The sequence below is a fragment of the Rhizobium sp. PRIMUS64 genome (assembly GCF_023006465.1).
Classification (GTDB): Bacteria; Pseudomonadota; Alphaproteobacteria; order Rhizobiales; family Rhizobiaceae; genus Rhizobium; species Rhizobium leguminosarum.
This window is the reverse complement of the sequence record NZ_JALBGX010000002.1, coordinates 1-56,937: the sequence shown is the minus strand read 5'-3', so window position 1 is coordinate 56,937 and position 56,937 is coordinate 1. Positions and strand designations below refer to the sequence as shown.

The 56,937-nt window shown below is 60.6% G+C and carries 53 protein-coding genes and 1 pseudogene (1 of these 54 only partly in view); 33 read left to right on the top strand and 21 right to left on the bottom strand.

Going from position 1 to position 56,937, the window contains the following annotated elements:
• The 10 genes from MOV76_RS01775 to MOV76_RS01730 all read left to right on the top strand — a co-directional run.
• Positions 1-240: the 3' portion of an XdhC family protein gene (locus MOV76_RS01775; RefSeq protein ID WP_047620183.1), read on the top strand. Its footprint begins 90 nt before the window's first position; only the last 240 of its 330 coding nucleotides appear in the window; the start codon falls outside the window, past its left edge; it ends in the stop codon at positions 238-240.
• Positions 240-947 carry an XdhC family protein gene (locus MOV76_RS01770; RefSeq protein ID WP_247263656.1) on the top strand — a complete coding sequence of 236 codons (708 nt, stop codon included), beginning with the start codon at positions 240-242 and terminating at the stop codon, positions 945-947. The genes MOV76_RS01775 and MOV76_RS01770 overlap by 1 nt, the downstream gene beginning before the upstream one ends.
• On the top strand, positions 944-1,141 hold the full coding sequence (locus tag MOV76_RS01765; protein WP_247263655.1) for a hypothetical protein: 198 nt from the start codon (positions 944-946) through the stop codon (positions 1,139-1,141). Before MOV76_RS01770 ends, MOV76_RS01765 begins: the two co-directional genes overlap by 4 nt.
• Before the next feature lie 332 nt (positions 1,142-1,473).
• On the top strand, positions 1,474-2,091 hold the full coding sequence (locus MOV76_RS01760) for an NTP transferase domain-containing protein (RefSeq protein WP_247263654.1): 618 nt from the start codon (positions 1,474-1,476) through the stop codon (positions 2,089-2,091).
• Between the two features lie 138 nt (positions 2,092-2,229).
• Positions 2,230-2,439 (top strand): hypothetical protein, encoded by a 210-nt coding sequence (locus tag MOV76_RS01755; protein WP_247263653.1) that lies wholly within the window; start codon positions 2,230-2,232, stop codon positions 2,437-2,439.
• 344 nt (positions 2,440-2,783) lie between these two features.
• On the top strand, positions 2,784-4,424 hold the full coding sequence (locus MOV76_RS01750) for an ABC transporter substrate-binding protein (protein WP_247263652.1): 1,641 nt from the start codon (positions 2,784-2,786) through the stop codon (positions 4,422-4,424).
• A gap of 1 nt (position 4,425) precedes the next feature.
• Complete coding sequence (locus MOV76_RS01745; RefSeq protein WP_245368961.1) at positions 4,426-5,355, top strand: ABC transporter permease; 930 nt, start codon at positions 4,426-4,428, stop codon at positions 5,353-5,355.
• Positions 5,352-6,227, top strand: a complete 876-nt coding sequence (locus tag MOV76_RS01740; protein ID WP_210068764.1) for an ABC transporter permease — start codon at positions 5,352-5,354, stop codon at positions 6,225-6,227. Before MOV76_RS01745 ends, MOV76_RS01740 begins: the two co-directional genes overlap by 4 nt.
• Positions 6,227-7,954: an ABC transporter ATP-binding protein gene (locus tag MOV76_RS01735; RefSeq protein WP_247263651.1), complete on the top strand. Its 1,728-nt coding sequence runs from the start codon at positions 6,227-6,229 to the stop codon at positions 7,952-7,954. Before MOV76_RS01740 ends, MOV76_RS01735 begins: the two co-directional genes overlap by 1 nt.
• A 131-nt stretch (positions 7,955-8,085) precedes the next feature.
• Positions 8,086-8,610, top strand: a complete 525-nt coding sequence (locus tag MOV76_RS01730) for a YdcF family protein (RefSeq protein WP_210068760.1) — start codon at positions 8,086-8,088, stop codon at positions 8,608-8,610.
• A gap of 67 nt (positions 8,611-8,677) precedes the next feature.
• Here the strand turns inward: MOV76_RS01730 and MOV76_RS01725 are convergent, their stop codons facing one another.
• From MOV76_RS01725 to MOV76_RS01710, 5 genes are all read right to left on the bottom strand, one after another.
• Positions 8,678-9,226 carry an OsmC family protein gene (locus MOV76_RS01725; RefSeq protein ID WP_247263650.1) on the bottom strand — a complete coding sequence of 183 codons (549 nt, stop codon included), beginning with the start codon at positions 9,224-9,226 and terminating at the stop codon, positions 8,678-8,680.
• Between the two features lie 6 nt (positions 9,227-9,232).
• On the bottom strand, positions 9,233-9,364 hold the full coding sequence (locus MOV76_RS39795) for a hypothetical protein (protein WP_258719686.1): 132 nt from the start codon (positions 9,362-9,364) through the stop codon (positions 9,233-9,235).
• Positions 9,357-10,073 carry a hypothetical protein gene (locus tag MOV76_RS01720; protein WP_309506040.1) on the bottom strand — a complete coding sequence of 239 codons (717 nt, stop codon included), beginning with the start codon at positions 10,071-10,073 and terminating at the stop codon, positions 9,357-9,359. The genes MOV76_RS39795 and MOV76_RS01720 overlap by 8 nt, the downstream gene beginning before the upstream one ends.
• 272 nt (positions 10,074-10,345) lie before the next feature.
• On the bottom strand, positions 10,346-10,537 hold the full coding sequence (locus MOV76_RS01715) for a hypothetical protein (RefSeq protein WP_027687159.1): 192 nt from the start codon (positions 10,535-10,537) through the stop codon (positions 10,346-10,348).
• Between the two features lie 13 nt (positions 10,538-10,550).
• Complete coding sequence (locus tag MOV76_RS01710) at positions 10,551-10,748, bottom strand: hypothetical protein (protein WP_027687160.1); 198 nt, start codon at positions 10,746-10,748, stop codon at positions 10,551-10,553.
• A 406-nt stretch (positions 10,749-11,154) separates the two neighbouring features.
• Between MOV76_RS01710 and MOV76_RS01705 the strand changes: the two genes are divergently transcribed.
• The 4 genes from MOV76_RS01705 (at position 11,155) to MOV76_RS01690 (ending at position 16,412) form a co-directional block, all read left to right on the top strand.
• Positions 11,155-12,489 (top strand): NtaA/DmoA family FMN-dependent monooxygenase, encoded by a 1,335-nt coding sequence (locus MOV76_RS01705; protein ID WP_247263648.1) that lies wholly within the window; start codon positions 11,155-11,157, stop codon positions 12,487-12,489.
• Positions 12,486-13,421: an amidohydrolase family protein gene (locus MOV76_RS01700; protein WP_247263647.1), complete on the top strand. Its 936-nt coding sequence runs from the start codon at positions 12,486-12,488 to the stop codon at positions 13,419-13,421. The genes MOV76_RS01705 and MOV76_RS01700 overlap by 4 nt, the downstream gene beginning before the upstream one ends.
• Positions 13,422-13,609: 188 nt before the next feature.
• Complete coding sequence (locus MOV76_RS01695; RefSeq protein WP_210068752.1) at positions 13,610-15,214, top strand: ABC transporter substrate-binding protein; 1,605 nt, start codon at positions 13,610-13,612, stop codon at positions 15,212-15,214.
• Positions 15,215-15,320: 106 nt separating this feature from the next.
• Positions 15,321-16,412, top strand: coding sequence for a rhodanese-like domain-containing protein (locus tag MOV76_RS01690; protein ID WP_210068750.1), 1,092 nt, complete (start codon positions 15,321-15,323; stop codon positions 16,410-16,412).
• A 96-nt stretch (positions 16,413-16,508) separates the two neighbouring features.
• Here MOV76_RS01690 and MOV76_RS01685 read toward each other — a convergent pair whose 3' ends face one another.
• The 4 genes from MOV76_RS01685 to MOV76_RS01670 are packed head-to-tail and all read right to left on the bottom strand — an operon-like array spanning position 16,509 to position 21,554.
• Entirely contained in the window at positions 16,509-17,669 is a 1,161-nt protein-coding gene (locus MOV76_RS01685; RefSeq protein ID WP_247263646.1) for an acyl-CoA dehydrogenase family protein, read from the bottom strand.
• 20 nt (positions 17,670-17,689) lie between these two features.
• Complete coding sequence (locus MOV76_RS01680) at positions 17,690-18,727, bottom strand: ABC transporter substrate-binding protein (protein ID WP_247263645.1); 1,038 nt, start codon at positions 18,725-18,727, stop codon at positions 17,690-17,692.
• Between the two features lie 11 nt (positions 18,728-18,738).
• Positions 18,739-19,917, bottom strand: coding sequence for an LLM class flavin-dependent oxidoreductase (locus MOV76_RS01675; protein ID WP_247263644.1), 1,179 nt, complete (start codon positions 19,915-19,917; stop codon positions 18,739-18,741).
• A 32-nt stretch (positions 19,918-19,949) separates the two neighbouring features.
• Positions 19,950-21,554, bottom strand: a complete 1,605-nt coding sequence (locus MOV76_RS01670) for an ABC transporter substrate-binding protein (RefSeq protein WP_210068742.1) — start codon at positions 21,552-21,554, stop codon at positions 19,950-19,952.
• Positions 21,555-21,835: 281 nt separating this feature from the next.
• On the opposite strand from MOV76_RS01670, the gene MOV76_RS01665 reads away from it, so the two are divergent.
• The 8 genes from MOV76_RS01665 to MOV76_RS01630 all read left to right on the top strand — a co-directional run bounded on the left by MOV76_RS01665 (position 21,836) and on the right by MOV76_RS01630 (position 30,746).
• Positions 21,836-22,825: an ABC transporter permease gene (locus tag MOV76_RS01665; protein WP_210068739.1), complete on the top strand. Its 990-nt coding sequence runs from the start codon at positions 21,836-21,838 to the stop codon at positions 22,823-22,825.
• Positions 22,822-23,829, top strand: a complete 1,008-nt coding sequence (locus tag MOV76_RS01660) for an ABC transporter permease (RefSeq protein ID WP_210068737.1) — start codon at positions 22,822-22,824, stop codon at positions 23,827-23,829. The genes MOV76_RS01665 and MOV76_RS01660 overlap by 4 nt, the downstream gene beginning before the upstream one ends.
• Positions 23,829-24,824: an ABC transporter ATP-binding protein gene (locus MOV76_RS01655; RefSeq protein ID WP_247263643.1), complete on the top strand. Its 996-nt coding sequence runs from the start codon at positions 23,829-23,831 to the stop codon at positions 24,822-24,824. The genes MOV76_RS01660 and MOV76_RS01655 overlap by 1 nt, the downstream gene beginning before the upstream one ends.
• Positions 24,802-25,737, top strand: a complete 936-nt coding sequence (locus MOV76_RS01650; RefSeq protein WP_247263642.1) for an ABC transporter ATP-binding protein — start codon at positions 24,802-24,804, stop codon at positions 25,735-25,737. Before MOV76_RS01655 ends, MOV76_RS01650 begins: the two co-directional genes overlap by 23 nt.
• Before the next feature lie 12 nt (positions 25,738-25,749).
• Positions 25,750-26,808: an aldo/keto reductase gene (locus tag MOV76_RS01645; RefSeq protein WP_193443164.1), complete on the top strand. Its 1,059-nt coding sequence runs from the start codon at positions 25,750-25,752 to the stop codon at positions 26,806-26,808.
• Between the two features lie 74 nt (positions 26,809-26,882).
• Entirely contained in the window at positions 26,883-28,130 is a 1,248-nt protein-coding gene (locus MOV76_RS01640) for an acyl-CoA dehydrogenase family protein (protein WP_247263641.1), read from the top strand.
• 29 nt (positions 28,131-28,159) lie between these two features.
• Complete coding sequence (locus MOV76_RS01635) at positions 28,160-29,251, top strand: LLM class flavin-dependent oxidoreductase (protein WP_247263640.1); 1,092 nt, start codon at positions 28,160-28,162, stop codon at positions 29,249-29,251.
• 76 nt (positions 29,252-29,327) lie between these two features.
• Positions 29,328-30,746, top strand: a complete 1,419-nt coding sequence (locus MOV76_RS01630; RefSeq protein ID WP_247263639.1) for an FAD/NAD(P)-binding protein — start codon at positions 29,328-29,330, stop codon at positions 30,744-30,746.
• Positions 30,747-30,837: 91 nt separating this feature from the next.
• Here MOV76_RS01630 and MOV76_RS01625 read toward each other — a convergent pair whose 3' ends face one another.
• The gene (locus MOV76_RS01625; RefSeq protein ID WP_210068726.1) at positions 30,838-32,457 is read right to left on the bottom strand and encodes an ABC transporter substrate-binding protein; all 1,620 of its coding nucleotides are present in this window, start codon (positions 32,455-32,457) and stop codon (positions 30,838-30,840) included.
• Between the two features lie 20 nt (positions 32,458-32,477).
• Positions 32,478-34,085, bottom strand: coding sequence for an ABC transporter substrate-binding protein (locus MOV76_RS01620; protein WP_247263638.1), 1,608 nt, complete (start codon positions 34,083-34,085; stop codon positions 32,478-32,480).
• A 298-nt stretch (positions 34,086-34,383) separates the two neighbouring features.
• Between MOV76_RS01620 and MOV76_RS01615 the strand changes: the two genes are divergently transcribed.
• The gene (locus MOV76_RS01615) at positions 34,384-35,394 is read left to right on the top strand and encodes a LysR substrate-binding domain-containing protein (protein WP_210069563.1); all 1,011 of its coding nucleotides are present in this window, start codon (positions 34,384-34,386) and stop codon (positions 35,392-35,394) included.
• Between the two features lie 31 nt (positions 35,395-35,425).
• On the opposite strand, the gene MOV76_RS01610 is transcribed toward MOV76_RS01615, so the two are convergent.
• The 8 genes and pseudogenes from MOV76_RS01610 to MOV76_RS01575 form a co-directional block, all read right to left on the bottom strand.
• Positions 35,426-36,271 carry an NADPH-dependent oxidoreductase gene (locus MOV76_RS01610; protein WP_247263637.1) on the bottom strand — a complete coding sequence of 282 codons (846 nt, stop codon included), beginning with the start codon at positions 36,269-36,271 and terminating at the stop codon, positions 35,426-35,428.
• 22 nt (positions 36,272-36,293) lie between these two features.
• Positions 36,294-37,619, bottom strand: coding sequence for an LLM class flavin-dependent oxidoreductase (locus MOV76_RS01605; RefSeq protein ID WP_247263636.1), 1,326 nt, complete (start codon positions 37,617-37,619; stop codon positions 36,294-36,296).
• Positions 37,616-38,836 carry an acyl-CoA dehydrogenase family protein gene (locus tag MOV76_RS01600; protein ID WP_247263635.1) on the bottom strand — a complete coding sequence of 407 codons (1,221 nt, stop codon included), beginning with the start codon at positions 38,834-38,836 and terminating at the stop codon, positions 37,616-37,618. The genes MOV76_RS01605 and MOV76_RS01600 overlap by 4 nt, the downstream gene beginning before the upstream one ends.
• 13 nt (positions 38,837-38,849) lie before the next feature.
• Complete coding sequence (locus MOV76_RS01595) at positions 38,850-39,191, bottom strand: DUF3088 domain-containing protein (protein WP_210068717.1); 342 nt, start codon at positions 39,189-39,191, stop codon at positions 38,850-38,852.
• A gap of 10 nt (positions 39,192-39,201) precedes the next feature.
• Positions 39,202-40,557, bottom strand: a complete 1,356-nt coding sequence (locus MOV76_RS01590; protein WP_247263634.1) for an LLM class flavin-dependent oxidoreductase — start codon at positions 40,555-40,557, stop codon at positions 39,202-39,204.
• An 11-nt stretch (positions 40,558-40,568) separates the two neighbouring features.
• Positions 40,569-41,747 (bottom strand): acyl-CoA dehydrogenase family protein, encoded by a 1,179-nt coding sequence (locus tag MOV76_RS01585; protein WP_247263633.1) that lies wholly within the window; start codon positions 41,745-41,747, stop codon positions 40,569-40,571.
• 520 nt (positions 41,748-42,267) lie between these two features.
• Positions 42,268-42,805 (bottom strand): annotated as a pseudogene (locus MOV76_RS01580) (class I tRNA ligase family protein); the annotation flags it as partial.
• A 40-nt stretch (positions 42,806-42,845) separates the two neighbouring features.
• Positions 42,846-43,907, bottom strand: a complete 1,062-nt coding sequence (locus tag MOV76_RS01575; protein WP_247263632.1) for an AraC family transcriptional regulator — start codon at positions 43,905-43,907, stop codon at positions 42,846-42,848.
• On the opposite strand from MOV76_RS01575, the gene MOV76_RS01570 reads away from it, so the two are divergent.
• Entirely contained in the window at positions 43,906-44,646 is a 741-nt protein-coding gene (locus MOV76_RS01570; RefSeq protein ID WP_113544111.1) for an SDR family NAD(P)-dependent oxidoreductase, read from the top strand. The two genes, MOV76_RS01575 and MOV76_RS01570, sit on opposite strands and share 2 nt — an antisense overlap.
• 119 nt (positions 44,647-44,765) lie before the next feature.
• Here MOV76_RS01570 and MOV76_RS01565 read toward each other — a convergent pair whose 3' ends face one another.
• Positions 44,766-45,659, bottom strand: coding sequence for a LysR family transcriptional regulator (locus tag MOV76_RS01565; protein WP_247263631.1), 894 nt, complete (start codon positions 45,657-45,659; stop codon positions 44,766-44,768).
• 152 nt (positions 45,660-45,811) lie between these two features.
• Between MOV76_RS01565 and MOV76_RS01560 the strand changes: the two genes are divergently transcribed.
• From MOV76_RS01560 to MOV76_RS01535, 6 genes are all read left to right on the top strand, one after another.
• Positions 45,812-46,474, top strand: coding sequence for a hydrolase (locus MOV76_RS01560; protein WP_112907568.1), 663 nt, complete (start codon positions 45,812-45,814; stop codon positions 46,472-46,474).
• 202 nt (positions 46,475-46,676) lie between these two features.
• Positions 46,677-47,708, top strand: a complete 1,032-nt coding sequence (locus tag MOV76_RS01555; protein ID WP_210068710.1) for an LLM class flavin-dependent oxidoreductase — start codon at positions 46,677-46,679, stop codon at positions 47,706-47,708.
• 37 nt (positions 47,709-47,745) lie between these two features.
• Positions 47,746-48,675 (top strand): LysR family transcriptional regulator, encoded by a 930-nt coding sequence (locus tag MOV76_RS01550; RefSeq protein ID WP_210068708.1) that lies wholly within the window; start codon positions 47,746-47,748, stop codon positions 48,673-48,675.
• 126 nt (positions 48,676-48,801) lie between these two features.
• On the top strand, positions 48,802-49,737 hold the full coding sequence (locus MOV76_RS01545) for a pirin family protein (protein WP_130716191.1): 936 nt from the start codon (positions 48,802-48,804) through the stop codon (positions 49,735-49,737).
• A gap of 74 nt (positions 49,738-49,811) precedes the next feature.
• Complete coding sequence (locus MOV76_RS01540) at positions 49,812-50,099, top strand: GNAT family N-acetyltransferase (protein ID WP_018444476.1); 288 nt, start codon at positions 49,812-49,814, stop codon at positions 50,097-50,099.
• Between the two features lie 83 nt (positions 50,100-50,182).
• Positions 50,183-50,524 carry a hypothetical protein gene (locus MOV76_RS01535; RefSeq protein ID WP_247263630.1) on the top strand — a complete coding sequence of 114 codons (342 nt, stop codon included), beginning with the start codon at positions 50,183-50,185 and terminating at the stop codon, positions 50,522-50,524.
• 382 nt (positions 50,525-50,906) lie between these two features.
• Here the strand turns inward: MOV76_RS01535 and MOV76_RS01530 are convergent, their stop codons facing one another.
• Entirely contained in the window at positions 50,907-51,833 is a 927-nt protein-coding gene (locus MOV76_RS01530; protein WP_112907563.1) for a LysR family transcriptional regulator, read from the bottom strand.
• A 239-nt stretch (positions 51,834-52,072) separates the two neighbouring features.
• On the opposite strand from MOV76_RS01530, the gene MOV76_RS01525 reads away from it, so the two are divergent.
• The 3 genes from MOV76_RS01525 to MOV76_RS01515 all read left to right on the top strand — a co-directional run bounded on the left by MOV76_RS01525 (position 52,073) and on the right by MOV76_RS01515 (position 56,643).
• On the top strand, positions 52,073-53,878 hold the full coding sequence (locus tag MOV76_RS01525) for an amidohydrolase (protein WP_247263629.1): 1,806 nt from the start codon (positions 52,073-52,075) through the stop codon (positions 53,876-53,878).
• Between the two features lie 489 nt (positions 53,879-54,367).
• Complete coding sequence (locus MOV76_RS01520) at positions 54,368-55,846, top strand: alginate export family protein (protein ID WP_247263702.1); 1,479 nt, start codon at positions 54,368-54,370, stop codon at positions 55,844-55,846.
• A gap of 416 nt (positions 55,847-56,262) precedes the next feature.
• On the top strand, positions 56,263-56,643 hold the full coding sequence (locus MOV76_RS01515; RefSeq protein ID WP_247263701.1) for a VOC family protein: 381 nt from the start codon (positions 56,263-56,265) through the stop codon (positions 56,641-56,643).
• Positions 56,644-56,937: the final 294 nt, after the last annotated feature.

Sequence of the window (56,937 nt, the reverse complement as noted above, 5' to 3'; positions counted from 1 at the left end):
GAAACCTGGGGTTCGGCGCCGTGTTTGGCGGGCAGCCATCTGGTGGTCGACGCTGATGGCAATTTCGAAGGCTCGGTCTCCGGCGGCTGCATCGAAGCTGCGGTGATCACGGCGGCCATCGATGTGATTGCCGACGGCAAGGCGCAGATGCTGGAATTCGGTGTCGCGGACGAAACTGCCTGGCGAGTCGGCCTGTCCTGCGGCGGGCGCATCCGCGTCTATGTCGAAAGGATCGGCTGATGCGCCTCAACAGTCTGCAAAGCCTGAACGCCGCGCGTCGAAAACGTGTTGCCGCAGTGCTTCTGACGGATCATCATGCCGACGAGGAGCGTGTCATCCTGGAAGGTGACCCGATCGAGGAACCGTTTGCCGCACTCGTCGAACGTGCCTTTCGGTCCGGCCGCTCTATAGCCTTCGACAGCGCTTCCGCAAGCGGCTTCGTCAACGTTTACATGCCAGCCCCGCGTATTGCCATCATCGGCGCCGTCCATATCAGCCAATGTCTGACGCAGATGGCAAGGCTCGCCGGATTCGATGTGCGGGTCATAGATCCGCGCACGGCCTTTGCGACGCGGGATCGCTTTCCTGACGTGCCGCTGTCCGCCGATTGGCCTGCCGATGCGCTTACGGCCGATCCGCTCGACCGTTACACCGCCTTGGTCGCGCTCACCCACGATCCGAAGATCGATGATTTTCCCCTGGCCGCGGCATTGCGCACCGGCTGCTTCTACATTGGCGCACTCGGCAGTCAAAAGACCCACGCCGCGCGGACCGAACGCCTTGCCGCAGACGGCTTTGGCGCCGATGCACTTTCAACCATCCACGCTCCGATCGGGCTTGATATAGGTGCGTCCAACCCCGCCGAGATCGCCGTGGCTATATTGGCTCAGGTCATCCAGGCGCTTCACTCGCGCCGCCCTTCGCTCTCCTGGGATGGGCCGCAATGAAACGCCGTCAGTTCTTGCCGACGACGCTGGCTGGTCGCCTCATGCGCTACGACTTGCGGAAGAAGCCTTTTCCAAGCGGCATATACTGTGCCAAGGCGACCTTGTGTAGCTGGAGCGGGCTGGCCTTCGTCAAGGTGACGGCAGCCCGCATCGGCGATACCATTCGGAGAGATGCGGCCGCCCATTGCCGATGAAGCCCGTGACTGATCATCGTCGTCGGTGCATACGCGGCGATCGATCATGGCGATTTCATTCCCGCAGGCAGTCGCGAGGCGGTCAGTCGTATCCTGCGCGTCGACATGCCGATCGATCCGGGAAACCTCATGGTTTCTCGGCGAGATCGGTACCTGTTATGCCGTCGGGGCGGCCGGGTTTACGCCCGCAGTCCCAAAGGGAATGGCTTCGATCGACTGCCGGAGCGGATTCTGGCAGGTGAGCGTACGATATTGGTCGCATGGGCGTGGGTGGCCTGCTAATGGAAATTCAGACAGGGTCAATGCCGCGTGAGACCTTGAAGGAGACGTCATTGCAGCCAAAGGTCGCAATCGTCCTGCTGGCGGCAGGAATGGCAACACGCATGGGCCCGAATGGAGGTCACAAGCTGCTGGCTGCTTTTGACGGCATGCCGCTTGTTCGCCGGTCAGCCCTGATCGCGATGGGCAGCGATGCCGCATCGGTCACGGTCGTCGTCGGCCATCGTCAGGATGACATCCGCAAGGTCCTGGTCGATCTCCCGGTGACGATCATCGCAAATCCGGCCTACCCGTCGGGCATGGCAAGTTCGCTTACGACGGGCTTTGCCGCTGCCGCGGCCGACGACACGGAGGGCGTTCTCGTCATGCTCGCTGACATGCCGGGCGTGACCACAGACGATCTGAACAGAATGATCACCGCCTTTCGCGACGCCAATGGCGCATCTATTGTTCGCGCCGTGTCGCAAGGCAAACGCGGAAATCCGGTCATCCTGCCGCGGTCGCTGAACGATGCCGTTCTCCGCCTGGAGGGAGATGTGGGCGCCCGCCATCTGATCGAAACCTCCTCACTGGCGGTGACAGACGTCGAGATTGGCGATGCGGCGACGATCGACGTCGACACGCCGGAGGCGATCATTGCGGCCGGCGGGACGCCTGCTGGAACAGCCTGAGGGTTTATAATGTTGACTGAGCCAACCTCGGCGAGCTGTGATCTCGTACGGCTGTCACTGGCGGCTATCTGCTCGACCAGCTAGCCAGGGACGGCGCCTAGTACGCCGGACGAGATCGCAACTGAGATCAACCGCTATGTGCAGGCAGACGCTGCCGACGGGTTTGTCTTCGCGCCGCATCTGACGCCCGGCCGCTTCGACGAATTCGTCGAACGTGTCGTGCCGATCCTTCAGGAAAGAGGGGTCTACCGGACCGACTACATGGAGGGCACGCTATGTGTCAACCTTGGGCTGCCGGATCGGGCTGCGCAATATTCGACGCCGCATCTTGCCAGTGCCGCCGTTTAGGGCCCTTGCCCCTGTCTTGCGCTCCCGCAGCGCCGGCGGGCGGGCTAGGACGCATGCGCCGGTATGCCCGTGGCGATTTCGATCCCCGCTCAAACCGACGGCCTTCGTTTCACATTTTGACCGCGATGAAGGGCGGAGCCCCGCCACGTTGGTGAAGAAGCCCGCTTTTCCAGTTGTCGCTGACAAGATTTTTGCGGAACGGATTTTTTCATGTGCGGGCGCAAACGAACCAGAATGCCTTTAGTCTATAAAGTTAATAGACAATTATATTAACGCGCTGGTTGTCGATCGACGCATGAACAGCCGCCGCCAGACCTGAAGCATCACCAACTCCGGGACCAGATATGACCGTAAAGACTTTCAAGACATTCCCTAGACGAAATCCCATTGCCTTTGCGCTGACATTTCCCCTTCTGGCATTTTCCCTTCTGGCATTTGCGGGCCCACAAGCGCATGCGGCCGAGAGCGCAAAGCCGGTGGAAGGCTCTACGCTGACCGTGGGGCTCGCCACGGACACGGCGATCATAGATCCCTCGATTACCGGCAGCTCCATTACCGCCGTCATCACGCGAAACCTCGTCGATTCCCTCGTCGGGCAAGCCGAAGACAATAGTTTCGCGCCGTGGCTGGCCGAACGCTGGGAGATCAACAGCGACAATACTGTCTATACGTTCCATCTGCGGCAGGGCGTGACCTTCAGCGACGGCACGCCTCTCGATGCCGCCGCGGTAAAGTACAATTTCGAGCGGATCCTGGATCCGAAGACGACGTCGAGCTATGCAAAATCGCTGCTCGGTCCGATCGACAAGATCGAGGCGATCGATGCCGGCACGCTCGTCATCCACTATAACAAGCCTTTCGCGCCGCTGCTTCAGGGGCTGAGCCTGCCTTATCTCGGGATCCAGTCGCCGACCTATCTGCAGAAAGCGACGAGCACGACCAATACGGTTGTCAGCTCCGGTCCCTATATTCTCGAAAGCTTCGTCAAGGGCAGCGGCAGCAAGCTCACGCGCCGCGCCGACTACAATTGGGGGCCGGGTTATGCCAAGCACACCGGCCCGGCCCATTTCAACGGGATCGATTTCAAATATCTGCCGGAATCATCGGTTCGCCTCGGTGCCCTGGCAAGCGGCCAGGTTCAGGCGATCGACGAAGTTCCGCCTGCCAATTACCGCTCTGTGCAGGGCGATGAGAAGCTCCAAGTCGTGACCCGGGAGAATCCTGGCGTCAACAGTTCCTATTTCCTCAACACGTCCAAGGAGCCCTTCCAGGACACCAAGGTGCGCCAAGCCTTCCAAAGCGCGGTGAACGGTGCGGCGGCGGTGAAGGCAGCCTATCTCGGCACGCTCAAGCCGGCCGACAACATCCTCGGGCCGTCGACGCTCTATTACGATGGCAGCGTGGCGAGTCAGTGGGGCTTCGATCTCGCCAAGGCGAACAAGCTGCTCGACGAGGCCGGCTGGGCGAAAAAGGATGCCGAGGGATTTCGCACGAAGGATGGCCGACGCCTGACCGTGCATTATGTCTATGACAGCGCGTCCGTCGGCGCATCGAACGTGACCCTTGCGCAGGCGGTGCAATATCAGGTCCGCCAGGCCGGCTTCGACCTCCAGCTCGATCCAGTCGACGCCGGCGGCTACACCGCGCGGGCCAACAGCAATGATTACGATCTGGTTTCCTTCTACTATGTGCGGGCGGAACCGGACATACTGCGCACCGTGTTCCATTCGGCCTATGTGCCGCCGAACGGATCGGATTACGTCCGTGTCAACAGCCTCGATGAAAAACTGAGCAAGGCCATCGGGGAAAGCGATGCGGAACGGAAGCGGCTCTATGGCGAGATCCAGTCGGAAATCGTCGGACACGCCTATGTGGTGCCGCTCTTTGTCGCAGCATACCAGCTCGGGGCGTCGAAGAAGCTTCACGACCTCAGCTGGGCAACAAATGCAAAGCCGCTCTTCTATGATGCCTGGCTCGAGCCGTAATTTGATCCGGGCCGGGCTGAAGCGGCTCGGTGTTGTCTTTGCGGTGCTCTGGGGCGCCGCAACGATTGCCTTTGTCGCCGTAAAGCTCATTCCCGGCGATCCCGTCTCGGTGCTGTCGGGCGGCGAGAACGTGGTCGATGCGGCTGAACGCGCCGTGCTGACACAACAATACGGACTGGATCAGCCGCTCTACGTGCAATATGCGCGCTACGTGCTCAATGCCCTGACCGGCGATTTCGGTGAAAGCTACCAATATCGCCAGCCGGTTGCGGAGCTCATCTACGAGGCGGCGGGGCCGACATTGCAGCTCGCCGGCAGTGCGATTTTTATCGCCTTGATCCTGTCCCTGAGCATTGCCCTGGCGACCGCCGGCCGGCGCAGGGGGATCGCTATTGCCGTCTCCGGGATCGAGCTGGTCCTGCTCAGTACGCCCGTCTACTGGATCGGTATCGTGCTGCTGTCGGTCTTCAGTTTCCGGCTGCAATGGTTTCCGGTGACGGGCAATGCCGGATTTTCCGCGCTGATCCTGCCGGCCATTGCGCTCAGCCTGCCGCTGGCGGCACTGCTGACCCAAGTGCTGCGTGACGGCCTGGAGGAGGCGCTGCTTCAGCCCTTTTCGCTGACGGTTCGCATGCGTGGCGTTGGCGAGACTGCTCTCCGGTTACGGCACGGCCTACGCCATGCGGCCCTTGCCGCTTCGACTTTGACGGGAACGCTGTTTGCAAGCACGCTGGGTGGCTCGATCCTCACCGAGACCGTGTTCGGCCGCTCCGGCATCGGGCAGATCACGCTGCAGGCCATCAAGACCCGCGACATGCCGCTCGTCCTTGGGCTGGTGATGCTGTCTGCCTTCGTCTTCGTCATCATCAACCTTCTGGTCGATGCGCTCTATCTGCTGATCGACCCGCGCCTGCGAAGGAGTGCAGCATGAGCAGTACGGAATTGTTCGATACGGTGCTGCGCGGCCGCGCGGCTGCCGGTTCTCGTCGCAGGCATCCCTGGCTCGCGCCGGGACTGCTGCTGCCGCTTGCCGCGGTCATTGTCCTCGCCTTCGCCGTCTGGATGCCGCAATGGTTTACGGCATTCGATCCGGACGCGATCGACACCAATGCCATCTTGGAAGCGCCAAGCGGCATTCACTGGTTCGGAACCGATGAACTGGGACGTGATCTCTTTTCTCGCATCGTCTACGGAACATCGCAGTCGCTGACGATCGGGATCGGCGCCACGGTGATCGCCTGTTTCGGCGGCGTCATTCTGGGAACGGCTGCAGCCCTGTCGCCGAAGCCGATAAGCCGGCTTCTGCTCCGCGTGATCGACATTCTTCTGGCGTTTCCGGAAATACTGCTGGCGCTGCTGGTGATCGCCGTGCTCGGGCGCGGCCCCCTCAACACCCTGCTGGCCGTCGGCCTGTCCTCCATCGCCGGTTACGCCCGCCTGATCCGCTCGCAAGTCCTGCAGGTCAAGCTTTCCGGCTATGTCGAGCATGCCGTGGCGCTCGGGGAGCATCCCTGGACCATCATTATCGAGCATATCGTACCGAACGCCGCCCGGCCGCTGGTCATCCTCGCCACGATCGGCGTCGGCGCCTCGGTGCTGACCGCCTCGGCCTTGAGTTTTCTCGGCCTCGGTGTCGTACCGCCTGCCGCCGAATGGGGAGCGCTCTTGGCGAACGGCCGCAATTTCATCGATATTGCCCCCTGGACAAGTCTGCTGCCGGCCACCGTGGTCGCGGTCTCGGTGATTTCGATCACCCTTGTCGCCAGGCGATTGCAGACGCTTCTGGCGCGGGGTGATGCCTGATGAACATACGACCCGGTCCGCGCTCGCCCGCCGTCGCCTCGCCGAGCCCACCGCTCCTCGAGATCGACGGGCTGCACGTTAGCTTCGACACGCCACAGGGCGTCGTCGAGGCCGTTTCGGATCTTTCCTTGCGGATAGCGCTCGGCGAAATCCTCGCGCTTGTCGGCGAATCCGGATCGGGGAAATCGGTGACGGCGCGCACGCTGGTCGGCCTTGCTGGTCCACATGCACATGTCCATGCCCGCAGCATGGTGCTGGGGGGAGATGACGGCCGACCGCTCGATCTGCTGCGGCAGTCGCAGAAGGCCTGGCAAGGCGTCCGTGGGCGCGAGATCGGCTTCGTCCTGCAAGACGCTCTGGTTTCCCTCGACCCGCTGCGCATGGTCGGGCGCGAGATCGCCGAGCCGTTGCTCGCGCATCGGCTCGTGGCGCGATCGCAGGTGGCCACGCGCGTGGGTGAATTGCTGACGCGCGTCGGCATTGCCGAGCCGGAGATCCGCGCCGCCCAGTATCCGCATGAGCTTTCCGGAGGACTCCGGCAGCGGGCCCTCATCGCATCGGCGCTTGCGGGCGAGCCGCGTCTGCTGATCGCCGACGAGCCGACCACGGCGCTCGACGCGACCGTCCAACAGCAAGTTCTATCGGTCTTCAAGGGACTCGCGAGCGCCGGTTTCGGCGTTCTTCTGATCACCCATGATCTCGCCATTGCGGCGCAACTGGCTGACCGCGTCGCGGTCATGCAGAATGGCCGTCTCGTTGAATCCGGCCCGGCGCAAGACGTGCTGTCCGCTCCCCGGCACACCTATACCCGCCGCCTGCTGGCTGCGGTACCGACCGGCGCCACGCGTGGCCGGCGCCTAAGCGCGCCGGATGACGCGCCGGTCTACAGCCGCGCGCCGGTGGATGGAGGGCCGCTGCTGCAGGTCCGAAATGTCTCCGTCAGCTTCCTGCGTCCCGACGGCAGCCTCTTGGAAGCGGTCAGGGATGTGTCGTTGCAGATCGGTCGTGGAGAAACGCTGGGCATTGTCGGTGAATCCGGCTCCGGCAAGACGACGCTTGGCAAGATCGCGCTGGCGCTGCGCAGCCCGAATAGCGGCGACGTGCTCTTCGACGGGCGCCCCTGGAGTGCGCTGACCGAAGCCGCGCGCCGGCCGGTGCGAGCCGGCATCCAGACGATCAGTCAGGATCCTTTGAGTTCATTCGATCCGCGCTTTACCGTCGAGCGCATCATAGAGCAGCCGCTACGGCTGCTCGGCAGCCTCGACAAGGCGGCACGCCGGCGGAAGGTGGCGGAGCTGATCGAGATGGTGGGCCTTGCGCCGGAATTGCTTGCCCGCCGCCCGACCGCGCTTTCCGGCGGGCAGCGTCAACGCGTCTCGATTGCGCAGGCCTTGGCGGCAGAACCAAAGCTTTTGATCTGCGACGAGCCGGTTTCTGCGCTGGATGTGACGACGCAGGCGCAGGTATTGGATCTGCTGGCCGATCTTCAGCAGCGGCTGGGGCTTTCGATGATGTTCATCTCGCATGATCTGGGTGTCGTCCAGCATATGAGCCACCGGATCGCCGTCATGAAGGATGGGGTAATCGTCGAAAGCGGATCGGTGGAGCAGGTATTCGACCATCCGCAGCATCCCTACACCCGCTCGCTCATCGCCTCCGTCCCGAATTTGGCGGCGCATCAGACGACTAGCAGTTCAGTAATGACGCACCCTCGTCCTGGTGGATAACCGGTCTTTGGGTCATCGGTATTATATCAATGGCGGCGATAGCATCCACACGTTTTCTTGAACCTGGGATACTCAAATTTTCGAGGGCACGGCTCTCGATGGAGAAACAAAGCAGTCGGAGAGAACTCACGATGAATGACCTCTCGCAACTAGCAGACCGCCTCCCTCGCGGCGAAAAACGCGACACGATCCTCGTACTCGGTTCGCCGCATGGCGGAGACTACATTACCGAGAAGATGGCAGACCTTCATAGTCAGTTCCCACGGCACTTTATAATCTCTGGTTTCAACGGAGAGGCGGAAAGCCTCAGGGACAGTGCCGTCCGAAGAGGGATTTCAAGCGCGATCATCTCCCTCGAGACAAAGGCTTCTAACACCATGGAAAACATCGTATTTTCCAGGGAATTAATTCTTAGTCTCACGACAAACGATTTGGGAATCATTGTCAAGGATTACGCTGCTATACGAGCCTACCTCACAGCAATAAGGCATCTGCCAACGCTGAGCCCCGGTGTAATTCCTTACACTCTGCCGAACAGCAGCGAGGATAAATTCAGGTCTGAATTTGCGAAACTCTACAGATATTACGACCTCGGATACATCGCAGATCCGACCCTGATCGGAATAGCGCGCGGCGATAGCCTTAGCGACATCTAGAGCTTACAACGGTAAATCAATGTCTCAGCAACGTGTGACGTGGTGCTGACGCATGACTATACGGTCATCAGTCGACGCTGGTCTGATGGCCAGGTTGCTGGTGATCCAACTGCCCGCGGACTTCGTTTCCGCGTTTCAGGAGATTGAGGATTGGGCAGAGCTTTTCCACGGTCGCCTGCAGTCTGGCGATGTCCGCGGTACTTGCGGGAGATACCAGCGTGACCAGGTAGTTGATGTTCTGGGGATAGACGGGAATGTCTTCATGTCCTTCTGCACCTGCACGCGGATCGATCGTGGCGGAGACTTCCGCATGCAGCGATTCAAGCGGCACGCCCTGATCGGAAGCGTGGATCAGAAAGGTATGGGTCAGGCAGCTCGAGAGCGCGCCGAGCAGCAGTTCTGGAGACGACGGACCCAGATTGTAGCCTGCGAAATCGGGCGGGCTGTCGGAAATGACCTGAAAATCCCGAATTCGGATACGACGTATGCCACTTCGGCCCTCAGCGCTCGCACTGGCCTTCAATGTGACCACGCCCAGTTCGCCCCTTCTGACGCGCGCCCGTCGATCGAGTAGTGCCTCTCGCTTCTGTCGGAGGTACTCATTCAAAGTTGTCATCGCTTGCTAATATTCCCTGTTGTCGAGATCGATGCCGGGATGGCCGAAGCGAACGGTCGTTTCTTCGCCAGAGACGGAGCCAGACGAGGCAATAAGCGCGGAAAGTGTGCTGGGCGCCTCGCACATGCCCTCATTCATCTCGGTTCCAGCCCTTGCTTTCAGCTGTCTTTGCGACGAGGGATGCATAGTCTTTACTGATCTCGTCGAGCTTTTTCACCAATTCACCGTCCGGTCCGCCGAGCAGACTTTGATAGTCCTCGCCTCTCTTTGACTTCTCCCAATCATTCCCAATAAAGCGTGCGGTTGCCTTGCCGGAAGAAGACACCTCCGGTGCGGGATCACCAAAGGATGCGGCAGCGCGTTTCAGGCCGTCTTGGAAGTTTGCGTCATCAAGGCCGCTATAAGGCCTTCCTTCGGAATTCGTCACATTGAGGAAGATCTGTTCGTCTCCGAACACGGTGTATCCGCCGCCCAAGCCCTTTTCCGTTGCGTCTGCTGCCTCGAAGAATTTCTGCGCGACGGTGGCGTTAAGGCTGTCTTGGTGAAACCGCACGACAACAAAGCCCGTCTTACCTGTTGTGTCGTTGAGGCGAGAGGCAAGGACGCTATATTGGCGGAAGACGTAGCCCAGGGAGCCGGCAAGTCGATCAGCCGTGGTGTCATCAAGATCCCCCTCGGTCTGAAGTGACGCATTGGTTTTCAGGAGATACCCGCCGGGCGTCACCTCTGTCTCCAAGGTCGCAGGGTCGATACCATTGGCTGTTATGATCTTCGGCACGATCTCCTTTAGCACTTCGGCTGAAAATGCCGCTCGATCATCATAGCTGGCCTGGGAAAGCCGCGGCAGATGGAAGCCTGCGGAGGGCGTCGCCTCGTAGGACAGCAGCACGTTTTGGTCTGCAAGCGCCATATTCTGGAACGCAAGCGGGATGATGGCAGCCAGAACAGCTGCTCTCAACGTGGTTCGCAACGCGACGGCTCTTCGGGCGAAAAATCTGCTTTGCATGTCTTGTCGTCCTGGTTGAACGTTGCAACGTTTTGTTGTCGATGATGTTGAAGATCATCTGTTGAGGGCTGACGGCGCTGTTCCTGCCATGGTGTGGGGAGCAGCAAGCTCTTTCAATGGCAGTGCCTATACCGGCGCGAAGAGATTTCGATGGTGAGCTCGGCGCATTTCGATTGGAGTTCCTTGTCCGTGCCGTCTTCGAAATGGTCGTCGAGGAGCAGGGAGCGATACTCTCGAGCAAGCAACCTCGTTTCAAGATCATCGCGCAGTGCGGAAAGCCGGAAGAATTGGCGTAGCCTGCCCATGGTGTCTCTCCGATTAGGCGGCGCGATGAACGCCGGCGTTTGATGCCGACATCAGTTTGTGGATTGCCCGCAGCACGTCCGACGGCGAGGCAAAGTGCTGGCCATCGAGGTCATGAACATGAAACTTCACGGCGATGAACTTCAGCAAGTCCTTGTCTGGAACGACGATACCGACCGGAACCCCGGCATATTCGATCACCTGTTTGGCCATTGCGATCATCCGATAAAATCGGCCCTCTTGCGAAGTGCACTCGACTGAGGCACGTTATAGTCTATTAATTTTATAGACTATATGGGGAGAGGATGCGGGAGACCATTCCCATCGATGCCAAATTCTCCCTGTAATTGGAGAAAATATTTCTAATTTGAGAGCTTTGCGGCTTTCGGGCCTGGGTCAAAGTGGCACCCGGGCCTTGATTTCCGACAGCAGCATCAGCAAACAAATTATTCTTTTCCAACGCAAAAGAAATTCTGCCTTCCGGCGACCCACATCCTGAGGATAACTGAACGGGCTGCGGCGACTGCAAAATTCACAGTGTTACAGCATCCTCTGTGCGTCCGAAAAGACGCGCGCCACCGTCGTCCCGAGCAATGCAGCGCAGGCGGACACGTTATTCATGCCAAAGCGACTTATCCTTACGGCCGGTATCAACAGTACCGGATATCTTGCCGATTCCTGGCGCCATGTCGGCGGTTCGCCACTCGTCTTCGCAGAGTTCGACCATTATCTGCGGACGACCAGGATTGCCCATGCCGGCACCCTTGATGCGGTGTTCTTTTCAGATCATCCGGCGCTCGGCGCCGATCCTGCGCAGCGGCCGCTGCACAGCTTCGAACCGCTGACCCTGTCGACGGCGCTTGCTGTTGCCGTGCCAGATATCGGCTTCGAGATTACGGTTTCCTCCACCTACAGCGCGCCCTATGATCTGGCGCGCCGGCTGGCGACCCTCGATCACATTTCTGGCGGCCGCGTCATCTGCAATATCGTCTCGTCCTTCAACCCCGCCGTTGCGGCGAATTATGGCTCTGCGCCTTTGCCGCCGCGCGAGGCGCGCTACAGGCAGGCACATGAATTCATGTCGGTGGTCGGTGCGTTGCTGGATAGCTGGGAGCTGCGTCGGCCAGCCGACCCACAGGCTGGGCTTTGGGATCCGGATTTTGCCCGTCCGATCGGGCACAGGGGCGAATTCTATAATGTCGCCGGGCCGCTCAACGTGCCTCGCGACCGGCAACGGCGCGCCCTCATCGGCCAGGCGGGAGCCTCCGGGCCGGGGCTCGATTTTGCTGCGACCTATGGCGAGATGATCTACTGCTCGCTGCTGTCGCTATCGGCGGCTCGCACCTTTCGTGACGAACTCCAAAAGCGGGCCATCGCGAAGGGGCGTGACGTCGGCTCTTTGAGGGTCGTTCCCGGTCTGGTTCCGATCATCGGGCGCAGCCGGGAAGAGGCGTTGGAGCGGCACGAGGCGGTGTCGGGGACAGGCAGCGAGGAGGGGCTGTTGCGGCGCTTCGCCAGGGATGCCGGGATCGACTATGGCGCGCTTGATCCCGATGCGCCGGTCCCCGGCGATCTCTTCACGACGACGGCCGATCAACAGCGCCCGGCAGGTTTCTCGCAGGCTCTAGCCGAACTTGCGCACCACGAGCGTATCACGCCGAGGCAATTCGTCCGGCGCGTGGAGGGCGGCCACAGGCTCGTGGCCGGCACGGCTGACGATGTGGCGGCCGACATCATCGCCTGGTGGCGTTCCGGCATCGTCGACGGTTTCAACATCCAGGCTCCGGTCCTGCCCGACGATCTCTCTGACTTCGTCGAACAAGTGGTCCCGCGCCTGCAGGATGCCGGCATATTCCCGCGGCATTATGAGCGTGGAAGCCTGCGGGAGCGCTTCGGGCTGACGCAGCAAGCTTCATCATCAGATCGTTATCTCAAGGAAAGCGGCAGCGCATGAGCGGCAGATTGGACATCGTCGATATTCATACTCACCTCTGGCCGCCGGAATGGGGCCTTGATGGCGCCAGGCGCATATCCTCCGGGCTTCCCGACGATATCCTGAGGAAGATCGTCGATCCGGCCGAGCTGCTCGACGAATTCGAAGCGGCTGGTGTATCGCTTGCGGTGTTGAGTACAACGATTGAAAGCCTGTTCGGCGTGGCAGAACCGGTCGATGCCGAGGTGATCTCCAAGGTCAACGATTGGCTGGCCGGACTGGTCAAGGCCAATCCGGGGCGCCTTGCCGCATTGGCGACCGTCGATCCTTTCTCAGGAGAGATCGCTGCGCGCGAGGCAGCGCGAGCGCTCGGCGAACTCGGCCTGTCAGGCCTTGTCATCGATTCTTCTCGTGCCGGAAAATTCTTGGGCGACGCCAGTGTGCGGCCGACACTTGCGGTCGCAGCCAGGTTCAAACGACCGGTCTTCGTGCATCCGGTCAACGCACCGCAGGCGGATATTCTGATCGCAGGCGCCGGCAAGCTTGGCAACTCCCTTGGCCGTGGGCTGATGAACGGCGTCGCCTTTTTGTCGGTGTTGGAGAGCGGCCTGCTGGACGAATTTCCCGACCTCGACTTCGTTTTCGCGACCCTTGGCCTCGGCGCCATCGTGCAGGCATCACGCGGCGGCCGTTACTCCAGGCAGAACCGCGCCGAGGGCCGAAGGCCGAATATCTATTTCGATACGATGGGCGACGATCCCTCGATCATCGCCATTCTCGCGGAATTCTTCGGTCCCGACAGAGTGCTTGCCGGAACCGACTGGCCGATCCTGCCGTCGCTCTCGCAACAATCCCTGAGCAGGAGTTTCAAGACGGCCGGCCTCGACGCGGCGGCGCAGGCGCTTATTGCCGGCGGCAATGCGCGACGGCTGCTCGGCCGGATTGACCGGTAGATCGACGGCTCCTCAGATGCTCGATCGTTGCGTCGATCCGGGGACAGGCTCGAAACGCTGACAAGCTTTGCTTTCAAAGCGCGATAGAAAATCTGCCTTTGAGTTGGAGGGCTGTGAAGGGATCATCCGGACAGCGGGGCATGGGGCTCCGTCCGCGGCCTGCCGCGTTTGTGCTTTCGGAGCAGCCTATGTCGATCAATCGCCGCCAGTTCAATCAGTTGCTACTTGCAAGCGGGGCGGGCCTCGCAATGGCCGGCCTGCCTCGTTTTGCTGAAGCCGCCGCTGAAACACCGGTCAGGGGCGGTACGCTCAATTGGGCCTATTATCCCGACCCGAGCGCGCTCATCGCCATCAACACGTCCTCAGGCACCGGTCAGGCGATTGGGCCGAAGATCAATGAGGGCCTGTTCGACTTTGACTACGACCTCAAGCCGATCCCGCTGTTGGCGACGGAATGGTCGGTCAGCGACGATCAGCTGCGCTATACGTTTAAGCTGCGCGAGGGTGTGAAATGGCATGACGGCGCAGACTTCACCGCTGCCGACGTGGCCTTCTCGATCCTTCGGCTGAAGGAAGCCCATCCCCGCGGACGCATTACCTATCAGAACGTGACTGCGGTCGAGACGCCAGATCCCCATACGGCGATTGTCGTCCTTTCCAAACCCGCGCCATATCTGATCACAGCACTCAGCAGTTCGGAATCGCCGATCGTGCCGAAGCATGTCTATGAAACCTTCAAGCCGGAGGAACAGCCCAAGCTCGCGCAGACGATCGGAACCGGACCGTTCATCCTCAAGGAGTGGGTGCCGGGCAGTCATCTGATCTTCGACCGCAATCCGAACTATTGGGACGCAGGCAAGCCCTATCTCGACCGGGTCGTCCTTCGCGTCATCCTCGATCCCTCCGCTCGCGCTGCCGCGCTCGAAACCGGTGAAATCGACATTGGCGCCAACCCGGTACCCCTGTCGGACATCGAGCGCCTGAAGGCCAATCCTAACCTGGTCGTGGATACGACGACCTACGCCTATTCCGGCCCGCAGCAGCAGCTGTTCTTCAACTATGAGAACGAGATTCTCACCAAGCGCGAGGTTCGGCTGGCGATCGCGCATGCCATCGATCTGCAGAAATTGCTGGATATTGCGCTGTATGGCTATGGCGCCGTATCGCCGAGCCCGGTCAGCACTGCATTGCCGAAATGGTATGATCCGAGCATCAAGGCCCGGACGCCGGATCCGAAACTCGCGGAAAAACTTCTGGATGAGGCCGGCTATCCCAGAGGCGCAAACGGCAGCCGTTTCAAGCTTCGTCTCGCCTATAACTCTTTCCTCACGCCCTCTTACGCCGACTTCATCAAGCAGTCCCTTGCCGTCGTCGGTATCGAGGCCGAGATCCTCAAGTTCGATCTCGCGACCTACCTCAAGACCGTTTACACGGATCGCGCATGGGACCTTGTCATCGAATCCCTCTCGAACACCTTCGATCCGAGCCTCGGTGTGCAGCGTGCATACTGGTCGAAGAACTTCAAGATCGGTCTCGTCTTCTCCAACGCCAGCCACTACGTCAATCCCGAGGTGGACCGGCTTCTCGAAGCGGCGGCGGTCGAGCCCGACGAGGCAAAGCGACGCGACCTCTGGTATCAGTTCCAGCGCATCATTCACGAGGATGTGGTCTCCGTCGATCTGGTCGCAGCCGGCTCGCAGATCATTGCAAGCAAGAAGGTCAAGAACTTCGCACCCGGCGCGCAGGGCATCAACAACAGCTTCGGCCAGATATGGCTCAGCCCGGAGAGCTGATGCTGCGGTCGCCACGATGAAGCAGGTGGGGAGACGTGGTTCACGCCTCTCCTGGCCGCCCAATATCTTTCAGAGATCAACATCAAAGCCGTTATGGAGGCCCAGCGTGACCCAGAAGACAATCTCCCGAGATACATTCCGCAACTGGCTCGCAGACGGTGAGGAACTGGCGGTATTCGACATCAGAGACCCGGCAGTCGTCGGCTATGCATCACCTCTCTTCGCCACCAATTTGCCGGCCGAGTTTGTGGAAAGCGAGATCGGCCGCTTCGTGCCGCGCAGCGTCGTGCGCACCGTTCTTGCCGATGGAGGTGATGGCGCCGCTGCGCTGCTTGCCGAAAAACTGGAGAAGGCAGGATGGGCGAATGTCTTCGCGCTCGAGGGCGGCATTCCCGCCTGGACGGCGAAAGCAGAGGCTTCCCTTCCGACATTCGATACGCCGGGCGTCGATTTTTCGCTTGCCGTACGCGACGAAAGGAACACGCCGGTCATTTCGGCTGAAGAGCTGAAGCGGCTGCGCGATGCGGGGGAGGATGTCGTCGTCATCGACACGCGCACCGTTGCCGAATTCAGCCGCGATCATGTCCCCGGCGCGGTCAGCGTGCCGGGTGCCGAGCTGCTGTTGCGCTTCAAGGACGTCGTGCCGTCCGAACAAACCAAGGTTGTCGTGTCCTGCGCCGGGCTGCCGCGCGCTATCCTCGGCGCGCAGACGCTGATCGATGCGAAGGTCGCCAATCAGGTCTCCTACCTGCATGAGGGGACCAAGGCCTGGACGGGCGCCGGCCTGGAACTCGAAACCGGCAGGACCCGTGTCTACGGCGAGGCAAGTGCCGCGGCGCTCGATTTCGCGCGCGCGCATCTCCAGACACTAAGCGCCGATGACCGTTTTCCCGAGATCGATGTCGCCACCGCCCGCAAGTGGGCGCACGATCCCGGCCGGACGACCTATCTCCTTGATGTGCGCACGCCCGAGGAGTTCGAAAAGAGCCATCTCGACGGGACGCTTTCGTCGGAGGGCGGCCAGTTGCTCGGCGTCGCCTACCGCACCATCGCCGTTCGCGGTGCGCGCGTCGTCCTCATCGACGACCCGCTTGGGGTGCGGGCGCGCACGGTTGCGCATTGGCTTCAGCGCCGTGGCTTCGAAATCGCAGTATTGCTGGTTGATTTCTCGGCTCAGCAGCTGAGCGCGGTCGCTTGAAGAGAAATATTCAGGGGAGCTTGCAAAAGCGAGGTCCCCGCAGCGCTTCGTTGGAAACATGCGAACGGTTGAAGCCGCCGCAATCTTCAGCCTTCGTCAGACCCCCGTCGCCGCTAAACGTGCAAGGGCATTCTTTGCGGCGATCGTTCGGATCATATGGTTCTGTGGCGCGTGCGAGCGGGCGGTCATCGCATCGCGATGCTGGCGCTCGAGCTGGAAGTCGCGGTTCAGGCCGGGATTGCCTGCCAGGTCGAGGGCCAGGCTCGTTACCGCGACACTATTGTCGATGACGACATGGCGAACGTTCATGCCATCCATGCCGACTGCCTTGCCGGCATCGACATCTTCGCCGAGTGATCGGAGCAGCCTGGCGCTGGTCGCGAGCCGGACTTCGATCTCCCCCAGTCCGTCCTGGATGCGCGGCACCGTCGCAATCGGCGCGCCGAGGCTTGCCGGCGTATGGCGGGCGGCAAACGACAACACGCGGTCGCGCGCGGACAAGGCAACGCCGTGATAGACGGCGCCGATCAGCGAAAAGAAGAAGGCCGTCGCATGCTCTTCACGCTGTATCGGTTCCGATGCGGGCTGCGCCTCGATTACATCTGAAAATGGGATGACGACATCGTCAAGAATGATATCGTCGCTAGCCGTCGCATGCATGCCGGCGGCGTTCCAGGTTTTTTCTATCCGCAAGCCGGGGCTGTCGGTCGGGACGAGGAAGGACGCCAGTCGTGGCTCCGGCTCGTCGGTGAGCGCCAGCAGCGATACCCATCTCAAGATCGGAATACCCGTGACGTAAGTCTTGCGGCCGGTAATCCGCCAGCTGTCGCCGTCGCGCCTGGCGACCGTTTCGGGAAGGGCACCATGGGCAGGCGAGCCGATGCGGGGTTCGGCCTGCGCGGCGTTGATGAGGGCAGGTCCGAGACAGTTTGCCGACAAGACCCGCTGCGCCAGATGGTCCGGCCACTTTCCGAAGCGGCGCAGGCTGTAGTGACTGTTGTAGTGCATGGCGAGCACCAGCGCGGTCGACGGTTCGCCACGGGCGATCTCGCTGATGACGGCCTGTGCTTCGACCAGACCGCCGCCATAGCCACCATGTTCGCTGGCCGTCACGAGGCCGAGCAGGCCGGCCTCGTAGAGATGGGTGAAGTTTTCGAAGGGAAACTCTCCCGTCGCATCGAAATGCGCCGCGCGCTCGGAAAAGTCGATGGCCAGCCGCCGCGCCTTGCCGATGGGATCGATTGCTTCCTGCAACATGGTCTCACATGCCTTTCTTCTCAGGCTACGGCGCGATTGGCGAAGGCTTCGAGATGACGGCGATCGACCCACTCGGCAATATCGAAGTCGGCAGCGAGGAAGCCGAAATCATGCAGGAAATCCTTATAATGGCCGACGGCGTCGATCAGTTCGGGCTGCAGACCGAGCCCGAGGTGGCGGTGCACCTCCGGACCATTGGCGGCAAGCACCTGTTCTTCGGTCGCGCCGGCTTCGCGGGCGACGAAGCGACGTGTCTCTTCCGGATGCGCTTCGGCCCAGGCGCTCGCCTTGAAGATCGATTCCAGCAGCCGGTGAACCAGATCGGGACGTTCTTCGGCAAGCAGTTCGTCCACGGTCAGCACACGGGGTGAGCCGGAATTGATGCGGATCTTCGGATCGGGATGGAAGCCGAATTCGGCGACCTGAACGGCGCCAACCAGATTGGCGACGTTGATGCCCGCCGTTCCCTTGACGTAGATCGCATCCACCTCGCCGCGAATGAGCGACGCGATTTCCTCGCCATAAGCCTGCCGGCGCTTCAACCCGAAGAGAGAAGGGCCTTCCTGGCTCGCAAGGACGGAATCGGCAAGCGCGATGTCGACGACCTCGACATCTGCAAGTTCCAGCCCTTCAAGCGAAAGAGCGGAGACGAGGCCCTTCAGCGCGGTCGCCCGCATGAAGTCGACAATGCCCTCCGGGCGACGGGCGATGCCGAAGCGGCGGCCTTTGAGATCTCTCGTGGTCTTGATGCCGGTCTGCGGCAGCGTGATGATCGCCTGGAATTCATCGGTCCAGGTAATGCCGACCAGCCGGGTCTTGCGGCCCTCCGATCGGGCGCGGATCGGCGGCACATTGCCGCCATGGCGGAATGACCAGTCGAGCGTGTGGTTGAAATGGCTCTGGCGGATGCTGCGATCGGGCGAGTCGATGATCGATTTCAGCGTCACCCCTTCCTGGCGGAAGTTCTCCTCGAGGTAGCCGAGCTGTGCGGCGAGGCCGACCGGCGTCGGCACCGGGCAGCGGGTATACCAGATTTCCGAAATGACATTGCTCATCATGATCGTCCCTTTCAGTGGCGCAGCCCCGCCTGTTTCATCAGCGGCAGCACTTCGCTGCCGAAGAATTCGAGATCGTCGCGGAAATCGAAGAAGCTGAGTTGCAAACCGTCGACGCCGGCTGCCTTCAGCTTGACGAACTGGTCGACGACGCTCTCGGGCGATCCAATCACCCTGATGTTGCCGCCGACGAAGCGATAGGCGTCCTGCGGATCGCGGCCCTTCCAAGCTTGCGCGTCGGAATTCAACGACTGGAAACCCTGTGGCGAGCGCTGGTCGGCATGCGCGACGATGCGATCGGCGAAGGCCCATGCCTCTTTCTCGGTCGGACGGCAGATGACCATCGGATTGAGCAGCGTGCGCACGGTGCGGCCGACATCGGTCGCAGCGTCCTTGACCCTTTTGGTGTGGGCTGGCAGCGACTGCAGCGCGCTGTCGATGTCGGCGCCCGTCGGACTGGTGATGAAGACGATGTCGGAGTAGCGTCCGGCAAAGGCAATGCCGGCATCGGACCCGGTGGCGTTGACGAGGATCGGGCGGCCGAAATTCGGTTTCGGCGTCACGAAGCCGCCGCCGAGCTTCCAAGAGCTTTCGCCTTCGAAGGAGAAATTCTCTGTATCGCTCCACAGCCGCTGGACGACTTCGAGGAATTCGGCCGCAAGGTCGTAGCGTTTGTCGTGTTCGATGCGCGGCCAGCCGAACATCTCGTGCTCGACCGCGCGGTGGCCGGTGACGACATTGATACCCCAGCGCCCGCCGGTGATGTGGTCGAGCGTCGCACCGAACTTTGCCAGATGCAGGGGATGCCACGGACCGTAGAGCACGTGCATGGTGGAGATCAGCATGATCTTCTTGGTCAGGCCCGCAAGAGCCGCCGTGGAGACGAAGCTGTCGAGTGCCTGGCCGTCGAAGACGCCGCCATAGCCGCCCTTCGGCAGCCATTGCGACAGGGCAAAGACGAGATCGAAGCCCAGTTCCTCGGCTCTGAGAGTTAGGGCCTTGTTGTAGTCGAACCGCCAGTCCGTCGAGCGTTCGAGCGTCGATTGCGTCCAGCCGCCCGCCTGGATCGGCAGAAAGAGACCGAGAAGAACCGGCTGTTTAAGAGCCTGCGACAGCGGGCTCTCAGGAAAGTCCGTCGGGGCGGCGAATTTCGGCAGGCCGACGATGGAGCCGGGAAGATGTTGAACGGACATGTTTGTCCTCCGCTTGATCGTTGGCTCGTCGCTCAGGATGCCGCCACATAGGCGTAGGCGAGGCTGCCTGAGACCCCTTCGCCGCCGATCGTGTGGTCGGCGATGCGCTTGTTGTAGATGGTCAGCTCCGGCTGGCTGACGATATCGATCGCCGGCAGGTCTTCGACGAGGATCCGCTGGATCTCACGCCACTGCTCGACCCGCTTGTTCGGGTCGACCTCGATTGCGGCGGCTTCCAGCAGCGCGTCGACCTTGGGATTGCTGTAGGCCGAACCGTTCGAGAAGGGGACGCCGGGCTTGAAGTTCTTGCTCCAATAGAGGCGCTGTACGCCGACGGTCGGATCGAAGAGGTTGCTCATTCCCTCGAAAGCGAAGTCGAAATCGCGGTCGGTATAGATACGCTTGGTATAGGTGGCGAAATCCTGGCTGCGCACCGTCGCGTCGATACCGACCTTGGCGAGCGCCTGGCGGATATATTCGGAGCCGCGTGGGTAACTTTCTGCGCTCGGCACATAGTCGAGATTGATACGCGCGCGAATGCCGTCACTGCCGCGCGGGTAACCGGCCTCGTCAAGCAGCTTTTCGGCTGTCGCCAGATCGATCGGATAGGTTTTCAGATCCGGATCGTACCACTTCGTCAGGTTGGGATTGATCGGGCCGGGGATGGTGCTGCCATAGCCGTAGTTGATGGTATTGAGGATGACTTTCCGGTCGATGACGTGGGCAAAAGCCTGCCGCACGCGGATATCCTTGAAGAAGGGACGCTCGAGATTGAATTCGATGCGGCTGATGCCATTGGCATACTGATAACCGCGCGGCTCGAAAGCGATATCGGGGAGGGACTTGAAGCGTTCCAGGTCGCTGAGCGGTACGGGTGTGGAGGGCGCTAGATCGATCTCGCCGGTCTCGATGGCGATCGAGCGTGCTGCTGCATCGGGAATGAAACGGACGATAAGCTGATCGAGATAGGGGCGCGGCTGATCCCAATAGTCGGTATTGCGCTCGTAGACGATATGGCTGCCGCGGATCCATTCCTTGAACTTGAAGGCCCCGGTGCCGATCGGCGCAAGGTTTGCGGGGTTTTCGGCCACCTTGGTGCCCTCGTAGATGTGACGTGGCACGATCGGCGTTTCGGAAGCCGCAAGCGCCGTGATCAAATAGGGCGCAGGCTTGGAAAGCGTCAACACAGCCGTCAGCGGATCAGGGGTGTGGACGTCAACCAGGTTGAGGAAAGTGTTGCGGCCGCGCGGATGAACTTCCTTCAGCGTCTTGATGGAGAAGGCGACATCGGCCGATGTGAACGGCTGGCCGTCGTGCCACTTCACGCCGTCGCGCAGCTTGAAGGTATAGGCCAGTCCGTCCTGGCTGACCGACCATTCCTTGGCCAGAAGCGGCTTCGGATTGAGATCGAAGTCATAGGTCAGCAGTCCTTCGATGACTTTCGGCGACACATAGACCGAGTTGAAGGCCGTGTTGGCGATGGTCGTCAGCACCGGCGGTTCTGCCGAAAGCAGGAGCGTTGCCGTGCCGCCGCGCGCGGGTGCTGCAAGGGCTGGGAGGCGGGCCGTCGCCGTCACGCCGAGGGCGACGGAAGCAAGGAGAAAGCTGCGGCGCGTGGATGCCGGAAATACTGCCATAGGTTCAACCCTCGTCTGCGGGCCGCGTGGGTGTCGGCGGCCCTTGCTGTTTCGACTTTCCAACGACAGGCCCTCTTGTAGAGTTTTTTACCTGCCACGAAAGAATTAGTGATAAATCATTCCGAAAGATGACTTTTGGAAAGCAAAGATTTCCGAATTTAGCCGGCATTTGCGCGGTTTTTGGAAATAATTACCAATACGGATTTGACAAAACCTACAGATTTAGTCAACTACTATTGCATCGCGAAGCCCAAATCTTCTCAAGCGGCGAGGAAAAGGCAATGTCAGCTTACGGGCGGCTCGGCCGCACCATCAGAAAGACGATCCTCCAGGCCGTTCCGACGATGCTCGGTATTGTCGTCTTGAATTTCTTTCTGTTGAAGCTCGCGCCCGGCGATGCCGCAGATGTCATGGCGGCTGAATCGGGTTCTGCGACGGTCGAGACCATGGCCGCCCTGCGTGAACGTTTCGGGCTCGACAATCCGATTCTCGTTCAACTGGCAAACTACCTGAACAATCTCGCGCATTTCAGCCTCGGCTTTTCGCCGCGCTATGGAATGCCGGTCGCCGATCTCATCGGTCAGCGTTTGCCGGGCACGCTGATGCTGATGCTGGCCGCCCTGGCGATCGCCATCATTGTCGGTCTCCTGCTTGGCTCGCTGATGGCGACATTTTCCGGCCGGGTTGCCGATCGCCTAATCTCGATCGTCTCGCTGCTTTTCTATTCCATTCCAGGCTTCTGGATAGGGCTGATGCTGATCCTGCTGTTCTCGGTCAAGCTAGGCTGGCTGCCGAGCGGCGGCGATAGCACCATCGGCTCACGGCTGACCGGACTGCCCGCGGTCCTCGACCGTGCCCGCTACATGGTGCTGCCGGCGACGTCGCTTGCCCTCTTCTATCTGGCCATCTATGCGCGCCTGACACGTGCTGCCATGCTGGAAGTGAAGTCGCAGGATTTCGTTCGCACGGCCCGCGCCAAAGGCGTGGCGCCCTTTTTCCTGATCACACGCCATATTCTGCGCAACGCGTTGATCCCGATCACGACGATGGCCGGCATGCACTTCGGCGGCATGCTCGGCGGCGCCGTCGTCGTCGAAACGGTCTATAGCTGGCCGGGTCTCGGCCGGCTTGCCTTCGAGGCCGTCATGGCGCGCGATTTCAGCGTCCTCCTCGGTATCCTGCTGCTTTCATCCTTCATGGTGATCGTCGCCAATGCGGCGGTCGATCTTCTGCAGGCCTGGATCGATCCCCGAATTGGAGCAAGTCGATGAACAGTCATAAACTTGGAACCTATGCGGCAGAGACAATCGATCTCGCGCCGCCGGCAAGGGCGGAGTCCGCACGCCCCGCAACCCAACCGACGGCCCAACCGCGCTGGACCCACATTCACGCGCCGGATGTGCGTGCTTCCGCCGTTCACGGCACCGCCTGGCGGGGCTTGCGCCGGGAGTTCAAGGTTTTCCTGTCCAATCCCAACGCATTGTTCGGCGTTGCCTTCCTGCTGGTCGTTGCCCTTTCGGCGCTTCTCGCGCCGCTGATCTATCCGGGCGATCCGATGGAAATGGTGGCGAGACCGTTTCTCTGGCCCGGCCAGGATGTGGCCTACCCGCTCGGTACGGATTCGATGGGCCGTGACGTACTTGCCGGAATCCTGCATGGGGCGCGCATTTCGCTGACCGTCGGCATTGCCGCGACACTGCTCGGGCTTTCGGCCGGGATATTGATCGGTGCGACCGCTGGCTATTTCGGCGGATTGGTGGACGACATCCTCGTCAAGTTCGTCGAGATCTTCCAGACAATTCCGAGCTTTGTCCTGCTGGTGGTGTTGGTCGCCATCGCTCAGCCGACCACCGGGACGGTGACGGTTGCCATCGCCATTGTCAGCTGGCCGACCGTCGCGCGCCTGACCCGGGCGGAATTCCGGGCGATCCGGGAGAAGGATTACGTGCTTGCCGCCCGCAGCCTCGGCTTTGGCCATGCGCGCATCATCTTTCGGGAAATCCTGCCCAACGCCCTGCCGCCGCTGATCGTCACATCGTCAGTCATGGTGGCTAGCGCAATCCTGATGGAGTCGGCGCTCTCGTTCATGGGACTTGGCGATCCCAATCGCGTCTCCTGGGGTTCGATGATCGGCGCCGGCCGTGACGTAATCCGCACCGCTTGGTATCTCACGGCCCTGCCAGGCCTGGCCATCGTCTTCACCGTGCTTGCCCTCAACCTGATTGGCGACGGCCTTAATGACGCGCTTAACCCGCGCTTTTCGGAGGAGCGCTGATGGCCGCCTTGCTTGACGTCCGCGACCTTTCCGTTCGCTTTCCCTCCGCCGAACCCGTCAAGGGCGTAAGCTTCACCGCCAATCCCGGCGAGATGCTGGCGATCGTCGGCGAATCCGGGTCGGGAAAGTCCCTTACGGCATTGGCGCTGATGGGGCTTCTGCCGAGGCAGGCGCGGGCTGGCGGTCAAATCGCCTTCGACGGCTCCGACCTGCTGTCGCTTCGCGAGCGGGACCTGCGGCGTATTCGTGGTCGCGACATCGCAATGATCTTTCAGGAACCGATGACCTCGCTCAATCCGGTGCTGACAATCGGGGATCAGATCGTCGAGGTGCTGCGCATCCATGAGGATCTCAGCCGTCGGCATGCCCGCGCCAGGGCGGTCGAACTTCTGGAGCTTGTCAGCATCCCCGAACCTGCCAGGCGCATCGATGACTATCCGCACCAGCTCTCCGGCGGCATGCGCCAGCGGGTGATGATTGCGATTGCCGTTGCCTGCAATCCGAAACTCCTGATTGCCGATGAAGCAACGACCGCGCTCGACGTCACGATCCAGGCGCAAGTGCTTCAGCTGCTCGACAATCTCCGCGTCAAACTGAACATGGCCGTCATCCTCATCACCCACGACCTCGGCATCGTGGCGCAATGGGCCGATCGTGTCGTCGTCATGTATGCCGGACGTAAAATCGAGGAAGGTTTTCCGGGCCCCGTCTTCGACACGCCATACCATCCTTACACGCGCGGGCTGCTTGCCGCCTCTCCGCGACTGAAGGCCGACTATCACTATAGCGATGGTCCGCTTTCCGAAATCCCGGGTTCGATCGTCTCGGCGTCAGGCGAAAAAGGCTGTTCCTTCCGCCCGCGCTGTCCCGTCGCGCGGCCGGCCTGCGCTTTCGCGGTACCGGAACTGCTGTCGGTTTCCGCCGAGCGGCAGGTCGCCTGTCCCTATGTTCCGGTCCTTTCGGAGGTAGCCCATGTCGCTCCTGTCGGTCGATAGTCTCTCGACCCATTATCCCGGGGCCGCCGGTACGGTGAGAGCCGTCGACGGCGTATCACTGGAGATTGCCGAGGGCGAAACGGTGGCATTGGTCGGGGAATCCGGCTGCGGCAAGTCGACGCTCGGCAAGTCGCTGATGCGTCTCGTCACGCCCTCATCCGGCCGCGTCCGTTTTCAAGGGCGTGACGTCACGGCGATGTCGTCGAAGGAATTGCAGTTAATTCGCCGCAGCGTTCAAATGATCTTCCAGGATCCCTTCGCTTCGCTCAATCCGCGCCAGACGATCCGCACGATCCTGACGGCGCCACTCGCCGTCCATGGGGTCAGCGGTCGCAAGCGGCGCGAAGCGATCGCCGCCCAGATGGTAGAGCATGTCGGCCTGCCGGCTGATGCGCTTGATCGCTTCCCGCATGAATTCTCCGGCGGCCAGCGCCAGCGCATCGGCATCGCCCGCGCGCTGATCCTGCAGCCGCAGCTGGTGATCTGTGACGAGCCGGTTTCGGCGCTCGATCTCTCCATCCAGGCGCAGATCCTCAATCTGCTCGCCGAGATGAAGACCGAACTCTCGCTTTCCTACCTCTTCATTTCCCACGACCTGTCGGTCGTTCGCTACTTCGCCGATCGCGTCCTCGTCATGTATCTCGGCCGCATCGTTGAAAGTGCGTCGACGAGCGATCTCTGGCGCGGTGCAAAGCACCCCTATACGCAGGCGCTGCTTGCCGCCGTTCCCGATCCGAGCCGCCGCAAGCAGGCGGCTCCCATCACCGGCGATCTGCCGAGCCCGCACAATCCGCCGGCCGGCTGTCGTTTCCACACCCGTTGTCCCCTGGCCACCGACATCTGCCGGACCGAGGACCCAACCTTTCGCCAACTCACCGACGGCCACGCCGTTGCCTGTCACCACGCTCAATAAATGGAGAATGAAATGGTCGATTATCGCTATCTCGGACGTAGCGCGCTGAAAGTCTCGCCGCTCAGCTTGGGAACGATGATGTTCGGTGGGCCGACACCAGATGACATCGCCTTCCGCATCATCGACAAGGCGCGCGAGCAGGGGATCAACTTCATCGATACCGCCGACGTCTATCACGACGGCAAGTCCGAGGAGGTGGTCGGGCGCGGCATCAAGGCGCATCGCGATCACTGGGTCCTGGCGACCAAATTCGTCAATTCCCACACCAAGGGGCCGAACCTTGGCGGCCATTCGCGCAAGTGGGTGATCGAGACGGTTGAGAATTCGCTGCGCCGCCTGAACACCGACTATATCGACATCCTCTATTTCCACCGCGCCGTCTTCGACGCCCCGCTGGAAGAGCCGGTGCGTGCCATCGCCGACCTCATCCGCGCCGGCAAGCTACGTTATTTCGGCGTCTCCAACTTCCGCGGCTGGCGCATCGCCGAGATCTCGCATCTTGCCGATCAGCTCGGCATCGATCGTCCGGTGGCAAGCCAGCCGCTCTACAATATCGTCAACCGCACGGCCGAGGCCGAGCAGCTTCCCGCCGCGCAATATTATGGTCTTGGCGTCGTCTCCTATTCGCCGCTCGCCCGCGGCGTGCTGACCGGCAAATACGAACCCGGCAAGGAGCCGGCTGCCGATACCCGTGCCGGCCGCGGTGACAAGCGCATTCTGGAGACCGAATGGCGTCCGGAATCGATCGCCATCGCCAAGGAGATCGCAGCGCACGCGACCCGCAAGGGCATCAGCCCGACTGAATTCGCTCTGGCTTGGGTGCTGAACAATAAGCTGATCTCAGCGGCCATCACCGGTCCACGCACCGAAGAACACTGGGACAGTTACGTCAGGGCGCTCGACGTCAAGCTCGATGCCGAGGACGAGGCACTGGTCGATCGGCTGGTCGCGACCGGCCACCCCTCGACGCCCGGTTTCAACGATCCGAGCCACCCGGTCGAAGGCCGCGTGCCGCGCAGCCCGGCGTCCGGCGCCGACAATGTCGTGCCGCTGACACGCGCCGTCGCCTGACAGCCCCCCGGCTGGACCCGCAGATCGCGGATCCAGCCGATCGTTCCAGTTGGTGCCGAGAAGGTCTCCGCCGCATGCCGAACACCGCCCCTTCTGCCCTGTCACCAGTCGCCGGGTCCACATCTGTTGCACCCGACCTTGCCGCACTGCTCGCCAAGGTGCCGGAGCTTGCGGCCGAAATTGCCAGAGAAGCGGCGAAGCGCGATCTCGAGCGCGAGCTGCCGTTTGAGGCCTTTCGTCGGTTCAAAGAGGCAGGGCTCGGGGCCTTGCGCATTCCAGTCGCCCTCGGCGGACCGGGGGGCTCCGTCGTCGACTACATTGAGACGATCATGACGCTTGGCGCAGCCGACTCGAATGTCGCCCATGCGCTCCGCAGCCACTTCAATTTCACCGAAAGCCTGCTTCTCAACCCGAATTCGGCCATCGACCGCACCCAGCTCGGACGTGTGCTTGCCGGCAAGCTCTTTGGCGGTGCGCACACCGAGCAGGGCACCAAACGGCCTGGCGAAGTGACGACACGACTGACGAAGTCAGGCGAAAGCTTCCGGCTCAACGGCCGCAAGTGGTACGCGACGGGAACCGCCTTTTCCGACTTTGCCTCCTTCAGCGCCAGGAATGACGAGGATGAACTCGTCAGCCTTCTCCTGCCGGTCGACCGGAAGGGCATCACCATCCTCGACGACTGGGATGGGATGGGCCAGCGGCTGACGGCAAGCGGCGGCGTGTTGCTCGACGATGTCAAAGTGCTGCCGCACGAAATCTCCACGCGCGGCCTCGATACGCTGGTCGGGCGCCACACCTCGACGCTGCGCCAGCTCCATCTCGCCGCTTCCATGGCCGGCGCCGTCCGAGGCGCCGTGGCCGAAGGTACCGACTACGTGCGGCGGCAGGCGCGTTCCGCCGCCCATAGTGCGGCCGAAACCGCCAATGCCGATCCGTTCGTTCAGAAGATATTGGGCGAGATCGCCGCTGGCTCGTTTGCTGTCGACACGCTGATCCGCGAGAGCGCCCGTGCGCTCGACCGCTCAGTCGAGGCCTTCGGTGCTGGAGATCCGGACAGGCTGGAGGCGGCGCTGATCGAAAGTGCTTTGACGACGGCACGCACGCAGATCGTCGCCTCGCAGATCGCCCTTGGGGCGGCCACCAATGTCTTCGAACTCGGCGGCGGCTCGGCCACGTCCCGTCATCTCAATCTCGACCGGCACTGGCGCAATATCCGCACGGTTCTGAACCACAATCCGCTGCTGCACAAGGCGCGCGTGGTCGGCGATTATTACATCAACGGAACGACGACACATCTGGAGGAAGGCAGGGTTTTCTAGCCCCGTCGCCTCGTGGGAAAGGCTGTTTCATGACTTCGGAATTCATCGGGCATGTCTCCAACCGCGAAGGTTCGGATATCGTGCCACCGCAGGGGCCTGTTATCGACAAGGACTATATCCTGAGACATGCCCGGGCGGCCGAAGAGGCCGGTATAGACCGGTTGCTGATCGGTGCATTCTCGACCTGGCCTGACAACAACCAGATCGCGGCGCATGTCTTTTCCCACACCAGCCGCATCGGGGCGCTTCTGGCTCACCGCACCGGCTTCATGGCGCCGACACTGGCTGCCCGTCAGCTTGCGACGCTCGACCAGTTTTCCGATGGCCGTCTCTGGGTCCATATCATTACCGGCGGCTCTGACGCCGACCAGCAGCGCGATGGCGATTTCCTCGATCACGACCGACGCTACGAGCGCACCGATGAATATCTGACGGTGCTGAAGAAGGTCTGGGAAAACGAGGAGCCTTTCGACCACGAGGGCGAATTCTACAAATTCAAGGGTGCGTTTTCGCAGGTCAAGCCGGTCCACGGCCAGCGCATCCCGATCTCCTTCGGCGGCTCGTCGGAGGCTGCCTTCAAGGTGGCGGGAAAGCACGCCGATATCTACGCGCTCTGGGGCGAGCCGCTGGACGGCGTGCGCGAGACAATCGGCAAGGTGCGGCAAGCAGCAGCGCCGTTCGGCCGGGCCGATGACATCCGCTTCACGCTCGCCTTCCGCATTGTCGTTGCCGAGACCGAGGACAAGGCATGGGAAAGGGCTGACGCCATTCTCGATCGGGTCAAATCGATCGCGCGGCCGGGCGGCAATGGCGAAAAACTGCCGTCCAACGTGGGTTCGCTGCGGCTTCGCGAAGCCGCAGCGCGCGGCAAGGTTCTCGACAAGCGGCTCTGGACGGAGGTTGCGGCGGCAAGCGGGGCGGGCGGCAACTCAACGGCCCTGGTCGGCACGCCGGACCAGGTCGCCGAGGCACTCCTCGACTATTATGACGCCGGCGTCTCCAACTTTCTGATGCGCGGTTTCTATCCGACCGAGGATACCGTCGCCTATGGGCGTGATGTCGCGCCGCTGGTCAAAGCCGGCATCGCTGCGCGCCAGGCGCGTGCTGTCGCGGCGGAGTAATTGGCCAGGCAACGACCGTCATTCGCGGCTTTCCTATCCCAATCTGTTTCCCTGCCCTCGGCGGGAAGGAGTTTTCATGCGCATCGATCATCATCCTCACCATTCCATCATTATCGTCGGCGGCGGCTTTGCGGGGACGTTGACGGCGCTCAACCTTCTCGATCGAACGACAGTGCCGCTCGCCATCACCATCGTCGAACGGCGGGAAGAGCTCGGTCGCGGTGTCGCCTACAGCACGACCGAGCCGGCTCATCTGGTCAACGGACCGGCCGACAATTTCTCGCTCTATGCCGACGATCCCGGCCATCTGTCGCGATGGCTTTTAGAAAGGGCCGCCGCCAATGGCTGGCAGCCGCCGGAGAATATCGGCTCGAGCAGTCCGCCGCGTTACCTTTACGGAACCTATGTGCGCGACGAGCTGAAGCGTGCCGTCGGCGAGGCCCGGTTCGGATCGAGCCTGCACCATATTCGCGCCTCGGCGTCAACTTTGTCGTCCACCCCGCATCGAATCCAGGTTTCGACGACCGACGGCCTTGTCGTCGAAGCGGACGAGGCAGTGCTGGCGCTCGGCGTTTTTGCGCCGGATCCACCAACGCATGGGAACGCGGTTGCCGGCGATCCGCGCTTTGCCGTCAATCCCTGGGATGCGCCAGCACTCGACAGGTTGAAGGATTGCGAAGAAATCCTGCTCATCGGCGCGAGCCTTTCGATGGTCGATGCCGTTGCGAGCATGGAGGCAAGAGGGTTCCACGGCCGCTACAGAGTGATATCGCGGCGCGGCCAGTTCGTCGAAGGCAGGCGGGACGTCGCGGCGGCACGAGACTTCCTTGCCGACGAACCGCTGCCCTCGACTGCCCGGTCTTTGCTTTCGCTTGTTAAGACCGAACGGCGTGCGATCGCAGCGAGCGGCGGTGACTGGCAAGGCCTGCCGCTCGCCATCCGCCCGCATATCCTGTCTCTCTGGCAAAAGGCGGACGACTTGGAAAGGCTGCGCTTTGCCCGGCACCTCCGAGCCTTCTGGGATGTCACGGCGCATCGCTCCGCTCCCGAGAGCAATTTGATCGTCGAGACGGTTCTTTCGCAAGGTCGCTTGTCTCACGGTGTGGCGCGGCTCATCGATCTGGCCGTCGACAAGCAGGGCGTCATCGCCAGGTTGAAGACGCGGACCGGCATAGAAAGGCACGTGTTTGATGGCGTCATCGATTGCCGCGGTCACCAGTTGCACGACTGGCGGCGCATCTCCGATCCCTTCATACGCCAGCTGCTTGCGAGCGGCGAAGTGCGCCCCCATTCCACCGGCTTTGGCATCGACGCCACGCCCGAGGGGGATCTCATCGATGAGGAGGGACGGATCCACCGCAATCTCAGCGCCATTGGCCATCCGCTACGCGGCGTTGCCTGGGAGTCGAGCTCGATCACGGAGCAGCGAGCGCAGGCGATCGCGCTTGCGGACCGTATCCTGCTGAAATTCACGCCTGCCCGAGCCGCATCCTGACGGTGTCGTCGGACAAAGAGAAAACCTGACAAAGGAAGGGGCGCATCGGTGATGCGCCCCCTATCCTTGCAAGCCGGCCGCGATTGCCCGCTCAGCCTTGCCCGTCCCTGATATAGACCTCGGCAAAATTCGCCTGCACGCCCTCGGCGCCAATCGTATGGTTCTTCACGCGCTTGTTGAAGACCGTGACGTTTTCGAGTGCGATGAGATTGATGACCGGAACCTCGTCAGCGATGATCTTCTGGAACGCATTGAAATCCTGCTTGCGCTTGTCCTCGTCGATTTCGACAGATGCCGTTTCCAGAAGGCGATCGACCTCGGGATTGGCGTAGTGGCTGGCATTGGAGAAAGGCAGGCCGAGTTTGAAATTCTTTGACCAGTAGACGCGCTGCACGCCGAGCGTCGGATCGAACTGGTTGCCCAGATACTCGGCCGTCACGTCGAAGACGCGCTCCTTGTAGACCTTCTGGATATAGGTCGAGAAATCATAGGAATCGATCGTACCGGCAATGCCGATGCGTGCCAGGTTCTGCTTCAGATATTCGATGACGCGCTTGAAACCCTCATTGTAGGAATTGTGGGTCAGCCGCAGCTTGAAGCGAATGCCGTCTGCGCCGCGCTTGTAGCCGGCCTCGTCGAGCAGTTCTTCGGCAGCCTTGAGGTCGAAGACATAGGGCTTGATCGAGGGATCGTAATAGTGCGGCAGGAAGACGCTGATCGGTGTCGGAGAAATATGGCCGTAGCCATACCAGACGGTATTCAGGATGACGTCGAGGTCTATGGCGTGGGCAATCGCGCGTCTGACTTTGACGTCCTTCAGATACTCATTGTCGAGATTGAAGATCAGCTGGGTGAGGTCACCCTTGGTTTCGTATCCACGGGAATCGACCCCGATGTTCGGCAACGCCTTGATCCGCTCGAGATCGCTGAGCGGTATCGGATTATCGCCGCCGATGTCGAACTCTCCGGTCTCGAATCCAGCCGCACGCGCAGCACCGTCCGGCACGAAACGGATGGCGATCTGATCGAGATAGGGCTTGCCGGCATCCCAGTAATCGGGATTGCGCTCCAGAATGATATGCGAACCACGCACCCACTCCTTGAAGATGAAGGGGCCGGTGCCAATCGGTGCGCTGCCGTTCGGATTGATCGGCACATCGGCGATCGTGACATTTTCATAGACATGTTTCGGCACGATCGGCGATTCTGCCGCATAGAGCGCGCGCAGCAGATAGGGTGCCGGTTTGGAAAGGCGGATGACGGCCGTCAGAGGATCTGGCGTCTCGACTTTCGTGACATTGGCAAAAGTTCCCCGACCTCGCGGGTGGACCTGTTTCAGGAGCTCGATGGAATAGGCGACGTCGTCTGCGGTAAAAGGCTTGCCGTCGTGCCATTTGACATTTGGACGAAGTTTGAAGGTATAGCTGAGCCCGTCATCGGCGATCGACCATTCGGTCGCGAGCTGAGGCTTCGGCGTCAGATCGAAATCATAGGTCAGAAGGCCCTCGGTGATCTTGGGGCTGACCTTCTGGGTGCCGCCTGCCGTATGCGCCAGCGCAAGGATGGTCGGCGGCTCCGGCTCGACGATGAAATTGAGTGTTCCGCCGCTCTGCGGCGTCTCTTCATTCGCTCTGGCGCCGAAGGACGGCAGAAGCGTGCCGGCCGTCGACAACAACAGCAATTGGTTGAACCGGCGTCGATTGATGCTCATCGGACCATTCCTTGTCAGCGTCAGGCGTTCTTGAGGATGTAGGTGGAGGAAAGACTGCCGGAGAGGCCGTCTGCGACGACCGTATGGTCCTGCACCTTCTTGTTGAAGATCGTCAGTTGCCGGAAGGAGACCAGCGTAATGTCAGGCAGGTCACGGGCGATGATCACCTGCATGCGGTTGAAGAGTTCGACGCGTTTGGCGTGATCATTCTCGACCGCGGCCTGTTCGAAGATCGCATCGATTTCCGGATTGTTGTAGCCGGAGCCGTTGGAGAAGGGCACACCCTTCTTGAAGTTCTTCGACCAATAGAGACGCTGGACGCCGATCGTCGGATCGAAAGTGTTGCCCATGCCATTGGTGACGAAGGCGAAATCGCGATCGGTATAGACGCGTTTCAGCCATGTCGGCACGTCCTGACCGCGCAGGCTGACCTTGACGCCGATTTTCGACAGGGCGTCGCGCAGATAGTTGCCGATCCGCGTGTAGGTGTCGCCATAGGGCATGACGTCGTGGGGCACCTCGAAACGGATGCCGTCGGCTCTTCGCGGAAAGCCGGCCTCGTCGAGAAGTTCTTCCGCTTTGGCGGGATCATAAGCATAGACCGGCACGTCGGGATTGTAGAAGGCCTTCAGGAAAGGGCTGATCGGGCTTGGAGCCGGAACGGCGTAACCGTAGAAGGCGATATCGGCGATCTTCTGCCGGTCGATCGCGTGGGCGACCGCCTGTCGGACCTTGTCATGTTTGAAGTAGTCGTTGGCGAGATTGAACTCGATGCGGTAGACGGTCGGCGAATAATCGTTGCCGCGGTCGTCGACGGCAAGCGTCGCCGACGCCTTCAGACGATCGATTTCGCTGAGGGAGACGGGCGTGTCGGGTGCGATGTCGACCTCGCCGGTCTCCAGTGCTGCGAGCCTGGCGCTCGCATCGGGAATGAACTTGATGACGATACGATCGAGATAGGGCTTGCCTTTGTCCCAGTAATCAGGATTGCGATCGAGAATGATGTGACTGCCAACCGCCCATTCCCGGAAAATGAACGGCCCTGTTCCGATCGGCGCGCGGCCGTTCGAATGGGCGGCGAAGTCTTTCGTGCCGTCGTAGACATGTTTGGGCACGATCGGCGACTCGCTCGCCTGCAAGGCGCCGATTAGGTAAGGCGCGGGCTTTGAAAGCCGAATGATCGCCGTATGCGGATCGGGGGTCGCAACCTCCTTCACACTGGAGAAGGTGGCACGACCGCGCGGATGGACCTCCTTGAGCGCCAGGATCGAAAAGGCCACGTCCTCTGACGTAAAATCTTTCCCGTCATGCCACTTCACACCCTCTCGCAGCTTGAAACTATATTCCAAACCGTCATCGCTGACATGCCATTCGGTGGCGAGCTGCGGGATCGGCTTGAAATCGAGGCCATAGGCAAGCAGGCCTTCGGTCACCTTGCCGCTGACGCGGGTTGTCGGGCCTGCCGTATGGGCAAGCGTGACGAGCGTCGGTGGCTCGGGCTGAACGAGAAGGTTGAGCGTTCCGCCCGCAACGGGTTCTGCGGCTTGCGCAAAATCCCTGAATGGCAGGATGGCGCCGACCGCGCTCAAAGCGAGAATCTGGTTAAGCTGACGTCGGCGAATGTCCATCGATACCCCCTGATCCGGAACGAACCCTTTCGGGCAATGCTTTGTGGGGACCATCATCGGGCGGGAAAAGCGGAATCGCGAAGAATGTTTTTCTGCCAGTGACCGAAAGAAATGCTTGCGCTCGCTCGAGAGCCGTCGGCACGCAGAACCTATAGTCTAGTGAATATATAGACAATTCGCGGGTTTTAGTTTTTGCTTCTCTGTCGAGCGGCTTGGGCAGAAGAAAATGTCCCCACCTGCAGGCCTCGCGCAAAGCGGATGCTCGTCTAGTCCGGCCTATTTGTGGTGCAATCGCTTCATGAATACGTCCGTCCAACCCCGCAAGACAGCCATTCAGCCGACGCTCGCGCGGCTTCCGCCGCTGACATCGTTGCGCGCTTTTGTTGCGACGGCGCGGCATCTGAATTTCATTCGCGCAGCCGAAGAGCTGCACGTCACGTCAGCTGCCGTCGGCCAGCAGATCAGGCTGCTGGAAGATTATCTCGGTCAGTCGCTGTTTCATCGTGCGCGCGGCCAACTGCAGCTGACGCCGGCGGGCCTGGCATTGGTCCCTGGCCTGACGGCCGCCTTCGATGCTGTGCTGTCGGCGATGACGCAATTTGTGACGAGCGACCACGAACAGCCGATCCGTGTGTCCGTCGCGCCTTCCTTCGCCAGCAAATGGCTGATTCCAAGGCTCGATGCCCTGCGCCGCGCAGCGCCGGGCCTGCAAATCCTCGTCGATGCCTCGACACAGCTGACCGATCTCGATGCGGGCGATGCGGATTGTGTGATCCGCTACGGCAGCGGAGCCTATTCCGGCCTCGCCGTCGACTATCTCCTGTCCGAAGCGGTGCTGCCGGTCTGCAGTCCGGAATTCGCCGATCGCTACGGGCTTTGGAAAGGGGCGGAAGCAATCGAGGGAGCGCCCTTGCTGCACGAGGAGGGTGCCGAACACGACCACTCCTGCCCCGATTGGCACAGCTGGCTGCGCGCCGAGGGACTTTCCTATCGGCTATCACAGGGCGGCTTTCACCTCAATCAATCCTCGCTCGTGCTCGATGCGGCAATGGCGGGGCAGGGGCTTGGCCTTGGCAAGATAAGGCTTGCGGAAGCCGAAATCCGGTCCGGCCGGCTCGTCAGTCCTTTTGGAGCGCCGCAGCCGGTGAGCTTTTCCTATTTCTTTGCGACAACGCAGCACAAGTCTCGGCTTATGCGCGTTGATCTTTTTCGTAATTGGCTGCTTACTGAGGCGCGCGCCTCGCAGACGATCGATGCGATCGCGATGCGCAGCATCCGTCCGGCCCTCGGCATGATCGCGGCCGAATAACAGCCTACGTCAAGCCGGGGCCGATGCGTCTTCACTTCAGTTTGAAACCAAGTCTGCGCGCGACATCGCCGAGGACATGACGTCCCTTGAGGGATTCGACCGTAGCGATGCGGCTGCGCACCTGGTCGGTCCAGTCGACCAGAGGCATAGACTGCTCGCTCTGGAAACTCTGGAGTACGCGGTTATAGTCGGCAAGATCTTCCTGCAGCGCGCCGTTATAGGTGTCGCGATGCAGGACCGTGGTCTGCGCCAGGCGCGGCTTCACGCCTGCAGGCACCGCCGGATCGGGAAAGCCGACCGTGAGGCCGAACACCGGAAAGACGCCGTCCGGCAGGCCGAGTTCACGGGAGACGGTCTCCGGATCATTGCGGATCGCACCAATGTAACATGTCCCGAGCCCGAGGGATTCAAAGGCGACGACGGCATTTTGTGCAGCAAGAGCTGCGTCGATGACGCCGAGAAGGAAGCTCTCGACATAGTCGAGACCCTCTGCCGTCGAGCCGCGTTCTGTCGCGATTGCGCGCGGGCGGGCCAGATCGGCGAGCCAGATGAGCAGGAGCGGCGCTTGTGCGATCTGCCGCTGGTTGCCGGCAACGGCATTCAATCGGCTGCGGCGATCCGCATCCTCGACGGCGACCACGCTCCAGGCCTGCAGATTGGAGGAACTCGGTGCCGACTGGGCGGCGGCAATTGCAAGTTCGACCGCTTCGGATGGCACCGGGGTGGGCAGATAGTGGCGCACACTCCGATGACTGAGGATGGTATCGACCGTTTCATTCCAGCGTCCGCCCAGGCGTTGATCATTGCGATAGCGCTCGCCGGCAAGCTCTCTCAGACGCTCGCTCTCATCTGGCTTGGTCGCTACGGAAGGGGTCATCTCATTCTCCTTGCTGATCTCATCATTCTGCCGCTGCGGCATAAGGATTGGCCGGACGGGCGAGACCAAGATGCTCCCGCAATGTCCTGCCGGTATATTGCCGCCGGAAAAGGCCGCGTTGACGCAGGATCGGCACGACCTCGTCAACGAAAACCTCCAGGCCGTGGGGCAGCACATCCGGCATGAGATTGAAGCCGTCAGCGGCCCCCGCACTGAACCACCGCTCGATATCGTCGGCGACATCCTGCGGCGTGCCGACGATGGTTCGATGGCCGGTGCCGCCGTTGAGTGCCCGGATAAGGCCCCGCACGGTCAGACGCTCGCGCCGGGCAAGCGCCAGTGTCGCCCGGAAGAAGGTATGGCCGCCGTCCGGCGGAAGCGGAATATCGTCCGGAAGCGGCGCATCGAGATCGAGGCCTTTCGGATCGAGCTGCAGCACCCCTGCAAGGCGCGACAGGCTGTATTCCAGCGGGATCAGTTCGCGGAGCTCCTCCTGGCGGCGGCGCGCCTCTGCCCCGGTGCTGGCGATGATCGTCGCAAGGCCGGCCAGGACCAGAATGCTGTCCGCCGGCCGGCCAAAGCGGCTGGCGCGCTGCCTGAGATCGGCAGCGTACTCCAGTGCTTCCTCGAAGGATTGCGAGGCGGAAAAAACGGCTTCCGCGTGTTCGGCGGCAAGTTCCCTTCCGTCGTCGGAGCCGCCGGCCTGGACGAGGACCGGGTGGCCTTGCGGGGGACGCGGGATGTTGTGCGGCCCATGCACGGAAAAGTGCTTTCCGCGATGGGCGATGGCATGGACCTTTGCCGGATCGACAAAACGCCCCGTCGCGACGTCGCCGACAAAAGCATCCTCTTCCCAGCTGTCCCAGAGGGCCTTGACGATTTCGGCGAATTCGCCGGCGCGCTCATAACGGCTGCCATGGGCAACCGGTTTTTCCAGTCCGAAATTGCGGCTCTGAGACAGGTCCGCGCTGGTGACGATGTTCCACCCGGCCCGACCCCCGCTTGCATGATCAAGCGTCGCGAACCGGCGCGCGAGATTGTAGGGTTCGTTGTATGTGGTCGACGCCGTGGCGATCAGACCGATCCGTTCCGTATGGGCCGCGACCAGGGCCAGCACGATGGTCGGTTCCAGCGACGTCAATGGTCGGAAGTCCACCCGGTCCGAGATCGCTGCCTGGTCGGCGAGGAAGACGGCGTCGAAGGTGCCCCTTTCGGCGATTCTGGCGACATTGATGTAGTGGTTGACGTCGAACGAAGCGTGGGGATCGCTACCCTCCATCCGCCAGGCGGCTGGGGAGAAGCCGGAGTGCAGGATGTTGATGTTGAGATGAAGCTCGCGCCGGCTCATTGAAAGATCCCGGGCTCGGGATATTCGCCCGTCAGGAACCATGTCCCGACATTGCGGGTCTTATACTCTGCCGGATTGTGCAGCGTGTGAATGCGGACGTTGCGCCAGAAGCGGTCGAGACCGTAGGGGCGAACGGCCGAGCGCGCTCCCATGACCTCGAAAATTTCACTGGTCACTTCGAGCGCGACACGGCCGGCAAGGACATTCGCCGAGGCGACGGCGATCGCGGCCGACCCGCGATCGGCCTCCGTCAGATCCTGTCCTTTTTCATAGACCGCATCGACCGCCGTCAGGGCGCGGTCGGCAAGCGCGGTTGCCGCCTGAACCTTTATCCAGAGTTCGCCGTACTGGCGTTTGATCCAGGGATCGTCCTGATGACGCTCGACACCGGAAAAGATCCAGGGACGCGATCTGGTGACGGTATAGTCCCGAGCGGCGATAAGCGCTCCCTGGGCGCTGCCGATGAAGACGTTCAACAGCACGCTCTGCTGCTGCAGCGGCGCAAGCAGCGCGATCGGATCGCGCGGCCGTTCAGGCACGATCTCATCGGCGTGGATTTTCACGTCCTTGTAGAAGACCCGGCCGCTGCCCGTCTGCCTCTGTCCGATGCCGTCCCAGTCATTGGCGATGGTGACACCTTCGCGTGTGGGCGGGATATAAGCGATGCTACGCGCGTTCGTCTCTTCGTCCTCCCAGGCGACCAGCAGATAATCGGCCACATGCGATCCCGAGGCGAACGGCCTGAACCCGTTAAGGACAACCCCATCCTGTTCACGCCGCCCGAAAAGGCTTTTCGAAAAGCTGTTGCTGGTATTGCCCCAGAACCAGCGCCCCGCCGCCGAACGACGGAGAAGATCGCGGGCGTGAGCGTCCGGTCCGGAGTTGATCGCATTTTGCAAGGGGCTGAAATGATATCCGAACAGATGTCCGAGCGATCCATCGACCTTGGCGAATTCGCGAACGATCCGCATCGCCGTCGAGTAGCGTTCACCGATGCCGCCAAATTCCTCGGGGATCAGGAGGTTGACCAGCCCACTTTCCTTCAGCAGCCGGATCTGCTCCTCCGGCCTGCCCCCGGTTTGATCCCTCTCGATCGCATCCCTTGCGAAAATGTCGCGAAGCTCCGTCGCCTTCGCGATATAGGGATTCGCTCTGTCCGGCTCGAAAAGTTCAGGCGAGGAGATGGGTCGTTCGAAACCAGCGGGTTTTACGGTCATGGTTCGTCACTCCTCATTTGTGCAGGCGCGGAAAGCCGTGTCGTTCGGAAAGCAGCTCGAATATCCGATCGGTCGTGGTGACGAAACGCTTGCCGTTCCAGTCGGCCGCATCGGGCGGGGCCGCGTGGGCAAGAATGAAGACCGGCAAGGACTGGTTCTCTTCACCGACATCCTCGATGACTTTGCGGCGCGGACGAGGGAAGGGCACCCGCTCGACGTCGATCGCGGCAGCAAGCTCGGGAAAACTGGCAAGCAGACCTTCGATCGCGTTGCAGTGAGGGCAGACAAAGGTGATGCCGGGATGTTTCGGATCTGAAAAGCCAGGCTCGATCAGGTAGAGTTTGTCACGCGCCATTGATTTGGTCCTATTCTGCGGCTGCCGCATTGCTGACGGCAAAGCGATTGACTGGACGCTTGAGGCCGAGATTTTCTCGAAGTGTCGTGCCCTCGTACTCGGTGCGGAAGAGGCCGCGGCGGCGCAGCTCCGGCACGACGAGCTCGATGAAATCGGCAAGGCCGCCCGGCATGATCGGCGCCATGATGTTGAAGCCGTCCGCGCCGTAGTTTTCGAAACGCTCTTCCATGACGTCCGCGATCTGAGACGGCGTGCCGACGACCTGCCAGTGTCCGCGTGCGCCGGCGATCCGCAGATAGAGCTGCCGGATGGTGAGGTTTTCCCGGCGGGCGAGATCGAGCACTAGTTCCTGCCGGCTCTTTCCGGCATTTGTCACCGGCAGATCGGACGGAATCGGACCATCAAGCGGATAGGGGCTAAGGTCGACACCGCTCAGCTGTGACAACAGGTTAAGGCCAACCTGCGGCTGGATCAGCTCCTGCAGTGCTTCGAACTTCTCCTGAGCTTCCGTCTCGCTGCGGCCGACGACGGGAAAGATGCCGGGCAAGATCTTGAGATCGTCCGGGGAGCGGCCGTATGTGCCGAGCTTTCCCTTGACGCTGGCATAAAAGGCCTTGGCCTCATCGAGCGTGATGTGCGCGGCGAAAATCGCCTCTGCGGTGCGGGCGGCGAGCTCCTTGCCAGGCCCCGACGCCCCGGCCTGAACCAGGACGGGGCGTCCTTGCGGCGAACGCGGAATGTTCAGCGGGCCACGCACCTTGAAGTGCCGCCCCTTATGATCAAGCCTGTGTAGCCTTTCCGGATCGAAATAGCGGCCGCTCTCCCGATCGCGGATAAAGGCATCGTCATCCCAGCTATCCCAGAGACCAAGCACCACGTCGGCGAATTCCTCGGCCCGATCGTAGCGATCGGCATGCAGGATCTGCTCCTCATGACCGAAATTATAGGCGGCCTCAGGGTCTGACGACGTCACCAGGTTCCAGCCGGCGCGGCCGCCGCTCAACCTGTCGAGCGATCCGAATTGGCGGGCAAGGTTGTAAGGGTCGGAGAAACTGGTCGAGGCCGTGGCAATCAGGCCGATATTGCGCGTGACGCTTGATAGCGCAGACAGAAGAGTTATCGGCTCAAAGGGGTAGACGCCGCTATGGGCCTTCCGGCTTGCGGCTTCGACATCCTTCAACCGGGCTGCCACGCCGTCGGCGAAAAAGATCGCGTCGAACTTCGCCGCTTCGGCAAGCTTGGCGAGTTCGAAATAGTTCTCGAAATCCGTCCCAACCGAAGCCTTGGGATGGCGCCATGCCGCGACGTGATGGCCGGTAAACAACAGGAATGCGCCAAGCTTGATCTTATCTTTACGTCTGCCCATGAAATGTCCCTTCAGCGGTACATTGCCGGCACCGGGAATTCGCCCGAAAGGAGCCAGGTGCCGACAGTCCGCTTTTTGTATTCGGCTGGATTATGGAGAGTGTGGGTGCGGACATTGCGCCAAAACCGGTCGAAACCGTTGGCGTTGGTTGCCGAGCGCGCTCCCATGACCTCGAAGATTTCGCTCGAAACTGCCAGTCCGGCCTCGCCCGCATAGACATTGGCTGTCGCGATGTCGATTGCCGCGGCACCCCGATCACCGGCTGTCAGGCCGGGACCTTGGTTGAAGGCATCATCGAGGCTGCGGGCAGCCTTGTCTGCAAGTTCGGTCGCGGCGAGCGTCTTGATGTAGAGTTCGCCATATTGCCGTTTGATCCACGGATCGTCGGTGTGTTTTTCTACGCCGGAATAGATCCAGGGACGCGACAGGGCCGAGGTATATTCCCTGCCTTCGTCCAGAGCGCCTTGGGCGCTGCCGACGAAGACATTGAGAAGGACGCTCTGCTGCAACAGCGACGTCAGCGAGGTGTAGGGTGTCAAAGGCACCTGCGGCGAACTGATCAGCTCTTCGTCGAGGATCTCCAGATCTTTGAAGCTGACGGTGCCGCTGCCCGTCTGGCGCTGCCCGATACCATCCCAGTCGTCTTCGATCACGATGCCGGCCCGGTTAGCCGGAACAGCGGCAGTCAGCCGCTCTCCTTGCGGATTTTCCCATGACACCTGGATATAATCGGCAACGTGTGATCCGGAGGAAAACGGGCGCGTGCCGTTTACGACCCAGCCGGTGTCGATGCGTCGACCCGACGAGGTTTTCGACATCGCATTGCCGGAGTTGCCCCACATCAGATTTCCGGCGGCTGACGCTCGCAGCCAGTGGTCTTTTTGCGCGTTCGAACCACGAAAAAGGACGAGGTTGAGGGGAAGATGATGGTAGCCGTAGAGATGGGCCAGCGAGCCGTCGGTGCGCGCGAATTCTCGCACGACACGCAGGATTGACAGCCAGGAGGCTCCCCGCCCGCCGTAGCCGACTGGGATCTGGGCAGACGGTAAGCCGCTTTCTTTGAGAAGCCGAATCTGCTCGACCGGCCTGCCACCCTGCTTGTCGCGCTCGACCGCGTCTTGATGGAAGATCGCCTTCAGCTCGACAGCCCGGGCAACGAAGGGATCCGTTGTATCGCGCTCGAAAGACATATTAGCCCCGTGTTTCTTGGCCTTGCGGGCCACGCTTCGGGCTCAAAGGTTCGGCGAATGTCGGTTCAAGTCCAGCAATATCTATTTGAGTTCACGGCAAGAGATTCTTTCTCGCCGCCATATTGCGGCCTCCCTCGCGGATTGCGGTTGACCGAGGGCAGACGATCCGCGCCTCCTCCATCCGGATTTCGCTTCCGCGAACTGCTGGAATCGTTCTGGATCCAAGGCGAGCATACCCAGCGAGATCTCCCGGCTGCGGAAGGGTGGTCACGCAAGTGCGCGGAAACCGGTCAGGGGTTCCGGGATGCTTAGCAAGCCAGCGAAACAGAGCTGGTCTGTCGTTATCGCGAGCAGAAGCGCAGACCAAGGAGGGCGAGAGAAATCTGGAAGGCCTGCTCCGTATGTTGACGGTGTGAGTCCTGACTGACGAGAGAACAACGAAACCCCTGCAGCAAAATATTGCATAGCGGTTTCGGTCTTTGGATGGCGCGTAGGCGTTATCGGAAGCGCCCGCGCTGAATCATGACCTCGTCCGCACCACTGCCTGCCGCGGGAGGAGAACCTCTCCAGAAGATGTCCCCATTCCGCTAACGGCGAGGGGAACGTCATACCGCGTCGGGCACGATATTCCGAGTTTCGTGTGCAGCCTGGAGGCTGATTCAGGCAAAAACGGGAGCAAACAAAGAGCGACCATGGCGAGGCCATCCGGACCGATGCCGTTGCCCGCCGATTTTCCGATCTTTCGCCGTCTACCGTTAGGTAGCCATGAACGAAGATCGATGACGGGAGCAGCACTCCGGCAGACAGGAGTATCGCTGGCCAGTAAATCGCGTGAAACTTGGAAATTCCCTTGCGGACAAAGTGGGAGGGTTCGCCTTGCTGTGCCCAGTTTCGCCAGAACAGGGTTTCGTCGGAACCGTAATCGAGCCCTCTGAGATAGTTCGCCAGAGCCTAGAACCAGACATAGATAACCTCGTTGCTCCCAGGCACGGGCACGCCCAGCCGCGTGCTCGTTCAGCACTACGCGACACACTGATGTCCTCTAGTCCCCACCGAAGCCATCGACTCTTTTCTTCCGTCAGCGAATAACGACTGGGTTCACCGCTCCAGATCAACCACCGGCGCGCTGCCGAACATGCTCTTGTACTCGCGGCTGAATTGCGACGGGCTTTTATAACCCACCTCATATGCCACGCGCGACACATTGGTGCTCCCGCCGGCAAGGAGCTTCCGCGCCTCAAGCAAACGGATATGGCGTTGAAACGCAAGTGGGCTGAACCCGGTGACTTCCTTGAAATGCCTGTGAAAGCTTGTAACGCTCATGTGAGAAGCCGCCGCCAGCCCAGGAATATTGACAGGCTCGCTATGATTGGAAGCGAGCCAATCGGCCGCCGACTTGAGTTGTTGAAATCGGCCGTTTCTCTGGCTGACCTGTCGGAGCGTGTCGCCCATCGAGCTCTGAAGCAGGCGATAATAAAGCTCAAACTCGTAGTGCGGTGCCAGTGCACCGATATCGTCGGGCGCTTTCAGCAGCCCTACGAGGCGAGCAAATGCGTCGCCGACGGGTCCTTCCAGACCGCCGGCGGCGACTGCGCATGTCCAACGGTCCTCACGCTTGGGGATATCGAGCATGACGCGCGTCAGAATATCGGCATCAAGATGAAGGCTGATGCCGACATAGGGGAAATTAGGCTTAGCGCCGGTCAATTGGTGGCTGTAGGGCAGGCCAAAGGACGATACCGCGCAAGCGCCTGTGGCCAGTTCGAACCGATTGGCGCCCATGATCAAGACTTTGGTTCCGCGCAATACCGCATAGAACATGGGTTCGAACACCGCCGGAGTGGGCGACGTGGCCCTTGTGCTTGTCCAAATCGTCAAGCGCGGAACGGGGGTAGGAACGCCGACTGTACCCGCATGCGCCGAAACAAACGGAGCAACGGCGTTCAGCAGAAGTGTCGATGGCTTCACAGGGTCGAACATCACGCCAGCATGTAGTGATTTGGTAGGATCAGGCAAGTGTCTGGGAAGATCAGGAATGTTGCCTGCGTCGCAACTGCCTATTTTGAGGCTCAACAAAAAAGCCTGCCGGAGCAGCCCGTAGCGAGGAATGAGCCTCCAAATCGGCGTCAAGGCGACAGGAATAGGAAAGGGTTCGACCATGCAGGAACTAGCTGGAAAGAATGCGCTCGTCACTGGTGGATCGCGTGGCATCGGGGCTGCGATCGCGATTGCTCTGTCGGAGAAAGGTGCGAACGTTGCGATAACGTACGAGCGATCCGCCGACAGCGCGGAGCGACTTTTCCGGACTATTGAAAGGAATGGGGGCAAGGCAATGGCGATACAGGCCGACAGCGCGGATCCTTCGGCCATCCAGCGGTCGGTGGACGAAACTGTCCGCACGCTGGGCGGTCTCGACATTCTCGTCAACAATGCGGCGATCGCGCGATACAACAACATTGCAGATTTCACGATCGAGGACATCGACGCGCTGCTTGCCGTTAACGTGCGTGGGCCTGTTCTGACCGCAAAGGCTGCCATCCCCCACCTCAAGGAAGGCGGGCGCATCATTACCATCGGATCAGCGGGCGCGGATCGCATAGCCGGCGTGCCTGGTACGGTCTACTATATGACCAAAGGCGCGCTCCAGGCATTCAACCGTGGCCTCGCCCGCGAACTGGGCGCCCGAGATATAACGGTTAATCTCGTCCAGCCTGGATCGACAAATACTGACGCGAACCCCGAGACGGGGGAATTCGCCGACTATCAGCGTGGTCTAAGCGCCCTTGGCCGCTTTAACCAGCCGGAGGATGTCGCAGCAGCAGTCGCTTTCCTCGCGACGCCGGCCGCCCGGCAAATCACCGGCACCATCCTTACGGTGGACGGCGGCGCGCTTGCGTAGTGTTTGGTAATGGCTGTTGGTTGCTCGGGCTGACGGCGTTCTACTCAAAGTATCTGCTGACATAGTCGCGGGCCTGCGCGTCAGCTCCGGGACCGTCTCGATCTGCCGCTCTATATCCGTTAGACGGGCTGTTCGTTTCCTTGCCCGCTATGATCGAAACACTCGATGAGCATTTCGGTCAGGACGCGGACCTTTCTAGAGGGGTGCTGTCCCGGCGGACGAACGACATAGATTCCGGCCGGTGGTGGCGGATGATTTTTCATGACCGTCACTAGCGCGCCGGAATTGATATAGCCCTGGGTGAGGCCATCGGGGAGGGCAGCGATACCCAAACCGGCCGCGGCAGCGACGACGAGAGCCGCCCCGTTGTCAGCCTTGAAACGGCCCTGCGGGCGAATGGTCAGGATCTTGTCGCCGTCCATCACCTGCCACGTTTCCATCCCCTGCATAAGCGCCTGATGCGTGACGAGTTCCTCCGGTGTTTCGGGGGAGCCATGGGCTTTGATATAGGCGGGGCTCGCGACATATTTTCCGTGGAGGGGGCCGACTCGTCTTGCAATCAGGTTGGAATCTTGCAGCATGCCAACCCGGATCGCGCAATCAAACCCTTCCGCGATCATATCAACGAAACGGTCGCTATAGCTGGTCTGGATCTGCAGTTGCGGATGGCGAGATGCCATTTCCGCCAGAACAGATGCAAAGTGGGTGGGGCCGAAGGAAAGGGGTGCGGCTACTCTCAGGCGGCCGCTCAGTTCGCCGGCGGGCAGGATCGTGTCTCTGGCCAAATCGATCTCGGCGCTGACCCTGGCGGCATAATCCCGGAAAGTGGCGCCCGCTTCCGTCAAGGACGCGCCGCGTGTCGACCTTGCAAGCAGCTGGACGCCAAGCTCAGCCTCAAGCCTTACGAGCCGTCGGCTGACCATTGATTTGGAGACACCCAGCCGGAGCGCAGCAGGCGTCACTCCGCCGGCATCCGCAACCTCCACAAACGTCCGCAGATCTTCGATCTCCATCCTGTGTTCCTCGTTCCGCGACACTGTTCGGCACAAACGATGACTACCGCATCGAAATCGGGAATGACAAGATCCTTTCTCAGACGGCGCTTCGGAGGGTGTTCGCCCCTCCTGCAGTGTGTCTCAATCAACCGCCAACATAGGATGTAAATATGACCTTTCGTAACGGCCTTGACTCACTTCTTCGTCCCGAAGACTCCGTCCTCGTCATGATCGACCACCAGCCTTATCAGCTCGCAAACGTGAACAGCCACGATCCGCAGGCGGTCGTGAACAACACGACGGCGCTTGCGAAAGCGGCAAAGGTTTTCAACGTCCCTACGATCCTGACAAGCGTGATTGCCGGTCGCGGTGGCTTGCTCTTCAAGCACCTCACCGAAGTTTTCCCTGGGCAGGAGGTGATCGACCGCACATTCATCAACACCTGGCAGGACTCGAAAGTGGTGGACGCGGTCAAGGCCACCGGCCGCAAGCAGCTCATCATTGCTGGTCTGTGGACCGAAGTCTGCGTTGCGATGCCGGCTATCCAGGCTGCCGGCGAGGGCTGGGACGTTACGGTGATTACCGACGCATCGGGTGGCACCTCGGTCGAAGCGCATCAGGTCGCCATCCAGCGGATGATCGGGGCCGGCATCAACATGATGACCTGGCTCGCGATCGCCGCCGAATGGCAGCGCGATTGGGCTCGCGAGGAGACCGCGGCTGCACTGACGGACGTCATCATCGAGCATGCCGGTGGTAGCGGCATCGCCTATCTGTGGGAGCAGCAGCTCCTCAATACGCCGGTTCAGGCGGCCAGCCAGGCCGGTCTTTAAAAGCTGACTGGGATGGCGGAATCTCGAATTGGTGTCACCGTAAAGGCCCCAAAGTCGAGCCTCGCCATCCCGACTCAAGTTCACGCTTGGCCCAGCCGTCCACCGACGCTGCGACCACCGTGACGGCGACAATCTGAGGGCGGAAATGAAACTGGCCTGGTAGCGACGACAACGAACCGCGCAATCAACTTAAGGACCAAGCATGGAAATTGGTATCGACAGCTTCGCAGCCATCCTTCCTGATCCGAAAACGGGTAAGCTCCCGTCACCGTCGGATCGCATGGCCGAGCTTATCGAGGAGGTCGTTGTCGCTGATCGCGTCGGGCTCGACGTCTTCGGTATCGGTGAGCATCATCGGGCTGAGTTTCTCGACTCCGCTCCGACTGTCATTCTGGCCGCGGCCGCGGCCCGCACTACCCGTATCCGGTTGGCGAGCGCGGTCACGGTTCTAAGCGCGGCCGATCCGGTGCGTGTCTTCCAGGAATTCGCGACGCTCGACTTGATTTCCAGGGGGCGTACCGAGCTCGTGGTCGGTCGAGGCTCCTTTGTCGAGGCCTATCCGCTATTCGGCCTGGATACGCGTCATTATGACGAGCTCTTCGCCGAAAAGCTCGATCTGTTTCTCAAGCTCGGCGAGACGAGAGATATCACCTGGGAAGGCCGCTTTCGTCCGCCACTCAAAGGGCAAGGCGTCTTTCCGCGTCCACATCAATCGCGGCTTCCAATCTGGATCGGCGTCGGCGGTTCTCCAGAATCCTTCGCACGCGCCGGTGTACTTGGCCTTCCCTTGATGGTGGCGATCATCGGCGGCAGCTTCGAGCGCTTCCGGCCACTTGTCGATCTCTATCGCGAAAGTGGCCTGCGCGCCGGGCATGATCGCCAAAAACTTAAGGTGGGCGTCCATGCAATGGGTTTCGTCGGCGAGACCGACACTGCTGCAAAGGATGCCTTCTTTCCCGGATGGGCGCAACTGACGACGAAGATAGGCCGTGAGCGCGGCTGGTCGCCTCCGACGCGACAACAGTTCGAGATCATGGCGGGTCCCGACGGTGCATTCCTGATCGGCGATCCGAAAACTGTAGCGGCCAAGATGCTGCAGGCAAGCGAAACGCTTGGCGGCCTTTCGCGCATCACCTTTCAAATGAGTACGGCTTCGCTTGAAACGGCCGCGATGAAGCTGTCGATCGAGCTTCTGGGCACGCAGGTCGCTCCGATCATCAGGGCGGCGCGATAGGACGGGTATCCACGGTGTCGCAACGGAGGAATGCCAGATGGACATCGAAGATCTGCGGGTATTCGTCGAGGTTGCCGATTCGGGAGGTATCACTTCGGCTGCGCGTCGACTGGGGGTCTCCAAGTCGATGGTCAGCCGCGCCCTTATCAGGATCGAGGGAGCACTCGGAACCCAGCTTCTTGCACGAACGACCCGGGGAGCCGGTCTGACGGAAGCAGGGGTCCTGTTTCGGGATCATGCAGCGCGGGTATGTGCCGAGATCGACACTGCGCGCGAGGCGATCCTGCCCGAAGGTGACCTTCGTGGACGCTTCCGAATTGCAGTTCCGCTGACATCTGGTCCGGTACATTTCGCACCGGTTCTGGCCAAGATGGCGCGCCACCACCCGCAGCTTCAGATCCATGCCGACTATAGCGATCGGTTCGCTGACTTGATCGTCGACGGGTTCGATTGTGCAATCCGTGTCGGCGCTCTTCGCGATTCGAATTTGATCGCAAAACGCGTCGGCCAGATCTACGGCAAGCTGGTGGCGAGTCCGGACTATATAAGATTGCATGGCTCGCCGGAGAAGCCGGAAGAGATAGCATCACACCACGCTCTGGTCGGTGCGGAGACTTGGCGATTCATGGATGGCGAGAAAATCATCACAGTGCAACCGCAGGGCCGCTTCAGGACCGACAACGGCATGGCGCTTGCGAGCGCGGCCGCTGAAGGGCTCGGCATCGCCTGGCTCCCCGATTGCGTCACCCGCGACTACCTCGCTTCAGGGGCTCTCGTTCCTATCATGACACGTTTCCCGCTACCGGTCGGCGGGGTCTATGTCGTGCGGCCTCCCAGCCCGCACCCATCCCGAAAGGTTCGGATCCTCTCGGAGTTCCTGATCGAATCCTTTGAGAAAGACGGGCATCTTTGGGGTGCCGAGACTGATGCCGCGACAGCGGGTTCCGCTTTCCGCGACACAGTGTAGCGTTTCCCAAACCTAGTCGCGGGTGCTGTAGCTTTCTAGTTTCGGTGGCGGCTTTGGCCAACCGGGTAGCAGAGCGGAAGGGAAGCTCGGCGGCGCTAACCCTGCACACTGAAAAGGAGAACATGCATGAGTTGGAACCCCGCAATCGCGCCAGCCTGTCCTGAAGATATCGGCTTGGATGCGATCGACACTCTCATCATTCCACGTTCGCGCGACCTTGGTGGCTTTGAAGTTCGGCGCGCCTTGCCTGCACCGAAGCGCCAGATGGTGGGACCTTTCATCTTCTTCGATCAGGTCGGGCCTGCGGAATTCCTGACTGGACAGGGCATCGATGTGCGGCCGCATCCGCATATTGGCCTCGGCACCGTTACTTACCTCTATCGCGGCGAATTTCATCACCGCGACAGCACCGGGGCCGACCAGATCATCCGTCCCGGCGAGTTGAACTGGATGGTTGCCGGGCGAGGTGTTTCCCACTCCGAGCGCACCACAGCGGCGGGTCGAAGCGGGCCACAAAGCCTGCTGGGAATACAGACCTGGGTGGCGCTTCCCGACAGCCACGAAGACATGACGCCCATGTTTGAACATCATGGTAAGAACACGCTTCCGATGGTCGAGGATCGCGGTGTCAAGCTGCGGCTTATCCTGGGTAATGCCTACGGCGAGGCCGCTCCCGCAACGATGTTTTCCGATACTTTCTATGCCGATGTTGCACTGGAGGCAGGCGCTCGCCTGCCCTTGCCGGATAATCATGAGGATCGCGGGATCTATATCGTTGAGGGCTCGATCTCGATTGCTGGCCAGGACTTCGAAGCACCGCAGATGATGGTGTTCCGTCCCGGTGACAGGATCACGGTCACCGCCGGGGGCCAAGGTGCAAGGCTGATGGCACTTGGCGGAGCCACACTTTCAGGACCACGCCACATCTGGTGGAACTTCGTCGCTTCTTCCAAGGAGCGTATCGAAGAGGCCAAGGCCGAGTGGCGCGCCCAGAACTGGGGGAAGGGCCGTTTCGATCTCCCGGTTGACGACAGGGATGAGCACATTCCCTTGCCCGATTGATTTTTGCCGATCGGCTTCAATTTGGAGACCAACTGAGAGGGGCGGGTCGGCGCCTTAAACACGAAGGAAATACGATGAGCGAAGAGGTTGAACGGGAAGATGGCGTGTCGAAGGGGCGGTACCGGATTGTCGTTGATCGATCCGAGGCCGAAATGACATACAGCCGAGCGGGGCAAAAGCTGATCATCATCGACCACACGGATGTTCCTGCCGCGTTGCGCGGTCGAAAAATCGGCGAGCAATTGGTCCGGCAGGCGGTAGAGGACGCCCGGCGCGAAGGCATCTCGATCATACCGCTTTGCCCATTCGCGAAAGCGCAGATAGAGCGCCATGCGGAATGGCAGGATGTTTTGAGAAAGTGAAAAATTTTGCCGAACGCGGAAGAACACCCACCTGTTTCAAGAGGCGAAGCAGGCCCTTCAAGCTGCTGCCGGAGAGATAAACAATGGCCGAAAGCACTCCTGATCTAACTTTGGCAGAGCGCCAGATCGCCGAGGTCATCAGTCGCACCGACAAGACTCTTGCTGCCGCGGTCTCCTGTGCTCTGGAGGATGCGACCAAACAAGCTGCCGAGGATATGCGAGCGATCGGCCAGGAAGATGCTGTGCCGGCAATGAAATATTTCGCGGCAGTTGTTCACCAGCGAATGTATTGTCTCATGTGTGGCGCAGACCCGGATACATTCGAAGGGGGAAACCCTGAAACTGCGTACCACGTCATCCGCAACTCCCAGAATATCGCCAAGCATTATTGGTCAGCAGACGTTGAGCCTTACCCAGCGAAATAGCGGTGGATCATCCATTGGCATCCAGCACCGCGCCATTATTGCGTCGGCGGCACCTTTCGTTGCGGATCAGCTCGGCACTAACAGAAAACCATTTCGACGTTCGGAAGGAACTGGCCGCGTCGGCGATCGCTGATCCAGGTCAGATTTATGTATAATCGGGAATCGCGGCGGCCTATTATCCGCCGGCAATTCTGCCAACGCATCCTATCCGCAACATATGCACGCTGCCAGACAGCTTCCGGCAACCGGCTACCCAATACGCACCCGACCCGCCCGCTTGACCGCGAGGGTTCGACCGGGAACTTGATTGAATTCAGGCCAAGTGATCTCTTGTACCAAGGCGCAGAGTGGGAGCGAGCCGGTCGAGCTCGCAATCTTGACGTTACCCACACGCTGATCGTTCGTCTTGCCTGCCGAGGCCCGCCGCGCCGTCCTTGACGGCCGCGCTTCCGAAACGTTCGATGAGCATTTCAGTGAGGGTTCTCACCTTTCGCGAGGGATGCTGGCCGGGTGGCCTTACGACGAAGATGCCGGCTGGCGGAATCGGATGGCGCGTCATGATTGGCACCAATGCGCCCAAACGAATATGATCCGCGACAAGCGGTTCTGGCAGATAGCCGATCCCAATACCATCCAGAGCGGCAGATACGAGCGATATTCCGCTGTCGGCTACGAACCGTCCCTGCGGACGCACCGTAATAATCCTATCGCCGTCCATGAATTGCCACCTCTCGTCGTCTCGCATGACGACTTGATGATTTGCAATCTCGTCCGGTGTTACCGGAGCGCCGTGAGCTTCTATGTATTCGGGACTCGCAACCAGTATCCCGAAGATCGATCCGACACGTCGTGCGATTAGGACGGAATCTTGGAGGTGGCCAACCCGAATGGCGCAGTCAAACCCCTCTCCGACGAGATCTACGAAACGATCGGTATAAGAAGAAAGGATTTGTAGTCGGGGATGTCTGCGCGCCATTTGAGAGAGGATAGGAGCAAAATGTGTTGGGCCAAAAGAAAGCGGCGCAGCGACACGTAACCGGCCGCGAAGATCTCCGGAGGGAAGAGTGGCCTCCCTCGCAACGTCAAACTCGCTGCAGATTTTTGCTGCGTGCTCGCGAAACGTCGCGCCAGCTTCGGTCAAGGAGGCGCCGCGCGTCGTTCGCGCGAGCAATTGAACGCCCAGGAATTGCTCAAGTCGCGCAAGCCTTCGGCTGACGAGCGATTTGGAAACGCCAAGCCGGCGCGCTGCCTGCGTGACGCCGGTGGCGTCAGCAACCTCCACGAAGGTGCGCAGTTCCTCAATATCCATTGGTGTTTCCTTTTAGGCGACATGGTGTCTCAGTTTGATGGCCTACCGTAGCCGAACTTGCAATGGCACTGTCCACCTGGACGTTTTCACAAGGGTTTTTGTCTTCCGACAAGTCGGCCTTCAACGACGGCATGCGAAAAAAGTGATGACCTTTCGCGACGGCTTGGACTCACTTCTTCGCCCGTCGCGCGCATCCGCACGGCACCGGCTCCGAGTAAAATCAGTAGAACGAGGGTAAAATGATCAGAAAGCTATTCATCGCGTTTGTGACAAGTTTTTCTTTCTCTGTAGTTCAGGCACAAACGACGCAGGAACAGTCCGGCGCCGATCTGATCGTTATCAATGCAAAGATCTTCACCGGCGGCCGTCCTCAGCCCGAAGCTTCGGCTTTGGCGGTCAAGAATGGCCGCATTTATTCCGTCGGCTCTGATGCGGACATTCTCGGTCTAAAGAACTCCAACACCGAGATTATTGATGCTCGCAGCCGCACACTCATTCCCGGCATCATTGATGCCCATATCCATGTCCTCAACGATCTGGCCTATAACTACAATGTTCGATGGGATGGCGTGCCGACGCTGCGCCGGGCGTTGACGATGCTGAGCGAGCAGGCCGCACGCACGCCGAAAGGTCAATGGGTCAAAGTGATCGGAGGCTGGTCGCCCTACCAATTTGAGGAGAACCGCTTCCCCACGCTGGATGAATTGCGCAGCGCCGTGCCCGATCGCCCCCTGATCGTGCAATATGCCTATAACCAAGCCTTCTTGAACAAGCAGGCGATGGAGGCGCTTGGCGTGGGTACCGATCGGTTCCCAAAGGTGCCGGACACCGAATTCGAAAGGGACAGCCGCGGTAATCCCACTGGTGTGATCCACGGTTATACTTGGTTGTTTCTCGCCCTCGAGAGCATGGTGCCGCAGCCCACGTTCGACGAACAAGTGAGTTCGATGGTCTATAGCATTCACGGTCTGAACCGGTTCGGCGTGACCTCGATCATCGATAACGGCGGTAGGTGGCCCTACCCGGAGGCCCAGGCGAGGGTAGACGTGCTTGCACGAGACAACCGTCTCAATGTGCGCATGCCCTTTGTGGACTTGCAACTCGGCGACGGCGGACCGGTGAACATGGTGGATCTGGAAATCGAGGCGATCACGAAAACGGCGCCGATAAGTGCAGGGCAAAACCTCCACCCCACCCTGGCACATGGCCATGAATATCGAGGTGCCGGGGAGGTTCTGAGCGGGGAAGTGCACGATCATGAGAACTTCGACCGTCCGGCGGTCATCATCGAGCCCGAGAAGATGCGGCGCTTCGTCGAGCAGGATGTGATGAAGCTGGTCCAGCGCCGCATCCCGTTCCGCATGCACGTCAGCTACAACGAGAACATCTCCCCCTTTCTCGACGCGCTGGAGAAGGTGAACGAAACGATCTCGCTCGATGGCCTGAAATGGAGTCTCGAGCACGCTGAGACCATCAGTCCGGAGAACATCGCTCGGGTGAAAAAGCTGGGTGGCGGAATTGCCCTGGACGCCAAAATGGCGCTGCACGGCGATGGGTTCATCAGGACATATGGTCGCGAGAAGGCGTTGGAGACGCCGCGTCTGCGCATGCTCGTCGATAGCGGCATACCGCTGGCCATGACCACCGACGCCTTCCGGGCAGCCACGTTCAACCCTTGGGTGGCTGTAAGTTGGATGGTCTCTGGCAAGGCTGTGTCCGGATCCGAGATACTTGCCGAGAACAATCGCCTATCACGCACCGAGGCGCTGAAACTGTTCACCAGCGGTGCCGCCTGGTTCGTGAATGCAGAAGCCGAACTAGGCATAATCGCACCCGGAAATCTGGCAGACTTCGCCGTTCTCGACAGGGACTACTTCGCCGTGCCGGAAGATCAAATCAGCTCTATATCCTCTGTACTGACTATTATGGACGGAAAGGTGGTGTTTGGCGCGCAGGACTACAGCGCTCTATCGCCAAAACTGCCCGACATCCTTCCGGCTTGGTCACCCGTAAAATACTTCGGCGGCTATCATGGGGAAAAATGAACCCAGCGGAACGGTTCCCCCTGCTCCACCGACAGTTCCATTTGTAGGAGCTCATTGGACCGCGGTTTCGCCGCCCGGCCGTACCCTACCGCGGAGAAAGAACCATCGCCTACATTGACAGCGATCGTTCAATACCCCGTCGAAAACAATGCGCGTCAACGGGGTCAAAAGTGGCTGACTTCCCCCTGCCTGCGAAGAGCCCGTCATCACTTTTCGCAGATGTGCGCGGACATCACGTTGCGATCTTTCGGGAACGTGGTTGAGTTGGCCGAAGTCATCCAGTAGCGCAGCCGCGCACGCCCCACGGACGAGCCCAAAACGATTTCACCATAAACGCGCCGAGTGACGGAATCGACCTTCAGCCGGTCGATTCGCAACTGGGGTGGCCGTGTGCGCCCCATGCTTCGCCGTGCCAATGGCGCGGCCTCGTCCACCCACCAGAAGCTGACGCAAGATGTGGCCACGTGCCGAACGCTGAAAGGCGAGCAGATGATTGACCAACGGAGTTGTTTCACCTCGCTTTTTTCAATGGCGCTCAGCCTTCGGTTCGTATCCATGGTGCGTTCACTCCTCCTTCCGCTTTTCGCCCTTGCATTTGCTCAAGGGGGCTACTGGTCAGCCCTGGCGGCGGATGATTTTTCCTTGGAGCAGAAGAGGCCCTCGATAAAAGCCGACCGTTCGCAGGAAGACTGGTCGCTTCTCGCGGATCCGAAACTGCGGAATGAGCCGCTGGATAGTCTCAAATACATTCCGTTGTTTCCCTCCAATCCCGACAGCTACATCTCGTTAGGGCTCAATCTGCGCGAGATCTTCGAAGTCAGTGATGCGCCGGCTTTCGGAACCGTGCCATCGAATCCTAGAGATTCTTATTGGTTACAGCGTGCGCAGTTCCAGATCGACGTTCACCTGGCCGAAAACTGGCAACTGTTTACACAATTCGAGGATGTGCGTGCGTTCGACAAGACGACGGTCAGCCCTAACGACGCAAACCGATTTGACCTTCGGCTCGCGTTCATCGGCTATACGCAGGAGACTGACCTAGGAACCTTCAGGGCAAGGGTCGGCCGTCAAGACTTCGCGTTTGACCTGGAGCGGTTCGTATCGGTGCGCGATGGACCCAATGTCCGCCAGGCGTTCGATGCCGTCTGGGCCGGGTGGGAGACGGAAGCATGGCGCTTCTATGGTCTTGTCAGCCAGCCGGTTCACTATCGGGATGACAACCCCTTCGATGATCGATCAAGCGGCGATGCACTGTTCAGCGGCGTCCGCGTCGAGCGGCAACTCTCGCCGACGATCGAGGCCTCCGCCTATTATGCGCTTTATCAGCGCAAGGACGCCACTTTTCTCACCGCGTCGGGTGAGGAGGACAGGCATGTGCTCGATATCCGGTCGGCCGGCAAATATGCCGGTTTCGACTGGGATGCGGAAGCGATGGGACAGGTTGGCCGGGTCGGCTCAGCCGACATTCTGGCCTGGGCCGTCGGTGCGAGGACTGGTTACACCTTCGAGGATGTCCCCTGGTCGCCGCGGATCGGTCTGCAGTTCGACGTGGCGTCCGGCGACCGGGACGCAGGTGATGGCACGCTTGGCACCTTCAACCCGCTGTTTCCGAACGGCTTCTATTTCTCGCTTGGCGGCCATACCGGATATGCTAACCTCATTCACCTCAAGCCGTCGATTACCGTTCAGCCGACAGAAGACCTGACCCTGATGGCCGGGGCCGGACTGCTCTGGCGACAGACAACACAGGACGCCGTCTACACCCTGCCAAGCGTTCCCGTCGCTGGCACGGCGGGTAACGGGCCGGCATGGACCGGAGCTTATGCGCAGGTCAAGGCGGACTACCGCTTCAATCCGAATCTCACGGGGTCGCTGGAGGCTGTTCATTACCAGGTCGGCTCGGCGCTCGAAGCTGTGGGCGGCCGCGACAGCAATTATCTCAGGGCAGAACTGAAGCTGGCCTGGTAACAATGCCGACGCTACAGTGTTCGCCGACGAAGGAAATCACCGATCGAAGTGCCAAGAAATTTCAGAATCTAACGTGCCTCGGTGGTTCGAGTCCACTCAAGGCGGTTACCTGTTATCGATCTGAATTATATTGCAGGCAGGCCATCCGTACCACCGACGGCATTCCAGTCGGAGGGCTGTGGCTGGTGGAAGTCACCCGTCGCGAGGACGTTGAACAACCGGTACTAGATGATCCTTTCTGACCAACCGGTCTTCGCCGTGACGTACGTATACTCGCCTGGCACCGGGTCTTCGCGGATAGTATGCGCCTTGGGGCGCGAGGGATAAGATGAACTTCTTTGATCATATCCGTCGCGGAAATCCTGTCTTTCGCACGCCGCAAAAGTGTGCGATTCATTCGCTACCGAAGCCTGGAAATGGAGGATATGACGATGGCTACAGCCCGGTATTTGGTCAACGATGTCGATATGTCCGTCGCCTTCTATACAGAGCAATTTGGTTTCACCCTTCAGCAGCAGTTTGGCCCGGCAATGGCGATATTGTCACGCGGCGATCTCACATTGTGGCTCGCCGGGCCGATGGCATCGGCCGCAAAATCTATGCCAGATGGACGCAAGCCGGAACCCGGCGGGTGGAACCGCTTCGTCTTGGAGGTTCCGGATCTGTCGCAGCTCGTCGCTGATCTGCGCAAACGAAACGTAGTTTTCAGAAACGAAATTGTTGAGGGGCCAGGCGGGCGACAGATCCTGTGCGATGATCCCTCAGGGAATGTTATCGAGCTATTTGAGGCGGCCTGAACCACCCTTTGAATGTCACATAAATCTGACGTTTGTGACAGGATTTTTCCTGGATTTTCAGCGCAGTCTATTTCGTCGCTTAACTCCGGGAGACCGTCTGAAAACTCAGCTGCCTGCTTCAGGAAGCCGTGAATATCGCAGTACGCGCCGTCTATTTGGGCCAGCGCTTGCCGAGCGACGTTTCCTTTGGCGACCGATATCCGAGCGCCCACCCATGAACTGACCATCGCCCGCGACGTGCTGCGCACCCGCCGCCGGGATGGGCGCTCGCTCGGCGCCGACGGCCTCCGCGGG

Excerpts from the sequence above, each read along its gene's own strand:
- MOV76_RS01770 (WP_247263656.1), top strand. The coding sequence starts at position 240 with ATGCGCCTCAACAGTCTGCAAAGCCTGAACGCCGCGCGTCGAAAACGT.
- MOV76_RS01765 (WP_247263655.1), top strand. The coding sequence starts at position 944 with ATGAAACGCCGTCAGTTCTTGCCGACGACGCTGGCTGGTCGCCTCATG.
- MOV76_RS01750 (WP_247263652.1), top strand. The coding sequence starts at position 2,784 with ATGACCGTAAAGACTTTCAAGACATTCCCTAGACGAAATCCCATTGCC.
- MOV76_RS01740 (WP_210068764.1), top strand. The coding sequence starts at position 5,352 with ATGAGCAGTACGGAATTGTTCGATACGGTGCTGCGCGGCCGCGCGGCT.
- MOV76_RS01735 (WP_247263651.1), top strand. The coding sequence starts at position 6,227 with ATGAACATACGACCCGGTCCGCGCTCGCCCGCCGTCGCCTCGCCGAGC.
- MOV76_RS01730 (WP_210068760.1), top strand. The coding sequence starts at position 8,086 with ATGAATGACCTCTCGCAACTAGCAGACCGCCTCCCTCGCGGCGAAAAA.
- MOV76_RS01725 (WP_247263650.1), bottom strand. The coding sequence starts at position 9,226 with ATGACAACTTTGAATGAGTACCTCCGACAGAAGCGAGAGGCACTACTC.
- MOV76_RS39795 (WP_258719686.1), bottom strand. The coding sequence starts at position 9,364 with ATGAATGAGGGCATGTGCGAGGCGCCCAGCACACTTTCCGCGCTTATT.
- MOV76_RS01715 (WP_027687159.1), bottom strand. The coding sequence starts at position 10,537 with ATGGGCAGGCTACGCCAATTCTTCCGGCTTTCCGCACTGCGCGATGAT.
- MOV76_RS01710 (WP_027687160.1), bottom strand. The coding sequence starts at position 10,748 with ATGGCCAAACAGGTGATCGAATATGCCGGGGTTCCGGTCGGTATCGTC.
- MOV76_RS01705 (WP_247263648.1), top strand. The coding sequence starts at position 11,155 with ATGCCAAAGCGACTTATCCTTACGGCCGGTATCAACAGTACCGGATAT.
- MOV76_RS01700 (WP_247263647.1), top strand. The coding sequence starts at position 12,486 with ATGAGCGGCAGATTGGACATCGTCGATATTCATACTCACCTCTGGCCG.
- MOV76_RS01695 (WP_210068752.1), top strand. The coding sequence starts at position 13,610 with ATGTCGATCAATCGCCGCCAGTTCAATCAGTTGCTACTTGCAAGCGGG.
- MOV76_RS01685 (WP_247263646.1), bottom strand. The coding sequence starts at position 17,669 with ATGTTGCAGGAAGCAATCGATCCCATCGGCAAGGCGCGGCGGCTGGCC.
- MOV76_RS01680 (WP_247263645.1), bottom strand. The coding sequence starts at position 18,727 with ATGATGAGCAATGTCATTTCGGAAATCTGGTATACCCGCTGCCCGGTG.
- MOV76_RS01675 (WP_247263644.1), bottom strand. The coding sequence starts at position 19,917 with ATGTCCGTTCAACATCTTCCCGGCTCCATCGTCGGCCTGCCGAAATTC.
- MOV76_RS01670 (WP_210068742.1), bottom strand. The coding sequence starts at position 21,554 with ATGGCAGTATTTCCGGCATCCACGCGCCGCAGCTTTCTCCTTGCTTCC.
- MOV76_RS01665 (WP_210068739.1), top strand. The coding sequence starts at position 21,836 with ATGTCAGCTTACGGGCGGCTCGGCCGCACCATCAGAAAGACGATCCTC.
- MOV76_RS01660 (WP_210068737.1), top strand. The coding sequence starts at position 22,822 with ATGAACAGTCATAAACTTGGAACCTATGCGGCAGAGACAATCGATCTC.
- MOV76_RS01655 (WP_247263643.1), top strand. The coding sequence starts at position 23,829 with ATGGCCGCCTTGCTTGACGTCCGCGACCTTTCCGTTCGCTTTCCCTCC.
- MOV76_RS01650 (WP_247263642.1), top strand. The coding sequence starts at position 24,802 with ATGTCGCTCCTGTCGGTCGATAGTCTCTCGACCCATTATCCCGGGGCC.
- MOV76_RS01645 (WP_193443164.1), top strand. The coding sequence starts at position 25,750 with ATGGTCGATTATCGCTATCTCGGACGTAGCGCGCTGAAAGTCTCGCCG.
- MOV76_RS01640 (WP_247263641.1), top strand. The coding sequence starts at position 26,883 with ATGCCGAACACCGCCCCTTCTGCCCTGTCACCAGTCGCCGGGTCCACA.
- MOV76_RS01635 (WP_247263640.1), top strand. The coding sequence starts at position 28,160 with ATGACTTCGGAATTCATCGGGCATGTCTCCAACCGCGAAGGTTCGGAT.
- MOV76_RS01630 (WP_247263639.1), top strand. The coding sequence starts at position 29,328 with ATGCGCATCGATCATCATCCTCACCATTCCATCATTATCGTCGGCGGC.
- MOV76_RS01625 (WP_210068726.1), bottom strand. The coding sequence starts at position 32,457 with ATGAGCATCAATCGACGCCGGTTCAACCAATTGCTGTTGTTGTCGACG.
- MOV76_RS01620 (WP_247263638.1), bottom strand. The coding sequence starts at position 34,085 with ATGGACATTCGCCGACGTCAGCTTAACCAGATTCTCGCTTTGAGCGCG.
- MOV76_RS01615 (WP_210069563.1), top strand. The coding sequence starts at position 34,384 with ATGAATACGTCCGTCCAACCCCGCAAGACAGCCATTCAGCCGACGCTC.
- MOV76_RS01610 (WP_247263637.1), bottom strand. The coding sequence starts at position 36,271 with ATGACCCCTTCCGTAGCGACCAAGCCAGATGAGAGCGAGCGTCTGAGA.
- MOV76_RS01605 (WP_247263636.1), bottom strand. The coding sequence starts at position 37,619 with ATGAGCCGGCGCGAGCTTCATCTCAACATCAACATCCTGCACTCCGGC.
- MOV76_RS01600 (WP_247263635.1), bottom strand. The coding sequence starts at position 38,836 with ATGACCGTAAAACCCGCTGGTTTCGAACGACCCATCTCCTCGCCTGAA.
- MOV76_RS01595 (WP_210068717.1), bottom strand. The coding sequence starts at position 39,191 with ATGGCGCGTGACAAACTCTACCTGATCGAGCCTGGCTTTTCAGATCCG.
- MOV76_RS01590 (WP_247263634.1), bottom strand. The coding sequence starts at position 40,557 with ATGGGCAGACGTAAAGATAAGATCAAGCTTGGCGCATTCCTGTTGTTT.
- MOV76_RS01585 (WP_247263633.1), bottom strand. The coding sequence starts at position 41,747 with ATGTCTTTCGAGCGCGATACAACGGATCCCTTCGTTGCCCGGGCTGTC.
- MOV76_RS01570 (WP_113544111.1), top strand. The coding sequence starts at position 43,906 with ATGCAGGAACTAGCTGGAAAGAATGCGCTCGTCACTGGTGGATCGCGT.
- MOV76_RS01575 (WP_247263632.1), bottom strand. The coding sequence starts at position 43,907 with ATGGTCGAACCCTTTCCTATTCCTGTCGCCTTGACGCCGATTTGGAGG.
- MOV76_RS01565 (WP_247263631.1), bottom strand. The coding sequence starts at position 45,659 with ATGGAGATCGAAGATCTGCGGACGTTTGTGGAGGTTGCGGATGCCGGC.
- MOV76_RS01560 (WP_112907568.1), top strand. The coding sequence starts at position 45,812 with ATGACCTTTCGTAACGGCCTTGACTCACTTCTTCGTCCCGAAGACTCC.
- MOV76_RS01555 (WP_210068710.1), top strand. The coding sequence starts at position 46,677 with ATGGAAATTGGTATCGACAGCTTCGCAGCCATCCTTCCTGATCCGAAA.
- MOV76_RS01550 (WP_210068708.1), top strand. The coding sequence starts at position 47,746 with ATGGACATCGAAGATCTGCGGGTATTCGTCGAGGTTGCCGATTCGGGA.
- MOV76_RS01545 (WP_130716191.1), top strand. The coding sequence starts at position 48,802 with ATGAGTTGGAACCCCGCAATCGCGCCAGCCTGTCCTGAAGATATCGGC.
- MOV76_RS01540 (WP_018444476.1), top strand. The coding sequence starts at position 49,812 with ATGAGCGAAGAGGTTGAACGGGAAGATGGCGTGTCGAAGGGGCGGTAC.
- MOV76_RS01535 (WP_247263630.1), top strand. The coding sequence starts at position 50,183 with ATGGCCGAAAGCACTCCTGATCTAACTTTGGCAGAGCGCCAGATCGCC.
- MOV76_RS01530 (WP_112907563.1), bottom strand. The coding sequence starts at position 51,833 with ATGGATATTGAGGAACTGCGCACCTTCGTGGAGGTTGCTGACGCCACC.
- MOV76_RS01525 (WP_247263629.1), top strand. The coding sequence starts at position 52,073 with ATGATCAGAAAGCTATTCATCGCGTTTGTGACAAGTTTTTCTTTCTCT.
- MOV76_RS01520 (WP_247263702.1), top strand. The coding sequence starts at position 54,368 with ATGATTGACCAACGGAGTTGTTTCACCTCGCTTTTTTCAATGGCGCTC.
- MOV76_RS01515 (WP_247263701.1), top strand. The coding sequence starts at position 56,263 with ATGGAGGATATGACGATGGCTACAGCCCGGTATTTGGTCAACGATGTC.